Below are 45,142 nucleotides of genomic sequence, written 5' to 3' on the forward strand. Positions count from 1 at the left end.
GCCCTATGAATACGTCTGCAAGATCTGGACTTTAGAGCCAGATCGATTCATCCTAAATCCGATCCACCAAATGCCGGGACTGAACACCTAGGCCACTTGGTGTCTTTGTGCCGCATTCTGATAACGACATCTGTGTAGCCGGGGCGAGTTCCTGCTTGGACAAGCAATACGGCAAACGAGGTCCCTGTTATGTTGGACCAATTTTGAAGTGAGGGGCGCAACAACCTTTTGATTTCTCCGGGAATGAGAGAGGGCTTCACCGCCATAGGGCCTCTCTCAAATCCTTTGTTCGGCGCGATCAGGCTGAATTCCGGCACGTGCTTTCTTCGGTGCAATGCAATCTGCGCCAACAATGCCCCGTCGAATTTGCGCTGACAGTGACCGATCTCACTTGCGTCGATAAGGCCGTAAACATCCATGTCGGACATCGTGTGGAAAAAACTTTCGGTGAATTTCCACATAAGAAAACGGCCATTCTTGGAGATTTCAAGGTGGTCGAAAATACCCGATATTGCAGCCAGTTCAGTGACGGGCGAGCGTAAGAACCGGCTTGATCCGGTTTTGGCGGGAAAACAGAGTTCCCGAAGTTGATTGATGAAAACAAAGTGCTCCATTGGCTTATCTCCCTCAAACAAGATGGTCGGCCATTGAGCAGCCCTATCTGACTGGTCCAGTTTGATTGTTAGTGCATGATTGGCCTGTGATCCCTGCACAAAATGCTGCAAGAAAAAGTATCAGGCTGCAAAGGTTTGTGCGAAGCTGCAAACTGCCCAGATGATTGCTCTTAAGTGCACATAATGATGTCAGAAATGTCTGCGGAAGTCTTGAAATATAGAAATCCCGAAATGAAGAAATGACACCTGATGGGGCTTTGAGGGTGTAGGTCACTCTCATGGATATAGCACTGATTGTTGCTTACTAAGCTGATGTTCGTCGAACAATCTGAAACTTTGATTTCTGGGAGGGGGCTATTTTCCCCTTCAAAAGGACTTATTTTGGGGGGCTTACGAGCCTCTTATGCAATCAGCGGCCGGCGGAAGCTACTACCGACTGTCTTTCACAGCGGTTCTTGGCCTTTCGCGGTGGCCGCAAAAACCGTTACCGCGACCCATTCCTGCCATTCAATCAACGCGCAGCATCCTATCATCCATACGGAGGTTGAGCGGCGTGGTAGGTGGATGCTATCCACCAAGCGTCAAATGGATTCAGTCGAGGTGGAAAACCTCTTCCATCGCCGCCCACCACTCGCCTTCGCGCCGTGTTTCCAGCGGCGTCTGCATAGGGCCGCATATTTTCCACCAATCCTGTGTCACCGGGTCGGCGGCGATTGCGGCGTTGTCAGCATCAAAATCACTTCCGACATACTCCCAATAACTGAACATCAGATTTTCAGGCTCACGCAGGAAAATTGAGTAGTTGGTAATGTTGGACCTACGCAGACGGTCCAGCACCTCTGGCCATACATCCGAATGAACACGTTTGTATTCGGCGATGTGCTCGGGGTGTAGGCCGATGACCAATCCCATTCGTTTCATGGTGTTTCCTCTTGTCGCGGAATAATGGCTCCTGGCTGCGCGATGACCGCAACTGCCATGTCGTGCGCCGCCCTCAGTCGCTCTGCTTCAGTTGCGCCGCTTAGAACCCCGGCAAGATAGGCGCCATTAAAACTGTCACCTGCCGCTGTGGTATCCACGACCCGATTGGCGCGAGAAAACACCAATGTTTTCGAAAAATCCGGAGAAAGTGAAACCGGTCCCTCGTGACCGCGCTTCAGTGCGCCTGACTTGCAGCCCCAATCGTTCAGCCGCTCCAAAACGGCGTGAGCGTTTGGTTCGTCGAACAGGCCCATTTCGTCGTCAACAGATGGCAAGGCAATATCTGTGAGTTGCCACATCACGCTGATATGGGATTGGGCCGTGATTTTGTCTTCCCATAAGCGCGGGCGATAGTTACTGTCAAAAGCGACCAGCCCCCCACTGCTGCGAAACGTTTCAAGGGCATCGTACAAGGCTTCGCGCGCACTTGGTGACAGGATCGCCAGGGTAATCCCGGACAAATATGCGATCTTTGTTTGTGTCAGGACCTGCAACTCCATCGGGTCACAAAACAAGCGTCGCGCTGCTGAGATTTCGCGCCAGTAGTGGAATGAACGCTCTCCTGCTTTATCTGTCGTGACGGAGTAGATCCCGAGGTTTCGGTCTGTGTCGAGCACACCGCCAGGCAATACGACCTGTTCCTTCGCGGCTAAATTCGCAAGCCCCGCAGACATCGGGTCCGTCCCCATCCGGGTCAAAAACCCGACCTGCGCTGTGGGGCCAAGGCTGCGCTTGGCATAGATTGCCGTGTTGAATGTATCGCCCGCAAACCCTACCCGATAGGTGGCCCCGTCTTGACGCAATTCGGCCATTGCTTCGCCGGCGCAGACAAGATCCATCATGGCTTCAACCCATAAAAGCGGGTGGCCGTATTTCCGAACAAATCGTCTTGTTCTTTGATGCTTAGCGTGGATGCCAGCGACAAGGCGCAGTCATGCCAAGTTTGATAGCTGCCGGCCAGATCCAGTACCGGCCAGTCGCTCCCCCACATCAGGCGATCAGATCCAAAACAGGCCAGGACGTGGTCGAAAACGGGGCGCAGCGTATCGGCACTCCAGCCATTGCCGTATTCATTGGCAAGACCGGACAGTTTGCACATGATCTGCGGAGCCAATGCCAGCCGGGCAGTGCCTGCACGCCATGCCTCCCCAGCGTCTTCCCCATTTTGGATCACAGGTTTTGCACAATGGTCGATGACGATGGGCAATTCGGGTATCCGGTGGGCGAGCTCGGCAATGACATCCAGATGGCGGGGGGTGATCAGTGCGTCCATACGCAGGCCCATCGCTGCAACGGTCTGAAGATTTGCAATGACGTCGTCACGAAGGATCCAGTTGGTGTCTTCGATATCCTGAAGCATCGGGCGCACCCCCTTGAAACGGGGGTGTGCAGCAAGCTGCTCCAGGTCGGATCTTGCATTTTCTTGGCTTAATTCAACCCAGCCGACCACGCCCAGAATGGCTACGTTTCTATCCGCCAAAGACAAAAGGTATTCACTTTCCGCAACGGTCGGAGCGGCCTGGACCACCACGGTTCCATCGATCCCAGTCGCTGAGCGCAACGGATTCAGATCACCCGGACCAATGTCGCACCGGATCGGGGCGACGCTATCGTCCATCCAGAAGTAGTCACCCCGGTCAAGTCTCCAGAAATGCTGATGTGCGTCTATTTTCATTCTGCGGTCCCGTTACTTTTTGCCTTTGTCAGACAGCTCTTGTCAGCTTGTGTGTTGACAAACGGTATATAATCATAAAAAACCATTATAAAAAGGAGATCGCCATGTCAACAACACCAATTGTGCAATTCGGCACCAGTCGGTTTCTGCAAGCCCATGCCGATCTTTTTGTGTCGGAGGCGCAAGAAAGGGATGAGGCTTTGGGCGATATCACGGTGGTTCAGACCAGCGGTAGCAGTGCCCGTTCACACCGGTTGCAAGCACTGTCTGCGCCCGGCGGGTTTCCAGTGTATATCCGCGGGGTTGAAAATGGCTCGCTTATTGATGAAGAGCGCCGGGTGACTTCGGTGGCGCGGGCCTTGTCGACCCAGATGGACTGGGAAGAAATCACTCGTATTGTGGTTGAAGAGGCTGAGATCATCCTGTCCAACACCTCGGATGCGGGATTCAGACCTACCCCATTTGACAAGGCCAAGTCCTTTGAGCAGGGAATGTCGTTTCCAGCCAAGTTAACTCACCTGCTCTGGGCACGCTTCAAGTGTAATCAGCGCCCTATCCAAATAATGCCAACTGAACTGGTTGTCGGAAACGGAGATGTGCTGCGAGACCTCGTTCTGCCTCTGGCAAAGGGATTGTCGGAAGAGTTTGCCGATTGGATCACTACCCATGTGATATTCGTCAATTCACTGGTCGATCGCATCGTGTCCGAACCCATTGATCCGGCTGGGGCTGTGGCTGAACCTTACGCGCTCTGGGCTATTCAGGATTGTTCCGGTCTGATCCTGCCCTGTACTCATCCTGCCATTCAGGTGGTGCCAGCACTTGAACCAATTGAGGTGCGCAAGCTGTTCATACTGAACCTTGGTCACTCATATCTCGTTGCCAGATGGTTGGAGCAGAAAAGGCAGGGGGCGAAATACGTCCGCGACCTGATGCAGAACTCTCAAATTTTGGCTGACCTGAATGCGCTTTATGATGAAGAAGTCATTCCGGGCTTTGCCACTGCGGGAGTGGAGGATGAGGCGCGGGTTTATGTTCACACCGTTCTGGATCGCTTCGCCAATCCGTTCCTCAAGCACCGGCTGGCTGATATCGCTCAGAATCACCAAGAGAAGCTGCAACGCCGGATAGGCGCCTTTGTGACCTGGGCGCGTGAACAAGGGTGCAGCGCACCGATGCCCCGACTGAACGCAACACTCACCGAATTGGACGGCGTGTCATGAAAAAGAACCAACTTGGATCCACCGAAGTCCGGGTCAGCGAGATTTCATTTGGATGCTCAGGCATCGGGAACCTTTACCGCGAAATTACTGAGGAGACTGCGCAAGAGGTGCTTGCAACGGCCTGGAACAGCGGCATTCGCTATTTCGACACAGCGCCGCATTACGGGCGTGGTTTATCAGAAGTGCGTCTGGGGGCGTTCCTGAACGACAAGTCTCATGATCAATACGTGATCTCAACCAAAGTCGGTCGGGTTTTGTTGCCTGGGCGGCAGCAGGCCGAAGCAGACGGATTTATAAATCCTTTGCCCAATGACGTTTGCTATGATTATTCGGGCGACGGAATTGAAGCGTCATTTGAACAAAGCTGCGCCCATCTCGGTACCAGCTATATCGATGTTCTTTATGTGCACGATATCGGCACCTACACACATGGCGAAGCAAACTCCAAACATATGGACGACCTGATGAGGTCCGGTTTGGATCGGCTACAAAAGCTCAAGGACGCAGGCCGGATCGGAGCTTTTGGACTTGGGGTGAACGAAAATCAGATTTGCTTGGATATCCTCAAAGAACGACCCCTGGATGTGATCTTGTTGGCCGGACGGCTGACCCTTCTGGACCGCTCCGCTGAAGAAGCATTGGTGCCTCTGTGCCGACAGCGAAATACGAGCCTCGTTCTGGGTGGGATTTTCAATTCGGGCATTCTGGCCACGGGCCCTGTTGACGGGGCCAGCTACGACTATGGCCCTGCTCCTCAGAATATCCTCGAAAAAGTAAGAGATCTTGAAAGCTGCGCAAAAGGACTCTGCCTGCCATTGGCAGCCGCCGCGCTGCATTTCGCGCGTACACACCCGGCTTCTGCTTCGGTCCTGCTGGGAACGGCGAAGCCTTCGTCGCTTCAGCGCAACATGGACGCGCTTGCCACCCCTTGGGCAGAGGCGGCACGACAGGCTTTCAAGTAAACTTGTGACTGCGCATGGATGCCAAAAGCGTTCGCTTTGCAGTGGCCAGATGCTCCTTGGCGGCGCCCAATGCCGCCCCTTCGTCACGTGACAGGAGCGCGTCGATCAAGCTCAGGTGTTCATTGATCGCCTGTGCGTTCCGCGTCTTCTCGGTGTCTTTTTCCCATTGGTAGTGATAGTGGAAGATCATTGAGATCACGCGCTGAAATTCTTTCACGAACCGGTTTTTGACGACGCTGTAAAGCGCCTCATGAAAGGATTCGTCGAGCCGCGAGAAATCGTGAAACTGGGAGTCGATATTATCCGCTAACTCAAGGTGTTTCTGCTTCAATTCAGCCAGCTGCGCCCAGATCGGATCTCCTTCGGGACGTGCGATCACCTGCGAGATGGCGTTCAGCTCAAGAACCGAACGGAAATCGGACAACTCGATTGCGAAATCTTCAGTAAACCCGACAAGTTCCCATCCACCTTTTTCGCGCCGCTGGACCAGCCCGAACCGGCTGAGTGACGCCAGAAACTCCTGCAAAGAATGCGCCGGGACTTCGAAATCGCGTGCCAATTGTGTGACATTAAGGGGAGTGCCCGCGGGGACGTCGAAATGCAGAACCCAGTCAAAGAACCGGCTCTCCAACTCTTCCGGTGTTGGCGGTTCCGAGATAACCTCCAATCGATCTGAATCTCGCGGTTGGCGCAAAACCGTTTTCGTGCGTCCGGACCAGGAAATGATTCTATCTTCATTGAGTTTGGTCAGCGCAGATCGTATTACAGTCCTGCTGACGTTCAGATCTGTTGCTAAGGCAAGCTCGGACGGCAATTGTGCGCCTTTTTCCAAAAGGGCGCATCTGTCAAGCAGTTCATTGAAAGTATTCTTGAATCTTTCGTCCGTACGCGCCATTTCAAAGCCTCCTCAAATCTCAACTGTCGATAATTATAAAAAACCATTGACGCCTGGCAAGGCTTGAGGCTAAATGTTTTTAATAATTTAGTACCGCGAAGATCGGGAGGGTCGAAATGGTCGAATTGGTTCAACGTCTCAGAAACTCAGGGGCATCCCTGCGCCTTTCTGGCGAGGCGTTCCACAAGCTGTCGGCTTTGCTGACCATGCTTATCCTGATCATCATCTTCTCTTTCGGGAATTCCGCATTCCTATCGGTGAACAACGGGCTGACCGTTTTGCTTCAGACAGCTGTCATTGGACTGTTGGGCATCGGTATGACAATGGTCATCATCACCGGAGGAATTGACCTTTCAGTAGGTTCGGTTCTGGCCCTATCTGGAACGGTTACGGGCATGTTGGTGAAATCGGGAATGCCGGTTGTGCCAGCCATGCTCATTGGCGTGAGTGTCGGAGCGCTGTGCGGTGTGGTCAACGGATTTGTCATCACAAAAATGCGTATCACCCCGTTTGTGGCGACGCTGGGCATGATGCTGATGGCGCGGGGCCTGGCTCTGCAGCTGACTGGAGCAGCCCCTATTTCGCAACTTGGTGAAGCTTTTGGAGTACTTGGCAACGGCGCTTTGTTCCGCATCGTCGAGATGCAGGCCAATGGCTTCCCCCGTGTGGTCTTTCCGGGCATCCCTTATCCGGTGATCCTGCTTGTGATTGTGGCCTTTGCCGCGGCCTATCTGCTGCGCCGTCGCCAACTGGGCAAGCACATCTATGCGACCGGTTCCAACGAAGAGGCTGCCCGTCTGTCTGGCGTCAACGTCGATCGCACCAAAATCCTTGCCTATGGCATGACCGGTGCCCTTGCAGGCCTGTCCGGTGTGGTTCTGATGTCGCGCCTGATCACCGCCCAACCCAATGAAGGCGTCATGTATGAACTGGACGCGATTGCGGCGGCCGTGATCGGCGGCGCATCCCTTATGGGTGGTGTGGGAACAATCTCGGGCACCATGATCGGCGCTTTTATCATCGGTATCCTGCGCAATGGTCTGAATATGGCGGGCGTGTCGTCCTTCATCCAACAAATCGTAATCGGTGCGGTTGTCATCCTGGCAGTCTACATCGACCAGCTGCGCAACCGCCGCTGACCCTAATCCAACGCTTTCCAACAGGAGGAGAAAGAAAGCCATGAAATCCAACGTTACCAAGCTGCTCGCCGCTACTGCCCTTGTTGCGACCCTTCCGGCCACAGCCATGGCCGGAGAGATTGCAGTCATCGTAAAGACCACCAACTCAAATTTTTGGCAGAACGTCAACAAAGGCGCGAGTGCCGCCATTGCCAGCCAGAGCGAACACACGATGACCTTCAATGGTCCTGCTTCGGAAAGCGCAATCGCTGACCAAGTCAACATGGTCGAAAACGCCATCAACCGCAGCGTTGCCGGCATTGTTCTGGCCCCGTCTGACCCCGATGCACTGGCTCCGGTTGTGAAACGCGCATATGAAAGCGGTATTCCAGTTGCGATCATCGACTCCGGCTTGGGTGAAGGCGCCGAGGGCACCTATCAGGCGTTCCTGTCGACCGACAACTGCGCCGCTGGTCAATTGGTCGCAAAGTCCATGATCGACTCGGTTGGAACCGAAGGCAAAGTCGCTGTGATGTCCTATGTGGCTGGCGTGGGATCTGAAGTTGGCCGCGTCGGTTGCTTTGTTGAATACCTTAGCGAGAACTCGAAACTGGAAGTCGTCGGTCCGCTCTATTCGCAGTCGCAAATGGCCACTGCATTGAACCAGACCACCGACATCCTGGCCGCCAACACCGATCTGGTTGGCATTTTCGGCGCCAATGAACCGACCGCAGTCGGCATGGGCCGTGCGCTGGTTCAGGCTGGCAAAGCCGGTCAGGTCACAGCCTTCGGCTTTGATGGCAATGGCGATCTGCAAGATTTCGTGCGTGACGGCACGCTGCAGGCGACTGCCGTGCAGGGCTCCTTCCAAATGGGCGAATTGGGTGTGAACGCTGTGATCGACGTTATTTCCGGCAATTCAGTCGATAGCTTCATTGATACCGGGGTTGTGCTGGTTGATCAGGACAACATCGACACCCCAACAGCACAGAACGTTCTGTACTGACAATCCCTTTCCGGCGTGCAGCCACTCCCTTAGCGCGCCGGAATTTCCGACCTACCAACGCGAAAGTGTGCCCCATGGCCCCAATTCATTTAGATACGGCCCCCTTGGTTGAAATGATCGACATTGAAAAGCACTTCGGCGGCGTACGTGCCGTGAATGGCGTGTCGGTCAGCCTGTCCCCCGGCGAAGTTGTGGGTGTATTGGGCCACAATGGGGCCGGTAAGTCCTGCCTTATGCGGATCCTATCGGGGGCGATGATGCCCAACGAGGGAAAGATCAAAGTTCGCGGTGAAGATGCCCACATCCATTCCCCTCATGATGCACGCGATTTCGGCATCGAAACCATCTACCAGACGCTGGCTCTGGCCGATCATCTGGACGCGCCATCGAACCTGTTTCTGGGCCGTGAGTTAAAGACCCGCTTTGGCAATCTGGACGAAAAACGCATGATGTCTGAAGCGCGTGATGTTCTGCGCCGTCTGAATCCGAACTTTCAAAACCTTGGTGATCCTGTGGCCAGCCTGTCCGGCGGTCAACGACAAGTGATCGCAATTGCACGCGCGATTTATTTCGACGTAAAGATCCTGATCATGGATGAACCAACCGCGGCACTTGGCCCCTCGGAAACGGCCATGGTTGCTGATCTCATCAAGCGCCTGCGTGATGAAGGGATCGGCATCTTCCTTGTCAGCCACGACATGCACGATGTGTTCGAGCTGTGTGATCGGGTCATGGTTATGAACAAAGGCCGCAATGTGGGCTCCTACAACATCGACGAAGTGAACAAAGATGACGTTTTGAGCATGATCATCAAAGGTGAACTCCCGTCTGATTGGACGCCACGCAATCTTGAGGTCGCACAATGAAAGACGCAGATTCCAAATCGCTGACCATGCAATGCGGCACCTGCGTGGAGCCTGGCGAATTCGCACTGACCACATGTGAGATCCCTGAGCTTGCATCAGATGGCTACGCTCTGGTTGATATCGCGGCCGTCGGGATCTGCGGCACCGATTATCACATCTTCCAGGGCAAACACCCGTTTCTTGAATATCCACGGGTGATTGGTCACGAACTCAGTGGCCACGTTGTCAACGATGCAGGTGCCTTCAAGGCGGGTGATCTGGTTGTGATCAACCCTTACATCTCTTGCGGCACCTGCCGCGCCTGCCAACGGAGCAAACCAAATTGCTGCGCCGCGATTTCGGTTTTAGGCGTCCATTCCAACGGAGGCATGTGCGCACGCATCGCGGTCCCGCTTGGAAATCTCTATCCCGCCCACGGTTTGACACCTTTGCAAGCCTCCATGGTCGAGTTTCTGGCGATTGGCGCCCATGCGGTGGCCCGCTGCGATACGCAACCCGGTGACCGGGTCCTTGTGACCGGAGCCGGACCGATCGGGCTGGGTACGGCTCTGTTTGCCCGCCTCTCCGGGGCCGAGGTACACCTGTCGGACATCAGCGCCAGTCGGCTGGAACTGGTGCGCGAGACATTCGGTTTTGACAACATCCATCTGGTCGGAGAACCGATCCTGACAGGTGACCTGGCCGACGGCTTCGACATCGTATTTGACGCGACCGGCAACACTGGTGCGATCGAGGCCGGGTTCGCCTATTTGGCCCACGGCAGTAGCTATGTTCTGTTGAGTGTGGTCAAGGATGACATCCAGTTCACCGATTCCGAGTTCCACAAACGTGAAGCTCGCATTATCGGAAGCCGCAATGCGCTGGACGCAGATTTCCAGCGGGTGATGCAAGCCCTGCGCAGCGGCGATATTGACGCGGAAGCGCTCTGTTCGGAAACCATTTCGCTGGTAGATCTGCCTGAACGGTTCAAAGCCCTGGCCGAGAACCGAGAGACCCTGATCAAAGCCATCGTCACCCCTGTGTCCTGAAGTCATGTCCAGGATCCTCAGGCTACATCCCGACGACAATGTCGTCATTGCGCTGGCGCCTGTGCTCGCGGCTCCAGGGGCAGAGATACCGGCCGGTCACAAATTGGCCTCATGTGATATTCCCAAGGGGCAAAGGGTGCGGAAATACGGGCAGGTCATTGGTGTCGCAACGGCAGATATCACTGAGGGAGCGCATGTCCATAGCCACAATCTTGGCATCGATGATCACAAACAGGATCTGGCCTATGGCACGCAGATACATGAGCTGCCGGTACCATCCCGCAAGGATAGATTCCGGGGATACCACCGTGCCTCGGGCCGGGTTGGAACGCGCAACTATGTGGGCATCCTGACCTCGGTCAATTGCGCAGGCTCGGTTGCACGCTTCATCGCCGAGGCGGCCTCCCGTGAGAACCTGTTGTCGAAGTTTCCAAATGTGGATGGGATCGTACCAATTGCCCATGGCACAGGTTGCGGCATGTCTGCCAAGGGCGAAGGCTATGACACCCTGTTTCGCACAATTTCTGGTTATGCGCAGAATCCCAATTTCGGTGCCATATTGATGCTGGGTCTGGGCTGCGAGGTGATGCAGCTGCCCGCATTGGTCGGCACACCGCAGCTGAGTGACCCAAAACGATTCCGCTTCATGACCATTCAACAAACTGGCGGTACACGTGCCACAGTAAACAAAGGTCTGGCCGCGCTGTCCGATTTACTTACTGAGGCCAACAAAGCCGTTCGCGCACCCGCGCCCGCAAGCGCCCTGACTGTTGGCATGCAATGCGGTGGCTCGGACGGCTTATCGGGGATCACGGCCAACCCCGCGTTGGGGTATGCCTCGGACTTGTTAGTGGCCCAGGGAGCCACGACCATCCTGTCCGAAACGTCAGAGATTTTCGGCGCCGAGCACCTGTTGACCTCGCGCGCCCGATCCCCAGAAATCGGTGCAGCGCTCGAAGCCCGTTTGGTGTGGTGGGAAAGCTATTGTGCTCGCAATGGTGCTACGATGGATAACAATCCCAGCCCGGGCAACAAAAAAGGTGGTCTGACCACAATTCTGGAAAAATCACTGGGTGCCGTGGCCAAGGCCGGAACAGCGCCGCTGAGTGGTGTGTATCTGTACGGTGAAGAGATCGACCACCATGGCCTCGTTTTCATGGACAGCCCCGGCTATGATCCTTGTTCAGTGACAGGCCAGGTGGCGTCGGGCGCAAACCTGATTGCCTTTACCACCGGGCGAGGGTCGGTGTCTGGATACCAACCTGTTCCAGGTCTGAAACTGGCCTCGAACAACGATATGTATGCCCGCTTGTCCGAGGACATGGACGTGAACTGCGGGGAAGTAATTGACGGCATTTCAATCGAAGAGAAGGGCCGCGAAATATATGAGACATTGCTGGCAACGGCTTCCGGACATCTTACTAAAAGCGAAGCCCTTGGTTATGGGGTGGTCGAGTTTGTCCCATGGCAGATCGGGGCAATTTTATAATCCGGCCCTACGCCGTCGTTGAGCCAGTATGAGTGGTTTCTCCGGGGGCGCTTGTACGAAAGCTGCTGCTAACCCGCTGCCGACTGACCGCGTATGGCTGTAGAAATCTGCAAGATGGGCAAGGACGCTGCTCAGATCGACGAACTGATCAATCGAGCGCAGCAGGTGGTCTTGAGACACATGGATCATTCCTCATCGCTGTGGGCGATTGATGTGAAGGGAAATAAAATGCTGCAGCGCACTGTCAGATTGGACATTGGTTGCGATGCCTCGAATTCGCCATAGTCCAAATCCCGCTCCCGCAACCACTTCGGTCGAACAGAGTCTCGAACAAGCCGCCTCAGGGCGGCTTTGTTCATTCTGGGCCACTGCACAACTCGAAGCACTCTGGAAGCAACAGGGGAGAATTCACCCTGTGATGAATGCGCAACAGAGGCTGTCCCCGCAAGTCCCCGTAAAAGCCGCGATGAGCCCTAACCAGTCATTTCTGAGTGCTCCGGTGGCTGCGGGCGCATCCGGCAGGTCGCAGTCCGAAGCGGTCATTTTATCGCTTAGTCACCCAGCTCGAAATCTAGCAAATCGTCGCCTATCATACCGCGAAATTTTTGCGCACCATCGGGCATTACAATGATGAATTTTCGCGTGTTGGCGGCTAGGCCGAGAAGTGTAGTGGCCGCTGACCCTCTATCTTTGTTCTTTTTCGTCCGCTCACCTAGTACGACTTTTCCAACAAAGCGCCCTAGGTACTCGACAATGTAGGTTTCAGTCTTGGGAGGATTGGAAATACCGGATAATGCATTCATAGAAGAGGCTTCGTTCTTCTGAAATGTTCCAGTTGCAATGAATCTCTCACCTTCTACCCGGACATTCAATTCACAATCTGGATCAATCACCGTTTTAGAAACAGTGTCAGGCATGCGCTGCCAAAGATGTTCGCCTACATGGCTTAGGAAGCTACTCTTGGAACTCACGCCTTTCAACTTGTCTGTATGGCTTTTAGGGTCAGGACCCATTGATTTCTGCTGGGTTGCGTGATTCACGGTTCGAAAAACGAGCGGTGAACATGTCTGATCTGTTTTGGCTGACCGACGCCCAGATGGCGCGTCTTGAGCCCTTCTTCCCAAAGTCTCACGGCAAACCCCGCGTCGATGACCGGCGGGTGTTGAGCGGGATAGTCTTCATTAATCGCAATGGTTTGCGCTGGCGCGATGCACCGAAGGAATACGGTCCGCACAAGACGCTCTACAATCGCTGGAAACGTTGGAGCGACAAGGGCATCTTTGCCCGGATGATGGCCGGATTGGCCGCTGAGCACGGCGAAGATAAGACAGTGATGATAGATGCGACCTACCTGAAGGCGCACCGCACAGCGACCAGTTTGGGCGTCAAAAAGGGGGGCGTGGACGCCTGATCGGTCGGACCAAGGGCGGCATGAACACGAAGCTGCACGCTATCTGCGACAGCAAGGGACGCCCACTCAACTTGTTTGTAACGGCTGGGCAGGTCAGCGATTACATCGGCGCACGGGCATTGTTGAGCAGCCTGCCAGATGTCGAATGGCTGCTTGGGGATCGCGGATATGACGCTAATTGGTTCCGGAAGCGTTGAAAGACAAAGGGATACGTGCGTGCATCCCAGGCCGGAAGCAGCGGAAGAAAGCGGTGAAGTACGACAGGCGTCGCTACAAACGTCGCAATCGGATCGAGATCATGTTCGGAAGGCTGAAAGATTGGCGGCGAGTGGCAACCCGATACGACAGGTGCCCAAAGGTCTTCCTATCAGCCATCGCACTGGCGGCCACCGTCATCTATTGGCTATGAGTCCTGACCCTAGCTTGGTTTCTTCAACAAATGATGAAGCCGATGGCAGCGCGAGCCATGGCGTCGGGGCAACTAAAGTTTTACGTAGACCATCGGACTAAACACCTAGGTATCGGACGGTGGGGCGAACAAGATGAATCCGTCTGTTTGTTAGCATTGTGGTAACTGTCGTGGTCAATTGCGATCGTCAGATTCTTTCTAAAATAGTATATTTCTATTCAGTTCGCCGATGGCGCTAAGCAGGAAGAAAACGACAGCTGTCAAATCAAGACCCGCCAACCGCTGAAGCCGAGTTCCGCAATACATGGAAAGCAACGCGGCAACACCTCATTGCCCAAGGCCAAAATCAGATTACCAGATCCATTTGAGTGATGGATATTTGAAACTCTCATTCCTCGGGCCCGGACAATCGGCCGGAAAATCATCAGACCTAAGCCCGATGTAGCGAAGCCGGGCCCGGGATATTCTGCCTCCAATACAGGATAACGCCTCGAACAGGATTGGAGACGAAAATGAATACCCGGAAAAGAACTGGTCAGCTTCTCAGCACGGTTGCGCTGGCGTCGCTGATTGTGATGACACCCTATGTGCCGGCTTTTGACGCAGACGGTCATCTGCGGTTGGAACCTGCTTACGCATTTGCAAAGAGCGGGAAAGGGAGTGATGGCAACGGCGGGGATGATGACCATGACAGCAATTCCGGGTCGGGCAGCGGCGGTGATCGTGACGACAATTCCGGATCGGGTAAAGGTGGTCACGACGATGATGACGACGATGACGATGATGACGATGGTTCGTCACGCTCGGGCCGGGGCGATAAGAAGGACCGGTCTCAGTCTGGGGGGCAGTCATCGGGGTCGGCTGGAATAACAAAGGTCGAGACAAGCGCGAGCGGCATAGAAGTACGCTATGCTGACGGCACCAAGGAAGAGATTGAAAACGGCCGGTACGAAAGAAAGAACGCGCAGAACCGAACAGTCGAGGAACGACCGGCCACCGGTGCCGACGTTTCGCGCCTTCGGTCACTGGCAAACGGTATCTCAATCGACAGCGTGCGCTCGCCCGGGCAGAGTGGTGGCGCTGGAAGTAACCCGGCAAAAATCGAAATTCAGGGCAACAATATCGAAGTTAGTTACGCAAACGGCTGGAAAGAAGAGATCGAGGGCGGGCGTTACGAGTTGAAAGACCCGTTCAACCGGACTGTCGTAGAAAGAACCGCAACTGCGGCGGATCGCAGCAGACTTCAGGCGATTGCCAACTGAGTGACGAACTTTGGCGATTGTGCGGGGCGGTTTCTTTTCTTGAGAGACCGCCCCGGTCTTTGAGCGCCTGACCCCTAGTCTTTCTTGTTCCAGGCCTCATGCGCGATAAGAGCGGCCTCCACCCGGTTTCGCGCATGGAGCTTGGACAGGATCGCCGTCATGTAATGCTTGACGGTTTTCTCCTGTATTCCCAACTCATCCGCTATTTCCCGATTGCTGAGCCCTTTGGCGACGCGCCGAAGAATCTCCTCCTCGCGATGGGTAAGATCATCTATGGCGTCAGTTTCTTTCTGCGACCCGTTTCCGCGATTGATCTGAAGCAGCATACGCGAAGCAAGACCCGGCGAGACGAACCCTTCGCCCGAGGCGATACTGCGCAGCGAAGCTGTCAATTCGCGTGCTGTCACGCCCTTGACGATATAGCCAATGGCACCCGCCTCCAAAGCGTCTGCAACGTCACTGCTGTTTTCAGAGACCGTCAATATCGCAATGAAAGGCGGGTTCGCCATTTCAGCAATTCGACGGGTCGCGCTAATGCCGCCACCGGGCATCGACAGGTCGAGGATGGCGATGTCAGGCTGATGGGTTCGGACAAGGGAAACGGCCTCATCCGCATTTGATCCGGCGGCGAGAACCTTGAAGCCGTCGGCTTCCTCTAAAGTGCGGTGCAAACCGTCCCTGAAAATCGGGTGATCATCTGCGATAACGACGGATGTTGTCATGATGCACTCATCTTTCTGGGAAACAATGTCATAGCAACGGTGGTGCCCTTGCCCGGGGTTGATGTCACCTCGAACCGACCGCCAATGCTTTCGACCCGGTCACGCAAGCCGACAAGGCCCTGGCCCCCGTCCTCACGCAGAACCGTCTCGCCGGAGGGAGCGAACCCGGGGCCGTCGTCGCTGACCTGAACGGTGATGCGATCAACTTGTACGTCGCAGGTGACAGTGCACTGGGACGCGGGCGCATATCTTGCGGCATTGGAAAGCGTTTCCTGCAGGAACCGGAATACACACAACTTGCCCGAGATTGACAAATCAGGCGACGGATTGCCCTGAAAGGAAATACCGGGGCGAAAAGGGCTGTGTTCAGAATGGTCCTCGACAGCTCTTTTTACCACATCAACGAGCGCCAGATTTTCGATGTCTGGCGCGAACAACCCCCGTGACAAGGCGCGAATTTCTGCCAAAGACTTCTGCAAAGATTGCTGAATTTCTTCGGCCTCGGTGGGCATCTCCGGCTTGTCGCCGAATGCAGCCTCCAGTCGAAGGGCGGCGAGGGACAGGTATTGGGCAGGGCCGTCATGAAGTTCCGCGCCGAGTTTCCTGAGAAACCTGTCCGTTTGCGCAGCATATCTTTCCGATGCATCAATGACGCGCGACCGCAGCATGGCATTCTGTGCGGCCATCTTTTCACTTTCGGCAAGACGATCGTTCAGAAGGCGCCCTTGCCGTCGAATGGTGTTGTCGCCGATTGCGACAATGGAAAACAGAACAATCGTGCTTGCCGCAAAGGCCGAGCCAACGATCAACCAGCTTGTTCTTCTGGCTCTGGCCATGTCCAGTTCCAGCTGATCGGCCTTTTCGTAAAACTCGGCGACCGCGATGATTTTCCCCGACCAGATTTCGCGAATGGGGCTGTAGACTTCCAGCAATGGAATGCCAAGCGCAGCCTCTGCCGCGCTTTCTTCATCGTCCAGCTCTTCAAATGAGCCCGAGATTTCTCCAGCCCATGCGCGTTTCAGGTCGTCTGTTGGCTCGAATCGGCGACCGATGATGGCGGAATCCGATGCGTATGCAATCTCGCCATCCTGTTTCCAGAACTTGTACGAGGCAATGCGTTCGCGCATCGGCTGGGTCATGAAAATCTCGTCCAGCGCCCGGCTGGCCTGTTCGGAAAGGCGGTCTCTATGCGCCAGTTCCTGGCTGAGTGGGGACAAAATGCTTTCCATGTACAATGCGGCCGAATTGGCGGAGTTCTGTACAACCGCGTTTTCGATCCGGTTCGATACCCAGTGACCAACAAACACCGTAGCAGTCCCCATGACTGCAACACTTGCCGCGAGAAAAACGCGCGACAAAGACCAGTTGCCAATTGTCAGGTCGGTAATTTTGGGTCTCATTTCGCAATCGACTATGAACGACAATTGTTTGACGCGCTACAGACCATGGTCTGATGCGCTTCTCCAATGTTCCAAACCTGATGCGCGGGTCGGGACTTGGTCCTTTTGGGTGCGCCCCGGCAGGTTCCCGCGTCCCGATCCCAGACCCGGTTCAACGGGTTTTCAAACACTCCGACAGGGTTTGCGCCATGTTACGAATGACTTGCGGGTACAGAGACGGCCCGGGTTCCAGTGCCGAGCCCAGTGGATCGATCACACCGGATTGCGCCGATGTTCCATCCAACACGGTCTCGACGATGCCCGGATTGAACTGTGGTTCAGACAATACGCAGTTGATGCCTTCGGCGTGAATGCGACCTTGAATAGCGGCAATACGCGCGGGGCTTGGGTCGGACGCGTCGCTCAGGGAAATCGCGCCCGATGCGGGGAAATCGAACGCGACCTCAAAATACTGGTAGGCATCATGAAACACGATGAAGTTGCCGCCGCGAACCGGTTCAAGCAACTCTGCCACTTCTGCGGAAAGCGCGGTCATTTCTTCGCGCGCCGCTTTGGCATTTGCCAAATACGCAGCGGCGTTGTCGGGATCCGTTGACGACAGTTGATCCGCGATCAGGGTCAGCCAGGCTTTGGCATTCGTTGGCGACAGCCAGGCATGTGGGTCATGATCGTCATGATCGTCATGACCTTCGTGATCGTCATGGTCTTCGTGACCCGTATCGTCCGCGTGATCATGCGCCTCAAACAATGCGTCTTCCCGGAACTCAAGAAGCCCCGTACCCTTTGCGTCCAACAGGGCAGTGGCGGTCGCGCCTTGGGCAAGAGTTTCTATCGCGCTGTCCAGCCATGGCGTCAGGTCTTCTCCTACCCAGAACACCAGATCGGCGTTTTGCAACGCGGCCGCCTCGGACGGGCGCAGATTGTATTCATGCGGCGAGGCACCCGGTGCGACGATCAGGGCAGGTGTTCCCACACCTTCCATGACACGAGCCACCAGCGAATGAACAGGGGCAATGTCCGCGGCAACGTTTGGCGCATCTGCGCGGGCCGGTCCACCCAGCAGTGCAACTGTGATCGACAATGGAAGAAGAAGCGTTCTGGACATCAGGCCCTCTGTGTGATTTTATAACATTTCGAGTGGCAATACATGATATGAAATAACATGACAAGTGATGTGCGCCCAGTATCTGGCAAAGACACCGCCCCGGTCGGGTTTCAGGAACATGACCACCAGAGTTGTGTCGCAACGGCTCTGGCATCCGCCGAAGCCCGGTGCAAAGAGGAAGGGCTGCGGTTGACGCCGGTTCGCCGCAAGGTTCTTGAGATGTTATTGCAGGAACATCGCGCCCTTGGTGCCTATGCAATCCTTGACCGGTTGCGCGACGAAGGGTTCGGGTCCCAGCCTCCGGTCGCTTATCGGGCGCTGGAGTTTCTTGTACAAAACGGCTTTGTCCACAAGATCGAGCGGCTGAACGCGTTTGTCGCCTGCTCTCATCCCGGCGCGGCGCATTCTCCTGCTTTCATGATCTGCCGAAAATGCGACGCCGTAGCCGAGGCGCAATCTGCCCCGTCCAAAGGTGTTCTTGGCGCTGCCGCGCGCGCGGCGGGTTTCGAGATCGAGCGAACGGTTGTAGAGGCTGAAGGTCTCTGCCCCGACTGCACCGAAAAGGCATAAAGATGGCCCTGATCACCGTCGAGAAACTCAGCGTCCGCTATGGCGCGCATACCGTGCTGCATCATGTGGATATGGTCATTGAACCGGGTGAAATCGTGACCATCGTTGGCCCGAACGGATCAGGCAAGACCAGCCTGCTGCGCGCCATTATCGGTGCGACACGGCCTTGTGCCGGTCAAGTGTCACTGAAGCCCGGATTGAAAATCGGCTATGTGCCGCAGAAGCTGCATGTCGATCCGACTTTGCCAATTTCCGTCGAAAGGTTCATGCGTCTGACCGATCCTGTGTCGCGCAGGCAATGTGTCGAGGCGCTTGAATCGGCGGGTGTGCCGGATCTGTTGAAACGCCAGATGTCGCAGCTGTCCGGCGGACAGTTCCAGCGGGTGCTGCTGGCTAGAGCTTTGATCAACCGCCCGGACATATTGTTGCTGGACGAAGCGACACAGGGTTTGGACCAACGGGGATCGGCCAGCTTTTACCAGCAAATCGAGACTGTCCGGCGCGAGACCGGATGCGCCATTCTGATGATCAGCCACGAACTGCACGTGGTCATGAGCGCGTCGGACCGGGTGATCTGCCTCAATGGGCATGTCTGTTGCGAAGGATCACCGGCCGTGGTCGCCTCGGCGCCCGAATATCGGGCCTTGTTCGGAACCGGAACAGGTGGCGCGCTTGCCCTTTATCGTCATGAACATGATCACCATCATGATCATGACCATGATGCAAACCCACAGGAAGCGGCGGAATAATGCTGGATGATTTCATGATGCGGGCAACGCTCGCAGGTATTGGCGTGGCGTTTGCTGCGGCCCCCCTTGGGTGTTTTGTCGTATGGCGTCGCATGGCGTATTTTGGCGATGCAACCGCACATGCCGCGATTTTGGGCGTGGCCCTGTCCCTGACGTTTCAGATGTCGATCTTCACGGGCGCGCTGGCTGTCGCTTTGGTCATGGCGCTGACCGTGTCGCTTTTGGCCGGTCGCGGTTATGCGATGGACACGCTGCTGGGGGTTCTGGCGCATTCTGCGCTGGCCTTCGGGCTGGTTGCAGTTTCATTCCTGTCCGGTGTCCGGATTGACCTGATGGCATATCTGTTTGGGGATATTCTGGCGGTCTCCCGTTCGGATATGGTCGTGATCTGGGGCGGTGCGGCGCTTGTCGCGGCGCTGATTGTCTGGCGTTGGTCGCAACTTCTGACCGCGACACTGAACGAAGAACTGGCCTATGCCAGCGGCTTCGATCCAAGGCGAGAACAACTGATCCTGACCCTGTCACTTGCCGTGACCGTAGCGGTGGCGATCAAGGTTGTGGGCGTATTGCTGATCGCCGCAATGCTGATCATTCCGGCGGCCGCTGCGCGAAACCTCGCGCGGTCACCAGAATCGATGGCCCTGATTGCTGCGGGAATAGGTGCGCTTTCGGCTATCACTGGGCTAAGGGCCGCGTATGTATTCGACACTCCGGCAGGGCCCTCGATCGTCTGCGTTGCCGCGATCGTTTTTGCGTGTCTCAGCCTGATCGGATGGCGAACGCAGGACAGGGCCTAAAGGTTCCGTAGGTCGTCGCAGCCGTTACATCCCGATCATCCGGCAATGTGACCGAAACGAAAACGCCACGAAAAAAGGCCCGCAATCCTGCGGGCCTTGATGTATTTCTATCCGCGCCGTTTACTGCGGGATATCGCCTTCCAACCCTTCGACATAGAAGTTCATACCGGCCAGCGTACCGTCGTCGGCTACTTCGCCTTCGGCCAGCCAGTCGCTGCCGTCCTGCTTTTTCAGCGGTCCGGTAAAGGCATGATAGCTGCCATCGGCCAGCGCCGCCTTCAGGGCCAGTGCCTCTTCCTTGATGTCCGCCGGAACCGCGTCCGAAATCTCACCGATTTCTACCATGCCCGGCCCGATACCGTCCCAGGTGTTGGATGAAGTCCAGGTGCCGTCCATCACAGCTCGCGTGCGCGCAATGTAATAGGGTCCCCAATTGTCGATGATCGAGGAAACACGCGGTTTGGGGGCGTATTCGCTCATATCCGAAGCCTGACCGAAGGTGATCACGTTGCCCGCCTCTTGTGCGGCGGCCTGCGGTGCGGTCGAGTCGGTGTGCTGCAGGATCACGTCGGCGCCCTGTTCGATCAGAACAGATGCGGCGTCAGCTTCTTTTGCCGGGTCGAACCAGGTATAGGCCCAGACGATCTTGAACTGGACATCCGGGTTCGCTTTCTTGGCGTGGATATAGGCCGAGTTGATACCGCGGATCACCTCGGGGATCGGGTAGGACCCGATATAGCCGATGATGTTCGATTTGGTCATTTTACCCGCGATATGCCCTTGAACCGCGCGGCCTTCATAGAAACGCGCCGAATAGACCGAGACGTTGTCGGCAGTCTTGTAGCCTGTCGCGTGCTCGAACTTCACATTCGGGAACTTCTTGGCCACGTTGATGGTAGGATCCATATAGCCGAACGAGGTGGTAAAGATCAGATCCGCGCCTTCCAGCGCCATCTGGGTCATCACGCGTTCGGCGTCCGGGCCTTCGGGTACTGATTCAACGAATACAGTCTCGACCTTGTCGCCGAACTCTTCTTCGATCGCCAGACGGCCCTTGTTGTGTTCATAGGTCCAGCCACCGTCGCCGACAGGGCCGACATAGACAAATCCGACCTTGGTCTTGTCTTGCGCCACTGCACCGGTCGCAAGACCAAGCGCTATCGCGGCAGTTGTCAGAAGTGATTTTAATTTCATGTAGTTACTCCCCAAGTTGGTTCAGTTGGCCCCTAGTGTGAGGCATGGAAGGTCCGGCCCAGTGAGGCAGGTGCGCTGCTCTTGTCGGCCGAAAGGATCACAAGCACAAGGATCGTGATGAGATAGGGTGACATTGCCAGATACTCGACGGGAATGGCAACGCCCGCTGCCTGCAAATTAAGCTGCAAGACGGTAATGCCGCCGAACAAATATGCACCCAGCAGGACCCGCCATGGTTTCCAGCTGGCAAACACCACCAGCGCCAGCGCGATCCAGCCGACACCTGCGGTCATGCCCTCGGTCCATTGCGGTACACGGATCAGGCTGATGTAAGCCCCACCCAGGCCCGCGCAGGCCCCGCCGAACAGGATCGCCATGATACGGATTTTGATGACCTTGTAGCCAAGCGCATGGGCGGCATCATGGTTTTCACCAACCGCCCGCAGGATCAACCCGACGCGGGTGTATTTCAGGACGGCCCAGACCACAGCGGTCAGCGCAATGCCCAGATACAGGATGGGGTCGTGCTGGAACAGGATCGGGCCGATGACCGGAATATCACTAATCAAAGGGATGTGGATATCGCCCATGCTGGGGGGTTTGACGCCCACATAGCTTTGCCCCATCAAGGCGCTGAAACCCAGTCCAAACAGGGTCAGCGCAAGGCCGCTGGCAACCTGGTTGGCCAATGCAAACTGTGTCAGCAGGACGAACAGCAGCGACAGGACGGCCCCGCCAATGGCGGCAGCAACAAAGCCCAGCCAGGGCGAGCCGGTTTCGACCGAGATCGCAAAACCGCTGATCGCGCCAACGATCATCATGCCCTCGACACCAAGGTTCAGAACGCCTGCCTTTTCTACGACAAGCTCTCCGATCGCGGCCAGCAGAAGAGGGGTTGCGGCCACCATAAGCGAGGCAACCAGAAGAACGGGATTGATTTGACCAAGGTCCATGATCACGCCACCTCACTACGCGCCGCACGGATGCGGAAGTTTGTCAGAAGATCGAAGGCCAGCAGGAAAAACAGCAGCATTCCTTGAAACACCTGAATGGCAGCAGCAGGCAGACCCAGCTGCGATTGTGCAATTTCGCCGCCAATATAGGTCAACGCCATCAGGCCCCCGGCCAACAGGATACCCACCGGATGCAGGCGGCCCAGAAACGCGACGATGATCGCGGTAAAGCCATAGCCCACGTTGAAATCGATGCTGATCTGACCGGACGGGCCGGACACCTCGAACATACCGGCCAGCCCGGCCAAAGCGCCCGAAATCCCAAGGCAGAACAGGATCAGGCGCGCCGGATTCACACCTGCAAACTTTGCGGCGCGGGGGGCCTCACCCGTCAGACGGATATGGAAGCCCAGCATGTGACGGTTCAGCAATACATAGGCAAAGATCACCGCGATGAAGGCCGCGACAACACCCCAATGCATCCCGGAGCCGGCAATCAGCTCGGCATTATGCGCGCTTTCATAGGATTGCAGGTTGCGCGAGCCGGGAAAGCCGAACCCTTCAGGGTTCTTTAGAAGACCTAGCGAGACCGAGGCCAGCATCTGCTCGGCCACGTAGACCAGCATCAGCGACACAAGGATTTCGTTGGTGCCGAAACGCACCTTCAGCAAAGCCGGGATCGTTGCCCACAGCCACCCGCCAAATGCGCCTGCGACCACCATGATCGGGAAGATGTACCAGGCGTCGAGCGGATAGAAGGCCAGACCTGCGCCCGCGCCGAATATGGCGCCCATGATGTATTGTCCTTCGGCCCCGATATTCCAGATACCGGCCCGAAAACCCAGCGACAATCCGATTGCGATCAGCACTAGGGGCGCGCCTTTGACCAGCAATTGAGGGCGGTAATAGAATGCGAACTCGCCAAACAGCGGCTCCCAGAAGATGGTACCGATGGCTTCGACCGGATTTTTTCCCAAGATGGCAAACAGCAACCCGCCAAACACCATTGTCGCCAGCACCGCCACAAGGGGGGTCGCGTAAGACCAGGCCCTGGACGGCTGTGGCCGTTTCTCCAACACAATCATCTGCTCATCCCCCCAGATGTTTCATCTTTTCGCAAATACTCTCGCCGAAGGCGGCCTAGCAGATCACACATGTGCCACCTCCATGCCATGGGCGCCGCCCATCATCAGGCCAATCTCATCCACGGTCAGGCCGGTGGTCGGGCGCGGTGCGCTCAGTCTGCCTTCGTTCAAGGCCGCAAAACTGTCCGAGATTTCCATCAGCTCATCCAGATCCTGCGAGATGCAGATCACCGCTGTGCCTTTCGCCGCAAGATCGAGTATGGCTTGCCGGATCGACGCGGCCGCCGCGGCATCCACCCCCCAGGTCGGCTGGTTTACCACCAACACATCAGGGTTTTGCAGCACTTCGCGTCCAATCACGAATTTCTGCAGATTGCCGCCGGACAAGGACCGCGCTGCGTTTTCGGGCCCGGGCGTGCGAACGTCGAAGGCTTCGATGATCTTTTCGGCAAAACTCCGGGTTTCGGTCCATTTCAAGAAGCCATTTTTCTCAAGCCCTTCCCGCACAGATCCGGTCAGCAAAGCGTTTTCGGTCAGGCTCATGTCGGGTGCCGCTGCGTGGCCTAACCGTTCCTCGGGCGCGGTCAGAACGCCCAGCTTACGTCGCGCTGTCGGGCCGAGCTTGCCGATCGCCTGACCGTTGAACTTGATTGCATCCGCCGATGTCAGGATTTCCCCGGACAGCACGCCCAGCAATTCATCCTGCCCGTTTCCGGCAACGCCGCCGATGCCCAGAACCTCGCCCTTGCGCACCGTCATGTGCACATTGCGCAATGCGGTGCCGAATTCCGAAGGCGAGGGGACTGACAGCCCGCTGACATCCAGCGCGACCTCGCCCAGTTCCCGGCCCGAGCGTTCGGGCGTCTGCAAGGTTGACCCGACCATCATCTCGGCCATGTCACGCGCCGAGGTTTCAGCGGGTACGCATTCGCCCACGTTCTTGCCCAGACGCAGGATCGTGGCATGGTCGCATAGCGTTCGGATTTCCTCCAGTTTATGCGAGATATACAGGATCGAGGTTCCCTCGGAGCGTAGCTTGTTCAGCGTCTCAAACAGGATATCGACCTCCTGCGGGGTCAGAACCGAGGTCGGTTCGTCCATGATCAGCAGTTTGGGGTCCTGCAAAAGGCAGCGGATGATCTCGACCCGCTGGCGTTCGCCTGCGGACAGGTCGCCAACCGTGCGAAACGGGTCCAGCGGAAGGCCATAAGTTTCCGAAACTTCGCGAATGCGCGATGCCAGATCCCCCATCGGGGGCGGGTTCTCCATCCCCAGCGCGATATTCTCGGCCACGTTCAGCGCGTCAAACAGCGAAAAATGCTGGAACACCATCGCGATCCCATCCGCACGGGCCGCGCGGGGTTCGGGCGGCGCAAACGGATTGCCGCGCAGTTTCATGGTGCCGCTGTCCGGCTTCACAAGCCCATAGATCATTTTCACCAGCGTGGATTTCCCCGCGCCGTTTTCCCCCAGCAGCGCGTGCACTTCGCCTTCACCGATGTCAAAGGACACCTGATCATTGGCCACAACACCGGGGTAGGCTTTGGTCAGCCCTTGCAAGCTCAAAAGTGGAATGGTCACGCGCTCAGGTCCTTCTTCAACTTGTTTTGCAGGGCCGGGCGCAGCAATTGTGCAGCGACGCCCACGGCGATCATATGCGGATGCTTCCCGATCGACGGGTCACCGATCGGGCAGGTGATCCGGCTTATCCGTTCAGGCGGATATCCAAGGGCGGCCAGCCGTGACCGGAATCGCGCCCATTTCGTAGCCGAGCCGATCAGCCCCGCAAAGCCAAAATCGTGCAAAAGCAGTCTGTTGCACAGTTCAAAGTCAAGACTATGCGAGTATGTAAGCACAAGATGTTCAGCGTCACATGGGGCATGGCGGACCAGCTCCGCCGGTTTTGCCGTCGGAACAATTGTCACGCCCGCTGGCACAGCGGCCGGAAAGCGCTGACGGCTGGTATCCACCCAGGTGATCGCAAGATCTGGAAGCGGGGACAGCACATCCACCAGCGCCCGGCCGACATGGCCCGCGCCCCAGATCCACAGATTGCGTGTCGGCTTGTGAACGGGTTCAACCATCCAGCCGTCAATCAGCTGCGGTTCGGGCGCAATCCCCTGTCCGCGCGCCGTCGCCAGCATTCGCTTGACCGACAGGGGCATCGCGCCATCCTTGGTCGGGCGCGCGATGACGGCATCGTCCAGATCATAGACGGTCTTTGCGTCGTAGACCTCGCTCAGCAACGACACGGCACCGCCGCAGCATTGCCCCAACTCGGGTCCAAGCGCATGATGCGTCAGGCGGGCTGGCGTGGTTTGCAACCGTGCGGCATGTGCCGCCTGGTATTCCAGTGTTCCGCCGCCGATTGTGCCGCTTTGCCCGCCGTCCCAGACCAGCATGGCGGCACCAACTTCACGTGGAGACGACCCTTTGATCCCGGCGATGACCACCCGGACCACTTTGCCGTGGGTTTTGACCGCCTCCCTCAAAGCCTCAAGGTCAAATCCCATCAGATGCCTCCCTTCATCCTCTGGACGCCGCGCCAGACCTCTTCGGCGGTGGCGGGCGCGTTGAGCGCCGGATAAGTGTCCCCGCAGGCCGCCACCGCATTCGAAAGCGCCAGCCAGGCCGATATTCCCAGCATGAATGGGGGTTCCCCCACGGCTTTCGAGCGATAGATGGTGTCCTCTCGGTTCTCGCCATCCCAAAGTGCGACGTTGAAAATGTCGGGCCGGTCGGAGCAGGCCGGGATCTTGTAGGTCGAGGGTGCATGTGTGCGCAGGTTGCCCTTGCCGTCCCAGACCAGTTCCTCGGTCGTCAGCCAGCCCGCGCCCTGCACGTAACCGCCTTCGACCTGTCCGACATCCAACGCCGGGTTCAGCGAAGCACCCGCGTCATGCAGGATATCTGTACGCAGAATGCGGTTCTCGCCCGTCAACGTGTCCACAGCGACCTCGGTGACCGAAGCGCCATAGGCGAAGTAGTAAAACGGGCGACCGCGCCCCGCGATCCGGTCCCATTCGATCTTGGGCGTTTTATAAAAGCCGGTGGCCGACAGGCTTATGCGACCCTGATAGGCCAGTGCGGCAGCTTCGGCGAACGTGTACTTTTCTTCACCAACCAAAACCTGGCCATCCGTGAACGTGACGGCAGAGGGGTCGGCCTGATGCCGTTCAGCCAGATAATCGGTCATCCGGTCGCGGATCGTGTCGCAGGCCGCTTTAACCGCCATACCGTTCAGATCGCTGCCTGAAGACGCTGCCGTGGCCGAGGTATTGGGCACTTTGGCTGTATCGGTGGCTGTGATCTTGACCATCTCAAGCGGGATGCCGAAACGCGACGCGGCCACTTGCGCGACCTTCTGGAACAGACCCTGACCCATCTCGGTGCCACCATGATTTAGGTGGACCGAACCATCCTGATACACATGCACCAGCGCACCGGCTTGGTTCAGATGGGTCAGTGTGAAGGAAATTCCGAACTTGACCGGAGAAAAGGCGATGCCCTTCTTGATCACGCTGTTTTCGGCATTCCATTTCTCGATGGCCGCTTTGCGCGCGGCATAGTCGCTGGACTTCATCAGCGCTTCGGTTATGCCATGCAGTTCGAAATCGCTGACCTCCATGCCGTAGGGCGTCGTGTTGCCACCAGCGGGCAGGGGGCGGACCGGGGCGGTCCCTGTTTCCACTGCGCCACGGCTGGTCAGGTCTTCGTGCGGGTCGGGATGACCCAGCGGTTTCTCGTGGGGTTGGACTTCGGCAACCTTATGCGCGGGCTCGTAATAGTTGCGACGGCGCAATTCCACCGGGTCCAGCCCAAGTTCATGCGCGGCGTGGTCCATCACACGTTCGATGGCAACCATCCCCTGCGGGCCACCAAACCCGCGATAGGCGGTGGCTGACTGCGTGTTGGTCTTCAACCGATGGCTTTCAATCCGGGCATTGGGCAACAGGTATGCATTGTCCGAATGCAGCATCGCACGGTCGGCGACGGGCAGGGACAGGTCCTGCGCCCAGCCGCAGATTGCGTACTGCAGAAAGGACACGCCCTGAATGTGACCCTGTTCGTCAAATCCCGCGCGATAGGAAATCCGGAAGGCGTGGCGTTTGCCGGTGATGATCATGTCATCATCGCGGTCATAGCGCATCTTGCAGGCTTTGCCGGTCGCCCGCGCCGCCACTGCGCAGGCAACGGCCAGCGCATTCCCCTGGCTTTCCTTGCCGCCGAACCCGCCACCCATGCGCCGGGTTTCGACGCGGATCGCATGCATGGGCAGGCCCAGAGCGTCCGCCACCTTGTGCTGTATCTCGGTCGGGTGCTGGGTCGAGCTGTGGACAAGCATGTCACCGCCTTCATTCGGCACGGCAAGCGCAGCCTGACCTTCCAGATAGAAATGCTCCTGACCGCCGATCTCGAACGTTCCGTCGATGACGTGGGCGGCGCTTTCAATCGCGGCGTCCGCATCGCCCTTGGCATAGATGCGGGGCCCGTCTTCAAATCGGCTGTCTGCGGCCAGAGCTTCTTCAACCGTCAGGATCGGTGTTTCCTCGGCATAGTCGATCTTGCCCAACCGAACCGCCTTGCGGGCGGCCAGATGGCTGGTGGCAACCACTAGGAAAACAGGCTGGCCGACATAGTGAACCGTCCCGTCGGATAGCAAAGGCTCGTCATGGATCGAGGGCGAAACATCGTTGGCAAAGGGCAGGTCCTGTGCCGTCATGACCCTGACGACCCCGGGTGCCGCTTTCACGGCAGACAGGTCCATCGCGGTAATCGTGCCCTTGGCGATCGGGCTCAGGCCAAAGGCCAGATGCAATGTGCCCTTTGGCGTCGGGATGTCGTCCACATACCGGGCGGAACCGGATACGTGCAGCGGTGCCGCGTCATGGGGAAGGGGTTTGGTTACGCTCATGCCGATACCTCCAGCACGTTGGTCACTTGGCCCTGATCCTCAAGGAAGTACCGTTCCAGCATCGCTTTGGCGGTCTCAAGCCTGTACGTGGCCGAGGCGCGCATATCCGTAAGCGGTGAATAATCGTCGGCAAAAGCGGGCAGAGCGGCGTCAATCGCCTCGCGCGCCCACGGCTTGCCGATCAGCGCGGCCTCGACATGGGCTGCCCGTTTCGGAATGCCAGCCATACCGCCAAACGCGATGCGTGCATCCGCCACCCGTCCGTCCGAAATGGTAATGTTGAAACATCCGCACACGGCCGAGATATCCTGATCGAACCGTTTGCTCAGCTTGTAGCATTTCAGTCGGTCCGCCTGACGCGGGAAGCTGACGGCTTCGACAAACTCACCCGGTGCGCGGTCCTGTTTGCCGTAATCGATGAAGAAGTCTTCCAGCGGGACTGACCGGCGTTCATCACCTTTGCGCAGGTGCAGCGTCGCACCCAATGCGATGAGCGCGGGCGGGTTGTCTCCGATCGGTGAGCCATTGGCAATGTTGCCGCCCACAGTGGCCGCGTGACGGACCTGAACACTGGCATAGCGCCGGATCATTTCGGCATAAGATGGGTGAATGTCCGCCAAGGCGTCGCCCATACGGTTCATATCGACCATGGCACCTAAACGAATTTCTTCTTCGGCGATCGTGATCTCTTTCAGATCGTCACAGCGGTTCAGGAAGATCACCGGATCAAGATCGCGCAGTTGCTTGGTCACCCAAAGCCCAACATCTGTTGCGCCCGCGACCAATGCGGCATTTGGATTCTCGGCATATACGGCAGCCAGCGCGTCGGACGAGCCCGGCAGCATGGGTGAGGCGGCAGGCGTTGCGACAGGCTTGTCCTTAACCCAGACAGGCACGGGCTGCTTCTCAGCCGCTTCAGCTGCGCGAATAATGGGAGCGTAACCCGTGCAACGGCACAGATTACCGGCAAGCTGTGTATCGTGATCCGTCGCGCCATTGGTGTGGCCGGCCACCATCGACATGACAAAACCGGGCGTGCAAAAGCCGCATTGCGAACCGTGCAGGTCAACCATGGCCTGCTGAACCGGATGGACCTCGCCATCGGGGCTGCTGGCGCCTTCGACGGTTCGAACCGCCTTGCCATGCAACTGCGGCAGGAACAGGATGCACGAGTTCAGGGCCTTTGCGCCACCCGCATCCGTCACCATGACAGTGCAGGCACCGCAATCGCCTTCGTTGCAGCCTTCCTTGGTGCCGGTCAGGCCACGATCTTCACGCAGCCAATCCAGCAGAGTGGCCGTCGGATTGATATCCGTCAGCTCCACTGTCTCTCCGTTCAGAAGAAACGTGATGTCCATTCGAGAAACCCGTCGCCTTACCCGGTTGCGCCCTGGTGGTGCCCTCCTTCGATGCGACGTAGAAAGAGTGGCGGGCGGATAGCTTGCCAATGGATGTTAGAAACAGCATGCGTGATCTGGCAAGAAAAACTGCCTGTATGATGCATCATTACAGCCAAATGGCGTGGATTTGTGCACCCTGTGTAAATATCAGTTGCTTGAAATTAAAGCGTTTTTTTGTCAGTGAAGATACCGCTTTCCGAAGCACCTTCTGGAAAATCCGAATAATCGAAAACGATTATTTTGCCAAACAACGGCGCAGGTTCCGGCTTTTGCATGCCTCGCGGCTAGGGTAGCCTGCCGTTCATGAGCAGTACCCCCCGATTCATTCACCTTCGTGTTCACACCGAATATTCCCTTCTGGAAGGGGCTGTGCGGCTGAAAAAACTGCCTGCCCTGTGCGAGAAGATGGGGATGCCTGCCGTTGCGGTGACTGACACTAATTCCATGTTTTCGGCGCTGGAATTTTCGGTGACAGCCAGTCAGGCCGGTGTCCAGCCGATCATGGGATGTCAGGTTGATCTGAATTATGTGCAGTCGCAACCGGGGGAAAAACAAAAATCGCCCGCGCCACTTGTTCTGCTGGCACAGTCCGAGGCGGGGTACGAGAACCTGATGAAGCTGAGCACGTGCCTTTACGTGGACAAGGGCGGGCAGTTGCCGCAGGTCACGCTGGACGAGCTTGCGGACCGCGCCGACGGGCTGATCTGCCTGTCCGGAGGGCCTGACGGGCCGGTGGGCCGCCTATTGCAACAGGGGCAACGTCCGGCGGCCGAGGCGCTGGTGGACCGGCTGGCCGCGATTTTCCCGGATCGTCTGTATATCGAACTCCAGCGTCACCCAGGTGAAGACGGCCAACCCGAGGCCGAACGCCAGACCGAGCGCGGCCATATCGAGATGGCCTATGCCAAGAACCTGCCGCTGGTTGCCACCAATGACGTCTATTTCCCGACCTCGGATATGTACGAGGCCCATGATGCGCTGATCTGTATCGCCGAAGGGGCTTATGTCGACCAGCAGGAAGGTCGCCGCCGCCTGACCGCGCAGCATTATTTCAAGTCGCAGCAGGAAATGGTGACGCTGTTCGCTGATCTGCCCGAGGCCATTGAGAACACGGTCGAGATCGCGCGCCGTTGCGCCTTTATGGCTTATCGCCGCGATCCCATCCTGCCGAAATTCGCCGATGACGAGGTCGCTGAACTGCGCCGCATCGCCAATGAAGGCTTGCAGAAACGTTTGGCGGTAATCCCCCATGCGGTGACGCCCGAGGAGTATCAGGAGCGGTTGGATTTCGAACTTGGCATCATCGAAGGCATGGGCTTTCCTGGTTACTTCCTGATCGTTGCCGACTTTATCCAATGGGCCAAGGATCACGATATTCCAGTTGGACCGGGGCGGGGATCGGGTGCGGGCTCGCTGGTGGCTTATGCGCTGACAATTACCGACCTCGATCCGCTGCGTTACAGCCTGCTGTTTGAACGGTTCCTAAATCCCGAACGGGTTTCGATGCCCGACTTCGATATCGACTTCTGCATGGATCGCCGCGAAGAGGTGATCCGCTACGTGCAGCAGAAATACGGGCGCGACAAGGTGGGGCAGATCATCACTTTTGGTGCCTTGCTGTCCAAGGCCGCCGTACGCGATATCGGGCGGGTGCTGCAAATGCCTTACGGGCAGGTGGACCGTCTGTCCAAGATGATCCCTGTGGAAGGGGTAAAACCGGTTTCCATCGAAAAAGCCCTGAAGGACGAGCCGCGCCTGCGGGAAGAAGCGCGCAACGAAGAGGTGGTGGATCGTCTGCTGACGTATGGCCAGCAGGTCGAAGGGCTGCTGCGCAACGCCTCGACCCACGCGGCTGGGGTTGTGATTGGCGACCGGCCACTGGACGCACTGGTGCCGATCTATCAGGACCCGCGATCCGACATGCCTGCAACCCAGTTCAACATGAAATGGGTGGAACAGGCCGGGCTGGTAAAGTTCGACTTTCTGGGTCTGAAAACCCTGACCGTGATCCAGAACGCGATGGACTTGATCTTCAAGTCCGGACGGAAGTTGCATATCGCCGCCGATGGCACCGAGCTTTACGAACCTGCCGAGGGGGCCGAGAACCAGATCAACGCCATCCCATTGGATGACGAAGCGACGTATAAGCTCTATTCAGCGGCCAAGACGGTCGCGGTGTTCCAGGTTGAATCCTCGGGCATGATGGACGCGCTCAAGCGCATGAAGCCCACCTGTATCGAGGATATCGTGGCCCTCGTCGCGCTCTATCGTCCCGGCCCGATGGAGAACATCCCGACCTATTGCGAGGTCAAGAACGGGCTGCGCGAGATCACATCCGTTCATCCGCTGATCGACCACATTCTTGAGGAAACCCAAGGCATCATCGTCTATCAGGAACAGGTGATGCAGATCGCACAGGTGATGGCTGGGTACAGCCTGGGCGGCGCGGACCTGCTGCGCCGCGCGATGGGTAAAAAGATCAAAGAGGCGATGGATGCCGAACGCCCCAAATTCGAAAAAGGCGCGGCAGAAAACGGGGTGGATGCCAAGAAAGCCAGCGAAGTCTTCGACCTGCTGGAAAAATTCGCCAATTACGGCTTCAACAAATCCCACGCCGCCGCCTATGCGGTGGTCAGCTATCAAACCGGCTGGTTGAAGGCGAACCATCCGGTCGAATTCATGGCGGGTGTCATGAATTGCGATATTCATCTGACCGACAAGCTGGCGATCTATTTCGAAGAGGTCCGAAAAGGGCTGGAACTGCCGTATATCCCACCTTGTGTGAACCGCTCTCAGGCCACGTTCGATGTTGATAACGGACATCTGGTCTATGCGCTGGGCGCGCTCAAGAATGTGGGTGTTGAGGCGATGAACCTGATCGTTGCGGGTCGCGCGTGCAAGCCATTTGTCAACCTGTTCGATTTCGCCCGCCGCGTGGATTTGAAGAAAGTGGGCAAACGCCCGCTTGAGATGCTGGCCCGCGCCGGGGCTTTTGATGAGCTGGACCGGAACCGCCGCCGCGTGTTTGAAAGCCTAGATGCGCTGGTGCAGTATTCGGCCGCGATTCATGAACAGAAGAATTCGAACCAGGTGTCGCTGTTTGGCGAGGCCGGAGATGACCTGCCCGAACCACGCCTGTCGCCGACCCCCGACTGGCTGCCGGCTGAACGTCTGAGCGAAGAGTTCAAGGCCATCGGCTTCTACCTCTCTGGTCATCCTCTGGATGACTATATGCCGGCCTTGAAGCGTAAACAGGTTCTGACGCTGGACGAGGTGACAGAGAAAGCCCGTTCTGGCCCGCTGATTGCCAAGATGGCCGGAGTGGTTGCCGGGCGGCAGGAACGGAAATCGGCCAAGGGTAACCGGTTCGCCTTTGCCCAGCTTTCGGACCCGACCGGCGCTTATGAGGTCACGCTGTTTTCCGACACGCTGGAGAAATGCCGCGAGTTTCTGGAAACCGGCGCTCAGGTGGTTCTGACCGTCGAGGCGACGATGGAGTCCGATCAGCTCAAGCTATTGGGACGTTCGGTTGGACCAGCGGATTCTGTGGTTGCCGAAGCCGGGGCGACAGGACTGCGCATCTTTGTCGACGAAGCGCGGGCGGTGCCAACTATTGCAACGGTTCTTGAAGAAGCCGCAACCGTCGCCAAGGGTGCGGCCCGCGGACCAATCCAACTGTTGTTGCTGGACCCGGGCCTGCCCGGCGACGTCGAAATCGACCTTGGGCGTGTATTCCCGATCAACCCACAAATCAAGGGCGCGATCAAATCGTTGGAAGGTGTGATGACCGTCGAAGAGATTTGACATCGCTTTGTTGCCAGACAGTTAGCGCACCGCTAGGCTGACCTTGCAAATATGTATTCTACTCATGCCATGGGAGGGCGTTGATATGACGATTGCAGGTCTCAATCTCAGAACGATTGTATTGGCGGCGGCGGCATCGCTGGCTTTGGTTTCGGCGACAGCCACGCTAGCGGACGACAAGAAGAAAGAGAACACGATCAAAGGTGCTGTGATCGGTGCCGGGGTCGGGGCCTTGATCGGCGACGGCAAGGGTGCCGCCGCTGGGGCAATTGCTGGTGCGCTGATTGGCGCGAACTCGAAATAAGCGGGGGCGGGATGATGCGTTTGAACGCGATGAAAGTGATCACGACCGCCGCGCTGCTTACAGGGCCTGGCATTGCCATTGCGGACGAGGAAGCTGAACAGATGGTGCAAGCGGCGCTGCCGCTCATGTATCACACATGCGCGTCGGTCATCGAAGAGGCTGACGGGAATGAAGAATACATTGTGGACGTGGTCGGCAAGATGACGGCGTTGTCACTTTATAACCGCCAGGTCGATCTCGAAGCCCATGCCAGTTCGGACGAGGAAAAGGCAGCGCTGCGCGAAACATTTGTGGCGGCTCTGAAAGACGGCTGCGCCGGGGATGAAAACGCCCTGCTGGGTGGCGTTGTCGACAACGCGGTGAAATCAACGCTGGGGCTGTAAGCCGTCAGTAATGTGGCGGGCGTTCGTTACCAAGGACAACGCCGCCTGACCCTTCCTGCGCGCGCTCGGCCTCGCGGTGCAGCAGCATCTCGACACGGCGGGTTAGCCGATCAATCTCGGCCTGTTGCCTGGTGACAACCGCGTTCAGATCGTCAACCGTGCGGGTCAGATGGGCAATCTGTTCTTCCAGTTGCTGCATAGGATGCTCCTGTCTTTCAGGCTGCACATAGCGACCCTGTGACGCCTTGGCCAGAGAAAGCGCGCCTTGCCCAGATGCGGGCCATGGGATAGACCGCGCGCGGAACAGGTACACTCCCAAGGACGCCCCACATGGCCAAGCCCAAGAAACAGCCCCGCCCCAAGGCCGAAACGCCGAAAGGGTTCCGTGACTATTTCGGCGAGCAAGTCACGCAGCGCACCGAGATGCTGCGGACAATTGCGGGCGTCTATCATCGGTACGGGTTTGACGCGCTGGAAAGCAGCGCGGTCGAAACCGTCGAGGCGCTGGGCAAGTTCCTGCCCGACGTGGACCGCCCGAACGAGGGCGTCTTTGCGTGGCAGGAGTTTGACGAGGGCGGAAATGGCGACTGGATGGCCCTGCGCTATGACCTGACCGCGCCTCTGGCCCGGGTTTACGCCCAGCACCGCAACGACCTGCCCACGCCCTATCGCCGCTATGCGATGGGTCCGGTCTGGCGCAACGAAAAGCCGGGGCCGGGGCGGTATCGGCAGTTCTATCAGTGCGATGCGGATACGGTCGGAACTGCCTCGATGGCCGCTGATGCCGAGATCTGTGCAATGCTGGCCGACACGCTGGAAGAGGTTGGCATCCCGCGCGGTGACTACCTGATCCGGGTGAATAACCGGAAGGTTTTGAACGGTGTGCTGGAGGCGATGGGGCTTGGCGATGATCAAGCCGCACGAGACAATGTTCTTCGCACCATCGACAAATTCGACAAGGTGGGTGAGCAGGGTGTGCGCGAGTTGCTGACCAAGGGCCGTCTGGACGCGTCGGGCGCGTTTATCGACGGCGTTGGTCTCAGCGATGATCAGGCAGACCCGGTTATCGCCTTCCTGACTTCCAAGGCCGTCGATACCGCTGGTACATTGGCCAACCTCCGCATTGCCGTGGGTGACAGCAAGATTGGGGCGGATGGGATTGCTGAACTGGAACAGATCGCTGAACTTCTCTCCGCTGGCGGCTACGGCCCCGACCGTATTGTCATTGACCCCTCCGTCGTCCGCGGCCTCGGCTATTACACCGGTCCGGTCTACGAGGCCGAACTGACGTTCGAAATCTTCGACGAGAAAGGCCGCAAGCGGCAATTCGGCTCGGTTGCGGGTGGCGGGCGCTATGACGATCTGGTCAAGCGGTTCACCGGGCAGGAAGTGCCCGCGACCGGGGTGTCCATCGGCGTCGATCGGCTGCTGGCGGCGCTGCGCGAAAAGGGCCGGATCAGCGCCCAGGCCAAAGGCCCCGTTGTCGTCACCGTGATGGACCGCGACCGGATGGCTGATTATCAGGCGATGGTGGCCGAGCTGCGCAATGCGGGCATCCGGGCCGAGGTGTATCTGGGCAATCCCAAGAACTTTGGCAATCAGTTGAAATACGCGGACAAGCGCAACTCTCCGGTTGCGGTGATCGAAGGCGGGGACGAAAAGGCAAAAGGCATCGTGCAGATCAAGGACCTGATCCTTGGGGCCAAGATCGCCGAAAGCGCCACGCTGGAGGAATGGAAAGAACGCCCCAGCCAGTTCGAAGTATCGCGCGCTGATCTGGTCGCGAAAGTGCGTGAAATTCTGGACAGTCAGGACTGACCCATGCCCAACCGTTCCCAGATACAGGCCCGTGCCGCGATGATGCGTGTCCGGTTCGAGGCTGCGGGCGCGCAGGTGGTGGATACCCCGCTGTTGCAACCCGCTGAAATGTTGCTGGACCTCTATGGCGAGGATATCCGCGCCCGTGCCTACGTCACCTCGGACGCGCTGCGGGGCGAGCAGATGCTGCGCCCGGATTTCACCCTGCCTGTTGTTCAGATGCACATGCGGGACGGGGCCGAGCCAGCGCGCTATACCTATTCAGGTGAGGTGTTCCGCCGTCAGGAACACGACCCGGACCGTTCGAACGAATATATTCAGGTGGGGTACGAGGTTTTTGACCGCGATGATCCCGCTGGTGCCGATGCCGAAGTGTTTTCGCTGATGGCGCTGCAACTGCGCGGGCTGCCTCTGCGCGCAGCGACCGGGGATATCGGTATCCTAACCGCGGCTGTCGAAGGGCTTCGGACCACAGACCGCCGCAAGGCCGCGCTGATGCGGCACCTGTGGCGGCCGCGCCGGTTTCGTGCGCTGCTGGACCGGTTTGCAGGGCGTAAACCGGGGCCCGAAGGCCGTGACGCGCTTTTGGACGCGGACGACCCGATGGCGATTGATGTTCCGATGATCGGCAAGCGTCGCGCGCCCGAGATTGCCGACCGGATCAAAGCCCTGCGCGAAGATCGCGCTGCGCCGCCGATCTCTGACAATGAGCTGGCCGGGTTGGAAACGCTGCTGAATGTGCGTGAAACCATGCCCTTCGCGTTGGAACAGCTGAGGGATGTGGCAGTGGATCTGCCGCAGATCACCACGGCGCTGGACCGATTGGAGGCGCGGATCGCGGCCCTGCAGGCACGCGGTGTCGATGTCGCACGGCTGGATTTCGAAGCGTCTTATGGCCGGACATCGATGGAATATTACGACGGGTTCGTCTTTGGGTTCTACGCCGAAGGCCGTCCCGACCTGCCGCCCGTCGCCACCGGTGGGCGCTATGATGCGCTGACGCGCCGCTTGGGGGATGGGGCCGAAATCCCCGCAATCGGTGGCGTGATCCGCCCGGACCTGATGCTTGAAATCGAGGAGGCCGCGCAATGAGCGTGAAACTGGGCGTGCCCTCGAAGGGCCGGTTGATGGAAAAGACCGTCTCATGGTTCGAAAAACATGGCATCATGCTGTCCCGCAACGGCTCGGACAGGGAATATGCGGGTAGGGTTGACGGGATTGACGGCGTCTCGCTGGTTCTGTTGTCGGCGGGTGAGATTCCGCGCGAACTTGCGTCGGGCCGTATTCATCTGGGCGTCACCGGCATCGATCTGGTGCATGAGAAGCTGCCACGCTGGGAACAGCAGGTCGAAGAGATTGCGCAGCTGGGCTTTGGCAAAGCCGATCTGATCATTGCCACACCCGCCTGCTGGGTCGATGTGGACACGCTGGACGATCTCGATGCGGCGGCAGCAGCATTTCGCAACACCCACGGCCACCGGCTGCGGATCGCCACCAAATATCACCGACTGGTGCGGGAGTTCCTGACCGACGCGGGCGTGGCCGACTACACTCTGGTCGACAGCCAGGGGGCGACCGAAGGTACGGTCATGAACGAAACAGCCGAGGCAATTGCTGATATCACCTCCTCAGGTGAAACCCTGCGGGCAAACCACCTCAAGATCCTGTCGGACGGTCTGATCCTGCAATCGCAGGCCACGTTGTGGCGCAGCCGGGTTGCAAAGGTCGACGCGGCGGATAAGGCGGTTCTGACGGAATTGCTGGATCGGCTGCGGTAACTACAGCACACCGATATCCGCAAGGGCGCGGTTCAGATCATCGGGCAGGGTGTCATCCTGCGCGCGCCCTTTCGGCAAGTCGGCTGGTGTATCTTCGGGCTTCAGGTATCGCCACCCCTGAAACGGGCGTTTCAAGGCGTTCTGGGTCCGATGTACGTTAGGGTCGAGAACGATGGCGCAGCGGCGGATACCGTCCTCGCCGATCACCTCGTCCAGGCGCAGAATACGCTGACGGCACTGTACGACACCTTTGATGACCCAATAGATTGATCCGCCATTCAGAATCTCGGCATCACGTTTGGGCCACATGCGGGTTACGTGGCGCGGATATCCGTCCTCATAAAGCGGTTTGCGGCTGTCTTGCCACGCGATCAGAGAGTCCACGCTTTCCGAACCAACCGAAAGTTTGATGAGGTTCACGTACTTATCCACAGCTTTCCCACAGAGTCGTCCCTTTGCTATCTATCCATTGTAGCTCAGGATTGGCTTTCATCAAGGTGTAGTGGGTGTTAGTCTGGATACCTCTTTCAGCACAGGGAATCACCAATGAGCCGCTTTGCCGCCCCCATCGCCGAGCAGATCTGGGACATGAAATACCGCTTCAAACAGGCGGATGGCACGCCCATCGATCAGACGGTTGAAGACAGCTGGCGACGCATCGCCCGTGACCTCGCGCGGGTCGAGGACGACCCGGATCATTGGGAAGACAGGTTCTACGAGGCACTGGAAGATTTCAAATATCTGCCCGCCGGGCGCATCACTGCTGGCGCAGGCACCGCGCGGCAGGTGACACTGTTCAACTGCTTCGTCATGGGCACCATCCCCGACAGCATGGGTGGTATCTTTGACATGCTGAAAGAGGCCGCGCTGACCATGCAGCAGGGGGGCGGGATCGGCTATGATTTCTCGACCATCCGCCCGCGTGGCGCGGATGTGAAAGGTGTGGCGGCAGATGCCTCGGGCCCGCTCAGCTTTATGGATGTGTGGGACGCAATGTGCCGCACGATCATGTCCGCGGGTTCGCGCCGGGGGGCGATGATGGCCACCATGCGCTGCGATCACCCCGATATCGAACAGTTCATCACCGCCAAATCCGACCCGGCCCGCCTGCGCATGTTCAACATGTCGGTGCTGGTGACCGATCCCTTCATGGAGGCGGTCAAGGCCGACGGCCCATGGGAGTTGCAGTTTGACGGCAAGATCTATCATACCGTGCAGGCGCGCGATCTGTGGAACAAGATCATGCAGGCCACGTATGATTATGCCGAACCGGGCGTGATCTTCATCGACCGCATCAATCAGGCCAACAACCTGAGCTATGTTGAAACCATCGCCGCGACGAACCCCTGTGGCGAACAGCCTCTGCCGCCGTACGGGGCGTGCCTGCTGGGCTCGATCAATCTGGCGCGGCTGGTTGCCGAACCGTTTGGGGATGCTGCGCATCTGGATGAACCGGCGTTGCAGGAACTGGTCGCGACAGCCGTGCGCATGATGGATAACGTCGTGGACGCCTCAAAATTCCCGCTGGCCGAGCAAGAGGCGGAAGCGCAGGACAAGCGCCGCATCGGGCTGGGCGTGACGGGTCTTGCGGATGCGCTGCTGATGCTGGGCCTGCGCTATGGGTCCGACGAGGCGGCGCGCCAGACGGAACGCTGGTTGCACGCAATCGCCCGCGCCGCATATCTGGCCTCGGTCGATCTGGCTAAGGAGAAAGGCGCGTTCCCCCTGTTCGACGCCGAGAAATATCTGGCCAGCGGCACGATGCAGCAAATGGATGACGACGTCCGCGATGCGATCCGCGAACATGGTATCCGCAACGCTCTGCTGACCTCGATTGCGCCCACGGGCACGATTTCGCTTTATGCCGGGAACGTGTCGTCGGGGATTGAACCGGTCTTTGCCTATGCCTACACCCGCAAGGTTCTGCAAAAAGACGGCTCGCGCACCGAAGAAGAGGTCGTGGATTACGCCGTTCAGATGTGGCGCGACAAGTTCGGCGACGCAGCGCTGCCGGACTATTTCGTCAATGCCCAGACCCTGACGCCGTCGGATCACGTCAAGATGCAGGCGGCAGCGCAAAAATGGATCGACAGCTCGATCTCCAAGACCATCAACTGCCCGGAAGATATCAGCTTTGACGCCTTCAAGGATGTCTACATGCAGGCCTGGGATCAGGGCTGCAAAGGGTGCACGACCTATCGCCCCAACGATGTGACCGGCTCGGTTCTGACCGTTTCTGAAAGCGATGACAAGGTGCCGGGGGAAAGCGCGAATGCGCCTCATGAAATTGAAGGCGGCGACGTCATCTACATGTCCGAACCGCTGGATCGCCCGCAATCACTGGAGGGGTCGACCTACAAGCTGAAATGGCCCGATAGCGAGCACGCGATTTATCTGACCATCAACGACATCATCATCTCGGGCCGCCGCCGCCCGTTCGAAGTGTTCATCAACTCCAAGAACATGGAACATTACGCCTGGACACTGGCGCTGACGCGGATGATCTCGGCCGTGTTCCGCCGGGGTGGGGACGTGTCCTTTGTGGTCGAAGAGCTGAAAGCCGTTTTCGACCCGCGCGGCGGGGCGTGGGTCAAAGGCAAGTATATCCCATCGATCCTGGCCGCGATCGGGGGCGTGATCGAACAGCACATGGTCGCCATCGGCTTTCTGGAAGGCGAGGGGATGGGGTTGAAATCCGATCCCCAGGCGCAAGTGGTGAACCTGGACGCGCCACGTGGCAAAGCCTGCCCGTCCTGCGGTCAGTACGACATGGTCATGATCGAAGGCTGCATGACCTGCCGCAGCTGCGGTCATTCCAAATGCGGATAGGTATGAAGCGCTGAACGTGATGTGTGTGAAAGCCCACAACAGTTTGCAATTTAACCAGCTTAAATTGCAACTCTGACCACTAAAATTTTGCCATCGCTCTTGAGGAGCGGTGGCAGCGTATGAACCTCTCGATGCGCTCTGCCGTAAGAGTTTGCTTTTTGGGGGGAGTTGTTTGACCGCTTCTGATAGAAGATTGTGTCAGCATGGTTGCAAAAAACTTGTGCATATGAGTTTGCAGGACGCCTACAGGGCTCAGCCTGGACTATCCGTCTACATCCCAATTTTTCAGAGCGTCCCCAGTGAAACTGGCAGTGCTTCACATCAGTGAGTGGTGAAGACCTCCGACGATCATAGTTAGTTTCAAAACTTCGCCTTGGTCCAAACCGTGCGTCAGTATTGTTTTACACAAGAAGGACAACTACTGATTGTTCGGCGAGCTATCCGCCACGATTTACTCAACTTAGGACATCGGTATTTTAGAAGGGATAAGAAATGGAGCGACTTTTTCCATCGCTACAACAGCTGAGTGAGGAGTATGTGCTCGTACAAGCTTGGAAAAAGTCAGAAGCCCAGATTCGATATCACAATTGGTTTTCCGATACATTGGAGCTCGATCGAGCGGCAGCAAATCTTCCAGAGTTCATAGCGCATCTGTCCAGAAAGCTGAGTAGTGGTAGGTACGAAACCACTCCTCTAAAGCTTGTTCCTGCTCCCAAGAGCCAAAAATGGAGTGTCGCCTCCAATGGGCTATGGCGACCGCTACCAACAGAAAAAGACAAAGTTCGCCCTCTCGCCCATGTCAGTCTTTCCGATCAGGTTGCAGCGACGGCAGTCCTTCTATGCCTAAGTGAACGTGTCGAATCTGCTCAAGGAGATTCAAGAGGCGAGTACGCCACCACAGCGGATCGAAAGAAGGTTGTTTCTTATGGAAATCGCTTGTTTTGTGACCGAACTCAAACAGGTGACAACCTCATCCATCGTTGGGGGTCGTCTAAGCTTTATCGCGCGTATTTCCATGACTATCGAACGTTCTTAAATCGTCCCGAAAGTATTGCTGCGATCTGCGCAAAGAAGCCTCAAGACGTATACATTGTTCAAACGGATCTTAGGCAGTTCTATGACCGTGTGACACCTGAATTCTTGCAGTCGAAGATTGCCCAGTTGCGGCAGCCTGGAGATGACGAGCAATTCTTTTCATTGGCGTCTAACATTCTAAACTGGGGCTGGAGCAAGCGCGACCAGCGCCAGTTCGAACTGTATAAAGAGCGATTGCAAATACCTGATTTTGAACGGGTTGCGCTGCCACAGGGATTGGTAGCGGCGGGGTTCTTTTCCAACGTGGTGATGTTGGACTTTGATCGAGCAGCACTCGAAAGAATTGGAGAAGAGATTGCACCTGGAGTTTGGTTGCAAGATGTCTGTCGGTATGTCGATGACCTACGCCTGACTATCACTGCAGCCCCTGGATTGTTACCTTCGGAAGCACAACAGCATACCATCCATTGGATAACACAGTTACTCAATGAACACAGTTCGGGGCAGCAAGTTTCACCAGAAAAGACAAATATAGCTTCGATAGGAAGACATGAGCAGCCATTAGTACGGCAGTCGCGGAAAATGGAACGCATTCAGAATGCTATCTCAGGTGGTTTCGACGCGAGTGGAGGTACCGAGGTTATTTCTGCGATTGAGGCTTTGGTTCGCTCACAAGATCGCTTGGAAGTCACGCCAGGCTCAAATGGTCCGGCGAGTCTTCAGGCGGTTGCGGACGTGAAAGATGAAACGGTTGGGCGTTTCGCGGCAGGTCGATTCCGGCGGACATACAGGTCTCTTCGCCCGTTGCTTGATAATCAAAGTCGCATTGAGGCACTTGGGGATGGCGAAAAGATTCTTCCGCGGGATGGCCTTACCCAAGAAGAGTTGGATGACGAAGCACATGCATTCGCTCTAACTTTGATTCAGCGTTGGATCGCTGATCCCTCCAACGTTCGTCTTTTAAGAGTCGCCTTAGACCTTTGGCCGTCAACGCAGATTTTGTCGGACATTCTTAGACTATTCGAGCCATATATTTCGGGTGATATCGGTGTATTTTCATCCCGGCGGATTGCATATTATTGTTTGGCAGAGATACTTCGAGCAGGTGCAACAGAAACAGGCTTTGTCAGAGACGAAGAGTGCTTGCCTACAAATGTTGATCTAAGAGGTTATCGAGAGCTTTTGCTCCGAGTGGCTATCAGAATCGTACAAGGGCAAGCCAACCAAGCTCCCTGGTACCTCATTCAACAGGCGTTGCTATATATTTGCGTGCACGATCCTCGAAGCATTGAGGTTCCGAAGGTAGTGAAGTCGAATAGCTATTATTGGAGAATGGTTGCTTTTCTTCAGAACAGCACTGAAGGTATTTCGGATCGTGAATTTGCAACGCTGGCGATACTTAGTCGCCGTTCCTTCCTGCCCAAGGAAAAGGCCATTGACTATGTTGGAGCGGCGTTGACGACTGGCAGATTCAGCGAAATTGCCGCACGCGATATCGAGTTTGCTGTCGACCTAATGCGGGCCGCCAATAGTCACTTTGACATCTTGCCAAGTATAGCAACAGATATTGGTAAGTTAGAGGATCCAAGTGCTCTTGAGGATTTCACCCTAACCCATCTCGTCCAAGAAGGTGGTCCTCTCAATTCCTTGAGAAATGAAATTGGTGTCCTCTCCTTTGCTTCGAAGTTTTTGGATGCGGCAAAGCGGGATGGCGTGCCGCCGGTCGTGCCACCGTCAACCGTTCAGATTACGGTCGAAGCCGTTGGCCAATACTCAAGTGTGCAGAAGATTTCCTTCAAGAAAGAACAAAGGGCTAAGGGCTACAAGTCAATTTATTCTGTGCCCTCGTGGGTAGGTGAGTCCCAAAAGTGGCGTTTTCAGCTTGGGTATCTTCTCCGCTATATTTTGACAGCCCGAGTTGATTTCGCACTGCCTGTACGCCCTCCTTCCAGCAAGGAGAGTGAACCGCTTTATCGCCCTACTCGTGCGCATTGGATGAAGAGGCACTACGGCTTCTATAATGGTCACGAAGCGTTCGGTGACGACTGGCTGCCAATCTCGCAATTCACTCAAGAGCTCCTATTTTCATTGTTGAATTGGCCTGGTTGCCAATCCCGGCAACAAGAAAGCTTAGAACTTTCACTTGATGATGTGATTGAGCGTGTTGAAGTGGCGCTTGAGGAAGCGCAGAACGGGATTGGTTCAGCTACTGGTGCGCTGATGATAAAGCTGGATGCCCCTATGCCAGGAACTCGTAAGGCTGGCCGTCCACTGAGAGCTTGTGTCGTTCAATCCGTAATGCCTGAAGAGAAGGATTTGGTGCCGGATCCAAAAGATCTGTCGACTGTAGATCTTGAGATTCAAAACCCAGTTACACGGAGAAAGCACCGAAGGCACTTGGCTACGGCGTTGGCCGCTATAGAAAAAATGCTGGATTTGAGAAGAACACACAAGCCTGAAAACAAAGGGTTGGATTGGGTTATTTTTCCAGAGCTTTCTGTCCATCCCCAAGATGTGGAAACACTTCTTGTACCGTTTGCGCGGGCCCACAAAACAGCTATTTTGGCTGGCATTGGATACGAAAGAATTCTTCCTGGTTTCCCTCTCGTAAACTCTGCTCTTTGGGTTATCCCCAAAGTGGTTCCAGGTAGAGGGCTGCAGATGGTAATTCGGAGGCAAGGAAAGAAACACCTGTCTCCGATGGAGAAACCCTTTAATAAGTCTGTGCAAAAAGTTGTCGGCTTTCGACCTTGCCAATGGTTAATCGGTTATGAATGGTCTCCAGAAGTTGAGCGCGATCCTCTGTGGCTATCCGCAGCAATTTGCTACGATGCGACCGACCTAAAGTTGGCAAGCGACTTGCGAGATCGGTCGGATATTTTTGCAATTCCTGCGTTGAACCAAGATGTAGGGACCTTCGACCAAATGGCCCAAGCCCTCCATTATCATATGTTTCAAAAAGTAATCATCGCAAATAATGGTAATTTCGGAGGGAGTAATGCTTACTTGCCAAAGGGTGGTTCGCCATTCAAGCGCCAAGTATTTCATACCCACGGGCAACCTCAGGCCACCATTTCGTTTTTTGAAGTAGATGACATTGATGAGATGAAAGCGCGCCGTCAGCTCGGGCAAATGGAAGAAAAAGAAGCGCGAAAGGAGTGGAAGTACCCTCCTGCAGGCTGCTGCTAAGGAAGATCAGATTCATAGCTCAATTCATTTCGTTTTATTGATTGTTCGCAGTTGCTCAGACCTCGGTGCAGATTTCGAGGCGTGAGCAGCCTCATCTGACTGGTCCATTTTGATTGTTAGTGCATGATCGGCCTCTGATCCATCGGAATGATGGCTTCAGGAGCTGGTGGTTT

The 45,142-nt window shown here is 56.9% G+C and carries 38 protein-coding genes and 1 pseudogene; 21 read left to right on the forward strand and 18 right to left on the reverse strand.

Translation table 11 applies throughout. The annotated features are described in order from the left end of the window. Nucleotides 1-47: 47 nt before the first annotated feature. The 4 genes from ACR0LL_RS19460 to ACR0LL_RS19475 all read right to left on the reverse strand — a co-directional run bounded on the left by ACR0LL_RS19460 (nt 48) and on the right by ACR0LL_RS19475 (nt 3,270). Nucleotides 48-614 (reverse strand): hypothetical protein, encoded by a 567-nt coding sequence (locus ACR0LL_RS19460; protein ID WP_480588807.1) that lies wholly within the window; start codon nt 612-614, stop codon nt 48-50. 591 nt (nt 615-1,205) lie between these two features. Beyond that, on the reverse strand, nt 1,206-1,535 hold the full coding sequence (locus tag ACR0LL_RS19465) for an L-rhamnose mutarotase (RefSeq protein WP_480588808.1): 330 nt from the start codon (nt 1,533-1,535) through the stop codon (nt 1,206-1,208). After that, complete coding sequence (locus tag ACR0LL_RS19470; protein WP_480588809.1) at nt 1,532-2,437, reverse strand: sugar kinase; 906 nt, start codon at nt 2,435-2,437, stop codon at nt 1,532-1,534. The genes ACR0LL_RS19465 and ACR0LL_RS19470 overlap by 4 nt, the downstream gene beginning before the upstream one ends. Next, on the reverse strand, nt 2,434-3,270 hold the full coding sequence (locus tag ACR0LL_RS19475; protein WP_480588810.1) for an amidohydrolase family protein: 837 nt from the start codon (nt 3,268-3,270) through the stop codon (nt 2,434-2,436). Before ACR0LL_RS19475 ends, ACR0LL_RS19470 begins: the two co-directional genes overlap by 4 nt. A 104-nt stretch (nt 3,271-3,374) precedes the next feature. Between ACR0LL_RS19475 and ACR0LL_RS19480 the strand changes: the two genes are divergently transcribed. Both ACR0LL_RS19480 and ACR0LL_RS19485 read left to right on the forward strand, forming a co-directional pair. Beyond that, nucleotides 3,375-4,493 carry a mannitol dehydrogenase family protein gene (locus tag ACR0LL_RS19480; RefSeq protein ID WP_480588811.1) on the forward strand — a complete coding sequence of 373 codons (1,119 nt, stop codon included), beginning with the start codon at nt 3,375-3,377 and terminating at the stop codon, nt 4,491-4,493. Continuing rightward, nucleotides 4,490-5,455 carry an aldo/keto reductase gene (locus tag ACR0LL_RS19485; RefSeq protein ID WP_480588812.1) on the forward strand — a complete coding sequence of 322 codons (966 nt, stop codon included), beginning with the start codon at nt 4,490-4,492 and terminating at the stop codon, nt 5,453-5,455. The genes ACR0LL_RS19480 and ACR0LL_RS19485 overlap by 4 nt, the downstream gene beginning before the upstream one ends. Here the strand turns inward: ACR0LL_RS19485 and ACR0LL_RS19490 are convergent. Next, a complete protein-coding gene (locus ACR0LL_RS19490; RefSeq protein ID WP_480588813.1) occupies nt 5,448-6,350 on the reverse strand; it encodes a GntR family transcriptional regulator in 903 nt (300 codons plus the stop codon). The two genes, ACR0LL_RS19485 and ACR0LL_RS19490, sit on opposite strands and share 8 nt — an antisense overlap. Before the next feature lie 116 nt (nt 6,351-6,466). Here ACR0LL_RS19490 and ACR0LL_RS19495 point away from each other — a divergent pair, with 116 nt between their 5' ends. From ACR0LL_RS19495 to ACR0LL_RS19520, 6 genes are all read left to right on the forward strand, one after another. Then, a complete protein-coding gene (locus ACR0LL_RS19495; protein WP_480588814.1) occupies nt 6,467-7,489 on the forward strand; it encodes an ABC transporter permease in 1,023 nt (340 codons plus the stop codon). Between the two features lie 40 nt (nt 7,490-7,529). Continuing rightward, a complete protein-coding gene (locus tag ACR0LL_RS19500) occupies nt 7,530-8,474 on the forward strand; it encodes a substrate-binding domain-containing protein (protein ID WP_480588816.1) in 945 nt (314 codons plus the stop codon). Between the two features lie 113 nt (nt 8,475-8,587). Further along, entirely contained in the window at nt 8,588-9,340 is a 753-nt protein-coding gene (locus ACR0LL_RS19505; RefSeq protein ID WP_480588817.1) for an ATP-binding cassette domain-containing protein, read from the forward strand. Beyond that, nucleotides 9,337-10,368, forward strand: a complete 1,032-nt coding sequence (locus ACR0LL_RS19510) for a zinc-binding alcohol dehydrogenase family protein (protein WP_480588818.1) — start codon at nt 9,337-9,339, stop codon at nt 10,366-10,368. Before ACR0LL_RS19505 ends, ACR0LL_RS19510 begins: the two co-directional genes overlap by 4 nt. Nucleotides 10,369-10,372: 4 nt before the next feature. Further along, nucleotides 10,373-11,857 carry a UxaA family hydrolase gene (locus ACR0LL_RS19515; RefSeq protein WP_480588819.1) on the forward strand — a complete coding sequence of 495 codons (1,485 nt, stop codon included), beginning with the start codon at nt 10,373-10,375 and terminating at the stop codon, nt 11,855-11,857. Nucleotides 11,858-11,950: 93 nt separating this feature from the next. After that, on the forward strand, nt 11,951-12,142 hold the full coding sequence (locus ACR0LL_RS19520; RefSeq protein ID WP_480588852.1) for a hypothetical protein: 192 nt from the start codon (nt 11,951-11,953) through the stop codon (nt 12,140-12,142). A 266-nt stretch (nt 12,143-12,408) separates the two neighbouring features. On the opposite strand, the gene ACR0LL_RS19525 is transcribed toward ACR0LL_RS19520, so the two are convergent. Beyond that, a complete protein-coding gene (locus ACR0LL_RS19525) occupies nt 12,409-12,774 on the reverse strand; it encodes a hypothetical protein (RefSeq protein WP_480588820.1) in 366 nt (121 codons plus the stop codon). Nucleotides 12,775-12,920: 146 nt separating this feature from the next. On the opposite strand from ACR0LL_RS19525, the pseudogene ACR0LL_RS19530 reads away from it, so the two are divergent. Together ACR0LL_RS19530 and ACR0LL_RS19535 are read left to right on the forward strand one after the other, a co-directional pair. After that, nucleotides 12,921-13,677, forward strand: a pseudogene (locus ACR0LL_RS19530) (IS5 family transposase). 512 nt (nt 13,678-14,189) lie between these two features. Next, the gene (locus ACR0LL_RS19535; RefSeq protein WP_480588821.1) at nt 14,190-14,939 is read left to right on the forward strand and encodes a hypothetical protein; all 750 of its coding nucleotides are present in this window, start codon (nt 14,190-14,192) and stop codon (nt 14,937-14,939) included. A gap of 74 nt (nt 14,940-15,013) precedes the next feature. On the opposite strand, the gene ACR0LL_RS19540 is transcribed toward ACR0LL_RS19535, so the two are convergent. From ACR0LL_RS19540 to ACR0LL_RS19550, 3 genes are all read right to left on the reverse strand, one after another. Further along, a complete protein-coding gene (locus ACR0LL_RS19540) occupies nt 15,014-15,661 on the reverse strand; it encodes a response regulator (protein ID WP_480588822.1) in 648 nt (215 codons plus the stop codon). After that, nucleotides 15,658-17,061 carry a sensor histidine kinase gene (locus ACR0LL_RS19545; protein ID WP_480588823.1) on the reverse strand — a complete coding sequence of 468 codons (1,404 nt, stop codon included), beginning with the start codon at nt 17,059-17,061 and terminating at the stop codon, nt 15,658-15,660. The genes ACR0LL_RS19540 and ACR0LL_RS19545 overlap by 4 nt, the downstream gene beginning before the upstream one ends. Nucleotides 17,062-17,212: 151 nt before the next feature. Then, nucleotides 17,213-18,166, reverse strand: coding sequence for a zinc ABC transporter substrate-binding protein (locus tag ACR0LL_RS19550; RefSeq protein WP_480588824.1), 954 nt, complete (start codon nt 18,164-18,166; stop codon nt 17,213-17,215). A 57-nt stretch (nt 18,167-18,223) separates the two neighbouring features. Between ACR0LL_RS19550 and ACR0LL_RS19555 the strand changes: the two genes are divergently transcribed. From ACR0LL_RS19555 to ACR0LL_RS19565, 3 genes are read left to right on the forward strand one after another with little or no spacing between them, the layout of a single operon-like run. Continuing rightward, nucleotides 18,224-18,736, forward strand: a complete 513-nt coding sequence (locus tag ACR0LL_RS19555; RefSeq protein WP_480588827.1) for a Fur family transcriptional regulator — start codon at nt 18,224-18,226, stop codon at nt 18,734-18,736. A 2-nt stretch (nt 18,737-18,738) separates the two neighbouring features. After that, nucleotides 18,739-19,485, forward strand: coding sequence for a metal ABC transporter ATP-binding protein (locus tag ACR0LL_RS19560; RefSeq protein ID WP_480588828.1), 747 nt, complete (start codon nt 18,739-18,741; stop codon nt 19,483-19,485). Next, nucleotides 19,485-20,282: a metal ABC transporter permease gene (locus tag ACR0LL_RS19565; RefSeq protein ID WP_480588830.1), complete on the forward strand. Its 798-nt coding sequence runs from the start codon at nt 19,485-19,487 to the stop codon at nt 20,280-20,282. The genes ACR0LL_RS19560 and ACR0LL_RS19565 overlap by 1 nt, the downstream gene beginning before the upstream one ends. A 120-nt stretch (nt 20,283-20,402) precedes the next feature. Here the strand turns inward: ACR0LL_RS19565 and ACR0LL_RS19570 are convergent, their stop codons facing one another. The 7 genes from ACR0LL_RS19570 to xdhA all read right to left on the reverse strand — a co-directional run bounded on the left by ACR0LL_RS19570 (nt 20,403) and on the right by xdhA (nt 29,787). Continuing rightward, nucleotides 20,403-21,476 carry a BMP family ABC transporter substrate-binding protein gene (locus ACR0LL_RS19570; RefSeq protein ID WP_480588831.1) on the reverse strand — a complete coding sequence of 358 codons (1,074 nt, stop codon included), beginning with the start codon at nt 21,474-21,476 and terminating at the stop codon, nt 20,403-20,405. A 32-nt stretch (nt 21,477-21,508) separates the two neighbouring features. After that, complete coding sequence (locus ACR0LL_RS19575) at nt 21,509-22,429, reverse strand: ABC transporter permease (RefSeq protein WP_480588833.1); 921 nt, start codon at nt 22,427-22,429, stop codon at nt 21,509-21,511. Nucleotides 22,430-22,431: 2 nt separating this feature from the next. After that, nucleotides 22,432-23,514, reverse strand: coding sequence for an ABC transporter permease (locus ACR0LL_RS19580; RefSeq protein ID WP_267363631.1), 1,083 nt, complete (start codon nt 23,512-23,514; stop codon nt 22,432-22,434). 63 nt (nt 23,515-23,577) lie between these two features. After that, entirely contained in the window at nt 23,578-25,095 is a 1,518-nt protein-coding gene (locus ACR0LL_RS19585; protein ID WP_480588835.1) for an ABC transporter ATP-binding protein, read from the reverse strand. Beyond that, nucleotides 25,092-26,027 (reverse strand): xanthine dehydrogenase accessory protein XdhC, encoded by a 936-nt coding sequence (gene xdhC, locus ACR0LL_RS19590; RefSeq protein ID WP_480588836.1) that lies wholly within the window; start codon nt 26,025-26,027, stop codon nt 25,092-25,094. The genes ACR0LL_RS19585 and xdhC overlap by 4 nt, the downstream gene beginning before the upstream one ends. After that, nucleotides 26,027-28,429, reverse strand: a complete 2,403-nt coding sequence (gene xdhB / locus ACR0LL_RS19595) for a xanthine dehydrogenase molybdopterin binding subunit (RefSeq protein ID WP_480588837.1) — start codon at nt 28,427-28,429, stop codon at nt 26,027-26,029. Before xdhB ends, xdhC begins: the two co-directional genes overlap by 1 nt. Further along, nucleotides 28,426-29,787, reverse strand: coding sequence for a xanthine dehydrogenase small subunit (gene xdhA, locus ACR0LL_RS19600; protein ID WP_480588839.1), 1,362 nt, complete (start codon nt 29,785-29,787; stop codon nt 28,426-28,428). Before xdhA ends, xdhB begins: the two co-directional genes overlap by 4 nt. A gap of 345 nt (nt 29,788-30,132) precedes the next feature. Between xdhA and dnaE the strand changes: the two genes are divergently transcribed. From dnaE to ACR0LL_RS19615, 3 genes are all read left to right on the forward strand, one after another. Next, the gene (gene dnaE / locus ACR0LL_RS19605; RefSeq protein ID WP_480588840.1) at nt 30,133-33,633 is read left to right on the forward strand and encodes a DNA polymerase III subunit alpha; all 3,501 of its coding nucleotides are present in this window, start codon (nt 30,133-30,135) and stop codon (nt 33,631-33,633) included. An 85-nt stretch (nt 33,634-33,718) separates the two neighbouring features. Next, nucleotides 33,719-33,937, forward strand: a complete 219-nt coding sequence (locus ACR0LL_RS19610; RefSeq protein WP_480588841.1) for a YMGG-like glycine zipper-containing protein — start codon at nt 33,719-33,721, stop codon at nt 33,935-33,937. Between the two features lie 11 nt (nt 33,938-33,948). Further along, nucleotides 33,949-34,320, forward strand: a complete 372-nt coding sequence (locus ACR0LL_RS19615; RefSeq protein WP_480588843.1) for a hypothetical protein — start codon at nt 33,949-33,951, stop codon at nt 34,318-34,320. 4 nt (nt 34,321-34,324) lie between these two features. Here ACR0LL_RS19615 and ACR0LL_RS19620 read toward each other — a convergent pair whose 3' ends face one another. Further along, complete coding sequence (locus ACR0LL_RS19620; RefSeq protein WP_480588845.1) at nt 34,325-34,519, reverse strand: SlyX family protein; 195 nt, start codon at nt 34,517-34,519, stop codon at nt 34,325-34,327. A 131-nt stretch (nt 34,520-34,650) separates the two neighbouring features. On the opposite strand from ACR0LL_RS19620, the gene hisS reads away from it, so the two are divergent. Genes hisS through hisG form a run of 3 tightly spaced genes read left to right on the forward strand, consistent with a single transcriptional unit; the run spans nt 34,651 to nt 37,916 of the window. Continuing rightward, entirely contained in the window at nt 34,651-36,138 is a 1,488-nt protein-coding gene (gene hisS / locus ACR0LL_RS19625) for a histidine--tRNA ligase (protein WP_480588846.1), read from the forward strand. 3 nt (nt 36,139-36,141) lie between these two features. After that, nucleotides 36,142-37,230 (forward strand): ATP phosphoribosyltransferase regulatory subunit, encoded by a 1,089-nt coding sequence (locus ACR0LL_RS19630; RefSeq protein ID WP_480588848.1) that lies wholly within the window; start codon nt 36,142-36,144, stop codon nt 37,228-37,230. Further along, the gene (gene hisG / locus ACR0LL_RS19635; protein WP_480484818.1) at nt 37,227-37,916 is read left to right on the forward strand and encodes an ATP phosphoribosyltransferase; all 690 of its coding nucleotides are present in this window, start codon (nt 37,227-37,229) and stop codon (nt 37,914-37,916) included. Before ACR0LL_RS19630 ends, hisG begins: the two co-directional genes overlap by 4 nt. Here hisG and ACR0LL_RS19640 read toward each other — a convergent pair whose 3' ends face one another. After that, the gene (locus tag ACR0LL_RS19640) at nt 37,917-38,348 is read right to left on the reverse strand and encodes a DUF1489 family protein (protein ID WP_267363648.1); all 432 of its coding nucleotides are present in this window, start codon (nt 38,346-38,348) and stop codon (nt 37,917-37,919) included. A gap of 114 nt (nt 38,349-38,462) precedes the next feature. On the opposite strand from ACR0LL_RS19640, the gene ACR0LL_RS19645 reads away from it, so the two are divergent. Continuing rightward, nucleotides 38,463-40,745 carry an adenosylcobalamin-dependent ribonucleoside-diphosphate reductase gene (locus ACR0LL_RS19645; RefSeq protein WP_480489016.1) on the forward strand — a complete coding sequence of 761 codons (2,283 nt, stop codon included), beginning with the start codon at nt 38,463-38,465 and terminating at the stop codon, nt 40,743-40,745. A gap of 492 nt (nt 40,746-41,237) precedes the next feature. Further along, nucleotides 41,238-44,969, forward strand: coding sequence for an RNA-directed DNA polymerase (locus tag ACR0LL_RS19650; protein ID WP_480588850.1), 3,732 nt, complete (start codon nt 41,238-41,240; stop codon nt 44,967-44,969). Nucleotides 44,970-45,142: the final 173 nt, after the last annotated feature.

Source organism: Ruegeria sp. AI2, assembly GCF_056541275.1.

Excerpts from the sequence above, each read along its gene's own strand:
- ACR0LL_RS19460 (WP_480588807.1), bottom strand. The coding sequence starts at position 614 with ATGGAGCACTTTGTTTTCATCAATCAACTTCGGGAACTCTGTTTTCCC.
- ACR0LL_RS19465 (WP_480588808.1), bottom strand. The coding sequence starts at position 1,535 with ATGAAACGAATGGGATTGGTCATCGGCCTACACCCCGAGCACATCGCC.
- ACR0LL_RS19470 (WP_480588809.1), bottom strand. The coding sequence starts at position 2,437 with ATGATGGATCTTGTCTGCGCCGGCGAAGCAATGGCCGAATTGCGTCAA.
- ACR0LL_RS19475 (WP_480588810.1), bottom strand. The coding sequence starts at position 3,270 with ATGAAAATAGACGCACATCAGCATTTCTGGAGACTTGACCGGGGTGAC.
- ACR0LL_RS19480 (WP_480588811.1), top strand. The coding sequence starts at position 3,375 with ATGTCAACAACACCAATTGTGCAATTCGGCACCAGTCGGTTTCTGCAA.
- ACR0LL_RS19485 (WP_480588812.1), top strand. The coding sequence starts at position 4,490 with ATGAAAAAGAACCAACTTGGATCCACCGAAGTCCGGGTCAGCGAGATT.
- ACR0LL_RS19490 (WP_480588813.1), bottom strand. The coding sequence starts at position 6,350 with ATGGCGCGTACGGACGAAAGATTCAAGAATACTTTCAATGAACTGCTT.
- ACR0LL_RS19495 (WP_480588814.1), top strand. The coding sequence starts at position 6,467 with ATGGTCGAATTGGTTCAACGTCTCAGAAACTCAGGGGCATCCCTGCGC.
- ACR0LL_RS19500 (WP_480588816.1), top strand. The coding sequence starts at position 7,530 with ATGAAATCCAACGTTACCAAGCTGCTCGCCGCTACTGCCCTTGTTGCG.
- ACR0LL_RS19505 (WP_480588817.1), top strand. The coding sequence starts at position 8,588 with ATGATCGACATTGAAAAGCACTTCGGCGGCGTACGTGCCGTGAATGGC.
- ACR0LL_RS19510 (WP_480588818.1), top strand. The coding sequence starts at position 9,337 with ATGAAAGACGCAGATTCCAAATCGCTGACCATGCAATGCGGCACCTGC.
- ACR0LL_RS19515 (WP_480588819.1), top strand. The coding sequence starts at position 10,373 with ATGTCCAGGATCCTCAGGCTACATCCCGACGACAATGTCGTCATTGCG.
- ACR0LL_RS19520 (WP_480588852.1), top strand. The coding sequence starts at position 11,951 with ATGGCTGTAGAAATCTGCAAGATGGGCAAGGACGCTGCTCAGATCGAC.
- ACR0LL_RS19525 (WP_480588820.1), bottom strand. The coding sequence starts at position 12,774 with ATGCCTGACACTGTTTCTAAAACGGTGATTGATCCAGATTGTGAATTG.
- ACR0LL_RS19535 (WP_480588821.1), top strand. The coding sequence starts at position 14,190 with ATGAATACCCGGAAAAGAACTGGTCAGCTTCTCAGCACGGTTGCGCTG.
- ACR0LL_RS19540 (WP_480588822.1), bottom strand. The coding sequence starts at position 15,661 with ATGACAACATCCGTCGTTATCGCAGATGATCACCCGATTTTCAGGGAC.
- ACR0LL_RS19545 (WP_480588823.1), bottom strand. The coding sequence starts at position 17,061 with ATGAGACCCAAAATTACCGACCTGACAATTGGCAACTGGTCTTTGTCG.
- ACR0LL_RS19550 (WP_480588824.1), bottom strand. The coding sequence starts at position 18,166 with ATGTCCAGAACGCTTCTTCTTCCATTGTCGATCACAGTTGCACTGCTG.
- ACR0LL_RS19555 (WP_480588827.1), top strand. The coding sequence starts at position 18,224 with ATGACAAGTGATGTGCGCCCAGTATCTGGCAAAGACACCGCCCCGGTC.
- ACR0LL_RS19560 (WP_480588828.1), top strand. The coding sequence starts at position 18,739 with ATGGCCCTGATCACCGTCGAGAAACTCAGCGTCCGCTATGGCGCGCAT.
- ACR0LL_RS19565 (WP_480588830.1), top strand. The coding sequence starts at position 19,485 with ATGCTGGATGATTTCATGATGCGGGCAACGCTCGCAGGTATTGGCGTG.
- ACR0LL_RS19570 (WP_480588831.1), bottom strand. The coding sequence starts at position 21,476 with ATGAAATTAAAATCACTTCTGACAACTGCCGCGATAGCGCTTGGTCTT.
- ACR0LL_RS19575 (WP_480588833.1), bottom strand. The coding sequence starts at position 22,429 with ATGGACCTTGGTCAAATCAATCCCGTTCTTCTGGTTGCCTCGCTTATG.
- ACR0LL_RS19580 (WP_267363631.1), bottom strand. The coding sequence starts at position 23,514 with ATGATTGTGTTGGAGAAACGGCCACAGCCGTCCAGGGCCTGGTCTTAC.
- xdhC (WP_480588836.1), bottom strand. The coding sequence starts at position 26,027 with ATGGGATTTGACCTTGAGGCTTTGAGGGAGGCGGTCAAAACCCACGGC.
- xdhB (WP_480588837.1), bottom strand. The coding sequence starts at position 28,429 with ATGAGCGTAACCAAACCCCTTCCCCATGACGCGGCACCGCTGCACGTA.
- xdhA (WP_480588839.1), bottom strand. The coding sequence starts at position 29,787 with ATGGACATCACGTTTCTTCTGAACGGAGAGACAGTGGAGCTGACGGAT.
- dnaE (WP_480588840.1), top strand. The coding sequence starts at position 30,133 with ATGAGCAGTACCCCCCGATTCATTCACCTTCGTGTTCACACCGAATAT.
- ACR0LL_RS19610 (WP_480588841.1), top strand. The coding sequence starts at position 33,719 with ATGACGATTGCAGGTCTCAATCTCAGAACGATTGTATTGGCGGCGGCG.
- ACR0LL_RS19615 (WP_480588843.1), top strand. The coding sequence starts at position 33,949 with ATGATGCGTTTGAACGCGATGAAAGTGATCACGACCGCCGCGCTGCTT.
- ACR0LL_RS19620 (WP_480588845.1), bottom strand. The coding sequence starts at position 34,519 with ATGCAGCAACTGGAAGAACAGATTGCCCATCTGACCCGCACGGTTGAC.
- hisS (WP_480588846.1), top strand. The coding sequence starts at position 34,651 with ATGGCCAAGCCCAAGAAACAGCCCCGCCCCAAGGCCGAAACGCCGAAA.
- ACR0LL_RS19630 (WP_480588848.1), top strand. The coding sequence starts at position 36,142 with ATGCCCAACCGTTCCCAGATACAGGCCCGTGCCGCGATGATGCGTGTC.
- hisG (WP_480484818.1), top strand. The coding sequence starts at position 37,227 with ATGAGCGTGAAACTGGGCGTGCCCTCGAAGGGCCGGTTGATGGAAAAG.
- ACR0LL_RS19645 (WP_480489016.1), top strand. The coding sequence starts at position 38,463 with ATGAGCCGCTTTGCCGCCCCCATCGCCGAGCAGATCTGGGACATGAAA.
- ACR0LL_RS19650 (WP_480588850.1), top strand. The coding sequence starts at position 41,238 with ATGGAGCGACTTTTTCCATCGCTACAACAGCTGAGTGAGGAGTATGTG.